Annotated in this window: 42 protein-coding genes (1 of these 42 running past the window's edge); 26 read left to right on the top strand and 16 right to left on the bottom strand. The window is 54.1% G+C overall.

The window, feature by feature from the left end:
• Positions 1-122: 122 nt before the first annotated feature.
• The gene (locus tag H1D41_RS10270; RefSeq protein WP_228848819.1) at positions 123-431 is read right to left on the bottom strand and encodes a hypothetical protein; all 309 of its coding nucleotides are present in this window, start codon (positions 429-431) and stop codon (positions 123-125) included.
• A gap of 150 nt (positions 432-581) precedes the next feature.
• On the opposite strand from H1D41_RS10270, the gene H1D41_RS10265 reads away from it, so the two are divergent.
• Positions 582-1,175, top strand: coding sequence for an HD family hydrolase (locus H1D41_RS10265; RefSeq protein ID WP_228848818.1), 594 nt, complete (start codon positions 582-584; stop codon positions 1,173-1,175).
• Positions 1,172-1,657 carry a GNAT family N-acetyltransferase gene (locus tag H1D41_RS10260; protein ID WP_228848817.1) on the top strand — a complete coding sequence of 162 codons (486 nt, stop codon included), beginning with the start codon at positions 1,172-1,174 and terminating at the stop codon, positions 1,655-1,657. Before H1D41_RS10265 ends, H1D41_RS10260 begins: the two co-directional genes overlap by 4 nt.
• 335 nt (positions 1,658-1,992) lie before the next feature.
• Here H1D41_RS10260 and H1D41_RS10255 read toward each other — a convergent pair whose 3' ends face one another.
• The 3 genes from H1D41_RS10255 to H1D41_RS10245 form a co-directional block, all read right to left on the bottom strand.
• Complete coding sequence (locus H1D41_RS10255; protein WP_228848816.1) at positions 1,993-2,265, bottom strand: hypothetical protein; 273 nt, start codon at positions 2,263-2,265, stop codon at positions 1,993-1,995.
• Entirely contained in the window at positions 2,262-2,816 is a 555-nt protein-coding gene (locus tag H1D41_RS10250) for an ActR/PrrA/RegA family redox response regulator transcription factor (protein ID WP_107497911.1), read from the bottom strand. The genes H1D41_RS10255 and H1D41_RS10250 overlap by 4 nt, the downstream gene beginning before the upstream one ends.
• 82 nt (positions 2,817-2,898) lie before the next feature.
• Positions 2,899-3,516 carry an SCO family protein gene (locus H1D41_RS10245; protein ID WP_228848815.1) on the bottom strand — a complete coding sequence of 206 codons (618 nt, stop codon included), beginning with the start codon at positions 3,514-3,516 and terminating at the stop codon, positions 2,899-2,901.
• Between the two features lie 102 nt (positions 3,517-3,618).
• On the opposite strand from H1D41_RS10245, the gene regB reads away from it, so the two are divergent.
• The 12 genes from regB to H1D41_RS10185 all read left to right on the top strand — a co-directional run bounded on the left by regB (position 3,619) and on the right by H1D41_RS10185 (position 20,111).
• Complete coding sequence (regB, locus tag H1D41_RS10240; protein ID WP_228848814.1) at positions 3,619-5,001, top strand: sensor histidine kinase RegB; 1,383 nt, start codon at positions 3,619-3,621, stop codon at positions 4,999-5,001.
• A gap of 85 nt (positions 5,002-5,086) precedes the next feature.
• Positions 5,087-6,685, top strand: a complete 1,599-nt coding sequence (locus tag H1D41_RS10235; RefSeq protein ID WP_228848813.1) for a PAS-domain containing protein — start codon at positions 5,087-5,089, stop codon at positions 6,683-6,685.
• Positions 6,686-6,726: 41 nt separating this feature from the next.
• A complete protein-coding gene (gene tsaE, locus H1D41_RS10230; RefSeq protein ID WP_228848812.1) occupies positions 6,727-7,212 on the top strand; it encodes a tRNA (adenosine(37)-N6)-threonylcarbamoyltransferase complex ATPase subunit type 1 TsaE in 486 nt (161 codons plus the stop codon).
• Positions 7,199-8,179, top strand: a complete 981-nt coding sequence (locus tag H1D41_RS10225; protein WP_228848811.1) for an aminoglycoside phosphotransferase family protein — start codon at positions 7,199-7,201, stop codon at positions 8,177-8,179. The genes tsaE and H1D41_RS10225 overlap by 14 nt, the downstream gene beginning before the upstream one ends.
• Positions 8,176-8,865, top strand: a complete 690-nt coding sequence (locus H1D41_RS10220) for a nucleotidyltransferase family protein (RefSeq protein WP_228848810.1) — start codon at positions 8,176-8,178, stop codon at positions 8,863-8,865. Before H1D41_RS10225 ends, H1D41_RS10220 begins: the two co-directional genes overlap by 4 nt.
• A complete protein-coding gene (gene addB / locus H1D41_RS10215) occupies positions 8,858-11,770 on the top strand; it encodes a double-strand break repair protein AddB (protein WP_228848809.1) in 2,913 nt (970 codons plus the stop codon). The genes H1D41_RS10220 and addB overlap by 8 nt, the downstream gene beginning before the upstream one ends.
• Positions 11,767-15,150, top strand: coding sequence for a double-strand break repair helicase AddA (addA, locus tag H1D41_RS10210; protein ID WP_228848808.1), 3,384 nt, complete (start codon positions 11,767-11,769; stop codon positions 15,148-15,150). The genes addB and addA overlap by 4 nt, the downstream gene beginning before the upstream one ends.
• Positions 15,151-15,212: 62 nt before the next feature.
• Positions 15,213-15,533, top strand: coding sequence for a thioredoxin (gene trxA, locus H1D41_RS10205; RefSeq protein WP_107497741.1), 321 nt, complete (start codon positions 15,213-15,215; stop codon positions 15,531-15,533).
• 211 nt (positions 15,534-15,744) lie between these two features.
• Complete coding sequence (gene hslV / locus H1D41_RS10200) at positions 15,745-16,302, top strand: ATP-dependent protease subunit HslV (protein WP_107497913.1); 558 nt, start codon at positions 15,745-15,747, stop codon at positions 16,300-16,302.
• A gap of 306 nt (positions 16,303-16,608) precedes the next feature.
• Entirely contained in the window at positions 16,609-17,673 is a 1,065-nt protein-coding gene (locus tag H1D41_RS10195) for a hypothetical protein (protein ID WP_228848807.1), read from the top strand.
• A complete protein-coding gene (hslU, locus tag H1D41_RS10190; RefSeq protein ID WP_228848806.1) occupies positions 17,670-18,977 on the top strand; it encodes an ATP-dependent protease ATPase subunit HslU in 1,308 nt (435 codons plus the stop codon). Before H1D41_RS10195 ends, hslU begins: the two co-directional genes overlap by 4 nt.
• Before the next feature lie 51 nt (positions 18,978-19,028).
• Positions 19,029-20,111 (top strand): alpha/beta hydrolase, encoded by a 1,083-nt coding sequence (locus H1D41_RS10185; protein WP_228848805.1) that lies wholly within the window; start codon positions 19,029-19,031, stop codon positions 20,109-20,111.
• Between the two features lie 6 nt (positions 20,112-20,117).
• On the opposite strand, the gene H1D41_RS10180 is transcribed toward H1D41_RS10185, so the two are convergent.
• The 3 genes from H1D41_RS10180 to H1D41_RS10170 all read right to left on the bottom strand — a co-directional run bounded on the left by H1D41_RS10180 (position 20,118) and on the right by H1D41_RS10170 (position 22,467).
• The gene (locus tag H1D41_RS10180) at positions 20,118-20,726 is read right to left on the bottom strand and encodes a Smr/MutS family protein (protein ID WP_228848804.1); all 609 of its coding nucleotides are present in this window, start codon (positions 20,724-20,726) and stop codon (positions 20,118-20,120) included.
• The gene (mltA, locus tag H1D41_RS10175; RefSeq protein ID WP_228848803.1) at positions 20,723-21,718 is read right to left on the bottom strand and encodes a murein transglycosylase A; all 996 of its coding nucleotides are present in this window, start codon (positions 21,716-21,718) and stop codon (positions 20,723-20,725) included. Before mltA ends, H1D41_RS10180 begins: the two co-directional genes overlap by 4 nt.
• An 86-nt stretch (positions 21,719-21,804) precedes the next feature.
• The gene (locus H1D41_RS10170; protein WP_228848802.1) at positions 21,805-22,467 is read right to left on the bottom strand and encodes a Tim44/TimA family putative adaptor protein; all 663 of its coding nucleotides are present in this window, start codon (positions 22,465-22,467) and stop codon (positions 21,805-21,807) included.
• 95 nt (positions 22,468-22,562) lie between these two features.
• Between H1D41_RS10170 and H1D41_RS10165 the strand changes: the two genes are divergently transcribed.
• Both H1D41_RS10165 and secB read left to right on the top strand, forming a co-directional pair.
• Positions 22,563-23,063 (top strand): FxsA family protein, encoded by a 501-nt coding sequence (locus H1D41_RS10165; protein ID WP_228848801.1) that lies wholly within the window; start codon positions 22,563-22,565, stop codon positions 23,061-23,063.
• Positions 23,064-23,126: 63 nt separating this feature from the next.
• On the top strand, positions 23,127-23,624 hold the full coding sequence (gene secB, locus H1D41_RS10160) for a protein-export chaperone SecB (RefSeq protein WP_228848800.1): 498 nt from the start codon (positions 23,127-23,129) through the stop codon (positions 23,622-23,624).
• Here the strand turns inward: secB and dnaQ are convergent.
• The 4 genes from dnaQ to H1D41_RS10140 are packed head-to-tail and all read right to left on the bottom strand — an operon-like array spanning position 23,621 to position 26,367.
• A complete protein-coding gene (gene dnaQ / locus H1D41_RS10155) occupies positions 23,621-24,355 on the bottom strand; it encodes a DNA polymerase III subunit epsilon (protein WP_228848799.1) in 735 nt (244 codons plus the stop codon). The genes secB and dnaQ overlap by 4 nt on opposite strands.
• Complete coding sequence (gene coaE / locus H1D41_RS10150) at positions 24,348-24,944, bottom strand: dephospho-CoA kinase (protein ID WP_228848798.1); 597 nt, start codon at positions 24,942-24,944, stop codon at positions 24,348-24,350. Before coaE ends, dnaQ begins: the two co-directional genes overlap by 8 nt.
• The gene (locus H1D41_RS10145; protein WP_228848797.1) at positions 24,941-25,777 is read right to left on the bottom strand and encodes a shikimate dehydrogenase; all 837 of its coding nucleotides are present in this window, start codon (positions 25,775-25,777) and stop codon (positions 24,941-24,943) included. Before H1D41_RS10145 ends, coaE begins: the two co-directional genes overlap by 4 nt.
• The gene (locus H1D41_RS10140) at positions 25,774-26,367 is read right to left on the bottom strand and encodes a Maf family protein (RefSeq protein ID WP_228848796.1); all 594 of its coding nucleotides are present in this window, start codon (positions 26,365-26,367) and stop codon (positions 25,774-25,776) included. The genes H1D41_RS10145 and H1D41_RS10140 overlap by 4 nt, the downstream gene beginning before the upstream one ends.
• Positions 26,368-26,769: 402 nt before the next feature.
• Between H1D41_RS10140 and hemJ the strand changes: the two genes are divergently transcribed.
• The 7 genes from hemJ (at position 26,770) to H1D41_RS10105 (ending at position 34,177) form a co-directional block, all read left to right on the top strand.
• Positions 26,770-27,222 (top strand): protoporphyrinogen oxidase HemJ, encoded by a 453-nt coding sequence (gene hemJ / locus H1D41_RS10135; protein ID WP_228848795.1) that lies wholly within the window; start codon positions 26,770-26,772, stop codon positions 27,220-27,222.
• Between the two features lie 118 nt (positions 27,223-27,340).
• A complete protein-coding gene (gene rho, locus H1D41_RS10130; protein ID WP_107497915.1) occupies positions 27,341-28,642 on the top strand; it encodes a transcription termination factor Rho in 1,302 nt (433 codons plus the stop codon).
• Between the two features lie 33 nt (positions 28,643-28,675).
• Positions 28,676-29,962 (top strand): tRNA uridine-5-carboxymethylaminomethyl(34) synthesis GTPase MnmE, encoded by a 1,287-nt coding sequence (mnmE, locus tag H1D41_RS10125; protein WP_228848794.1) that lies wholly within the window; start codon positions 28,676-28,678, stop codon positions 29,960-29,962.
• A gap of 21 nt (positions 29,963-29,983) precedes the next feature.
• Complete coding sequence (gene mnmG, locus H1D41_RS10120) at positions 29,984-31,855, top strand: tRNA uridine-5-carboxymethylaminomethyl(34) synthesis enzyme MnmG (RefSeq protein ID WP_228848826.1); 1,872 nt, start codon at positions 29,984-29,986, stop codon at positions 31,853-31,855.
• A complete protein-coding gene (gene rsmG, locus H1D41_RS10115) occupies positions 31,852-32,475 on the top strand; it encodes a 16S rRNA (guanine(527)-N(7))-methyltransferase RsmG (protein WP_228848793.1) in 624 nt (207 codons plus the stop codon). The genes mnmG and rsmG overlap by 4 nt, the downstream gene beginning before the upstream one ends.
• Positions 32,468-33,289: a ParA family protein gene (locus H1D41_RS10110; protein ID WP_228848792.1), complete on the top strand. Its 822-nt coding sequence runs from the start codon at positions 32,468-32,470 to the stop codon at positions 33,287-33,289. The genes rsmG and H1D41_RS10110 overlap by 8 nt, the downstream gene beginning before the upstream one ends.
• A complete protein-coding gene (locus H1D41_RS10105; RefSeq protein WP_107497757.1) occupies positions 33,290-34,177 on the top strand; it encodes a ParB/RepB/Spo0J family partition protein in 888 nt (295 codons plus the stop codon).
• On the opposite strand, the gene H1D41_RS10100 is transcribed toward H1D41_RS10105, so the two are convergent.
• Genes H1D41_RS10100 through rph form a run of 4 tightly spaced genes read right to left on the bottom strand, consistent with a single transcriptional unit; the run spans position 34,178 to position 37,016 of the window.
• Positions 34,178-34,531, bottom strand: a complete 354-nt coding sequence (locus tag H1D41_RS10100) for a YbaN family protein (protein WP_228848791.1) — start codon at positions 34,529-34,531, stop codon at positions 34,178-34,180.
• The gene (gene hemW / locus H1D41_RS10095) at positions 34,532-35,689 is read right to left on the bottom strand and encodes a radical SAM family heme chaperone HemW (RefSeq protein WP_228848790.1); all 1,158 of its coding nucleotides are present in this window, start codon (positions 35,687-35,689) and stop codon (positions 34,532-34,534) included.
• Positions 35,686-36,303, bottom strand: a complete 618-nt coding sequence (gene rdgB, locus H1D41_RS10090; RefSeq protein ID WP_228848789.1) for an RdgB/HAM1 family non-canonical purine NTP pyrophosphatase — start codon at positions 36,301-36,303, stop codon at positions 35,686-35,688. The genes hemW and rdgB overlap by 4 nt, the downstream gene beginning before the upstream one ends.
• Positions 36,303-37,016, bottom strand: coding sequence for a ribonuclease PH (gene rph, locus H1D41_RS10085; protein WP_228848788.1), 714 nt, complete (start codon positions 37,014-37,016; stop codon positions 36,303-36,305). The genes rdgB and rph overlap by 1 nt, the downstream gene beginning before the upstream one ends.
• A gap of 117 nt (positions 37,017-37,133) precedes the next feature.
• On the opposite strand from rph, the gene hrcA reads away from it, so the two are divergent.
• Both hrcA and H1D41_RS10075 read left to right on the top strand, forming a co-directional pair.
• Positions 37,134-38,198: a heat-inducible transcriptional repressor HrcA gene (hrcA, locus tag H1D41_RS10080; RefSeq protein ID WP_107497762.1), complete on the top strand. Its 1,065-nt coding sequence runs from the start codon at positions 37,134-37,136 to the stop codon at positions 38,196-38,198.
• 21 nt (positions 38,199-38,219) lie between these two features.
• Positions 38,220-38,798, top strand: coding sequence for a nucleotide exchange factor GrpE (locus tag H1D41_RS10075; protein ID WP_228848787.1), 579 nt, complete (start codon positions 38,220-38,222; stop codon positions 38,796-38,798).
• An 84-nt stretch (positions 38,799-38,882) separates the two neighbouring features.
• Here H1D41_RS10075 and mutS read toward each other — a convergent pair whose 3' ends face one another.
• Positions 38,883-41,531 (bottom strand): DNA mismatch repair protein MutS, encoded by a 2,649-nt coding sequence (gene mutS / locus H1D41_RS10070; RefSeq protein WP_449271800.1) that lies wholly within the window; start codon positions 41,529-41,531, stop codon positions 38,883-38,885.
• 177 nt (positions 41,532-41,708) lie between these two features.
• Here mutS and H1D41_RS10065 point away from each other — a divergent pair, with 177 nt between their 5' ends.
• A protein-coding gene (locus H1D41_RS10065) for an NADP-dependent malic enzyme (protein WP_228848786.1) crosses the window boundary here: on the top strand, positions 41,709-43,482 show its 5' portion. Its footprint extends 485 nt past the window's final position; only the first 1,774 of its 2,259 coding nucleotides appear in the window; it begins with the start codon at positions 41,709-41,711; the stop codon falls past the right edge of the window.

The raw sequence follows: 43,482 nt of genomic DNA, 5'->3' as shown, positions 1-43,482 counted from the left end.
ACGACCGAATTCCGCAAGGGTGATGTCTTTGACGATATAGTCCGTGGCCATGGGGCGGTTCCTTACAAATACACTAAACGCGCAATAGCATTCCGAAGCCGTCCCGGCAATCAATCAGAAAATTAGCTGTCCGCCCCCAATATCGCCATCGGCGCATTGTGCCATTCACGCCCGGAAGCAACGACACAGCTTATGCCCGTAGGATAGGTGATAAAAACAGTAAAGCTGCCGGTCGAATGTGAACTCCAGATTTCGAGCAATTGTCCCGGGCTCTGTAAACCGCCACCGGTAAGCGTTTCGTTAAATTGTTCCGTCAAAATATCTACAAGCGTCCCCCGATCAAAACATTGTGGCCGGGATTGTGCATCTGCCGGCGGGGCAAGCGCAGCTGCGCCAAAGACAAGAGCGGTAGTGATGAGACGTTTAAACATGATCCTTCCTTTCGGTTGCTTTTGCCTCCGCTTTGCAGGATCACCCCGCAAACGGGGCAGGCTAAATATACCATAAATCAGCAAATTTTCCCAATGACGGGTCCTGACATTCGCGTTAGCCTGCGTGAAAAGCCTTTTGAAAGAACACCTATGTCTAAAGCCCCCCGCGCCTGGCAAAGAATGCTATCCGGTCGTCGTCTGGATCTTTTGGATCCGACCCCCATGGATATCGAAATCGAAGACATCGCCCATGGCCTGGCTTTTGTGGCACGCTGGAACGGGCAGACACGGGGTGAATATGCCTATTCCGTTGCCGAACATTCCCTGCTGGTCGAAGAAATCTATCACCGCCAGAACCCCAGTGCACCGGTGAAATGGCGTCTGGCTGCTTTGCTGCATGATGCGCCGGAATATGTGATCGGCGACATGATTTCACCGGTTAAGTCTGCGGTGGGTGATGGTTATGGTGATCTGGATGCACGGCTGACAGCGGCGATCCATTTACGCTTTGGCTTACCAGCAATTCTGCCGAAAACCGTGAAACAGGCCATTAAACGGGCGGATAAGGTTTCTGCCTGGCTTGAAGCTGTACAGCTAGCCGGTTTTTCTGAAGCCGAGGCCAACAAAATATTCGGACGCATCAAAACCGAGGCTGTTTCAGGGCTTTCTCTTGTTCTTCGCCCGCCACTGGAAACCCGCGATGCCTTCACAACACGCCATGAAACTCTGCTGGAGCAGCTATGAGTACACTGATCATCCGCCCGGGTTCACTTGCTGATACCGGAAACGCCTGCGACCTGCTGAATGAAATCATCGCTATCGGTGGCAGCACTGCGCTGACCGTGCCTTTGTCACGTCAGGAACTTGGCGACTGGGTGATGGGCCAGGGCTGTGTCTGGCATATTGCAGAACGTGATGACGGCACATTGATGGGGTTTCAATGGATCGGCCCCTGGGGCGAACTGCCAGAAGACACGGTTGAGATCGCAACCTTCGTGCGCGCCGGGCAGACAGGCCAGGGTATCGGCAGCAAACTGTTTGAAGCCACAAAAACCGCCACCCGGACGATGGGAAAGAACTGGATCGAAGCAGAAATCCGATCTGATAATGAAGGCGGGTTAATCTTTTATCAAAGCATTGGTTTTCGCGGAAACACAAAACGCGATGGCAAAATGACCGATGGCACCCCGGTTGAGAAAACCGTTAAGTATTACGATCTGCGATGAAATCCTGATTGAAGCGTGCGGTCTGTAAGGGAAAGATCAACGAGCAAATACAATAAATCGAGAAGATGCAAGGAACGCCGGCCAGCATCGCGATGCCAAATCTGGGGGTGGAGGCAACCATATCCGGCTCGGACATCAGACCGTAAAAAGCAATGAAGACAAAACAGAGGGAACAATCATCAGAAAGCCCTGTTTGAGCTGACCGGATTTCACCTCTTGCCAGAACTGCTTCAGCAACCGCGGTTTCTTCTTTGCACGCCTGTAAGGAAGGCTCGTCCGGATCGTGAAGGAGTGACGCGTGGCGAGCGGATTTGATGTATCACTGACCAGTCACTTCATGGAGCATCCAACCAGTCCGCGCCCTGTGCGACATAGAATAAGCGCAGGAAATCGCGGCTGGAAACTACGCTGGATGATGTATCAATCCGATCTGGCACGCGGATCATTTCCATGCCTGTGATCTGCACCATGTTCAGATCTTCGAAATAGCGCAGGCAGCGATCCTGATCACAATTCCAGCCGTCTTGCAGCGTGACCGTGCCCGCAGGTTCTTCCACCGCCAGACATCCGCCCAGCGCGAAGGTCAGGATCAGAGCAGCCCGCTTCATTTCGGGCTGCGCTTTGCAAGGATACGCTGAAGCGTACGGCGGTGCATGTTCAGACGACGCGCGGTTTCAGACACGTTGCGATCACACAGCTCATAAACCCGCTGAATATGTTCCCAACGCACGCGATCCGCAGACATCGGATTTTCCGGGGGTGGGGGAAGTTCATCTGAATTTGCAAGCAGTGCAGATGTCACATCATTCGCATCTGCCGGCTTTGACAGATAATCCGTCGCGCCCGCTTTTACAGCTGCAACCGCAGTTGCAATCGCGCCATACCCTGTCAGCACGATGATACGTGCATCCGGGCGGCGTTCGCGCAGCAGTTCCACCACATCAAGCCCGTTGCCATCCTCAAGCCGCAGATCCACCACCGCATAGGCAGGGGGGCGGGCCGTTGCAATCGCACGGCCTGCGGCCACAGATCCGGCGATTTCCGGTTCAAAGCCACGTTTTTCCATTGCACGGGACAGGCGACGCAGAAATGGTTCGTCGTCATCTACCAGAAGCAAAGACCGGTCTTCACCGATTTCCTGAAGGTCTCTTTCTGCCATGGGATCCTCTTTGATCTGCAATCGCACACCCTCTCATACGCTGTCACGCAGAGAGGGTCAATTTTCACACTACGTCGGGTGGTTAGCTGGCCTGATCAATAAAGCAGGACGATACTTCGGCAACCTGTTCAGGTGTCGGAGAACGCCCGAAGACTGCCATCGTTCCCTGATCCGGCAAAACCAGATAGCTTTGCACGGAATGATCCATCAGATAGAATTCCGGATCACCGTTCAGTTCTTTGGCGTAATAGGTCTTATAGGCCAGTGACGCTGCTTTCACCTGGTCAGGCGTGCCTGTCATACCAATCATGTCTTCATGCAGGTTGAACACAAAATCAGCCATAACTTCCGGCGTGTCACGTTCCGGATCAATGGTGATCATTGCGGGCTGCGCATCATAACCCTGTTCCTGAAGGATCTCGACAGCTGCCGCATTCCGCGCGGTATCCGCCGGGCAGATATCCGGGCAGAAGGTGTAGCCGAAATAAAGCAGGGTCGGCTTTGTTATCACATCTGCATCTGTCACAGCATTCCCATGCTGATCCATCAGGCTGAACGGGCCACCAATGGCATCAAGGCCACCAACGATGATATCCCGCCCACCGACACATTCGGCAACGGATTTTGTTGTCGAGTACCACATCCCCCCAAGCAAAGAGAGAATGGCCACGACTGCAATAATGGCAACATTTCTGATCATGTTGTTACTTTCTGTTTCACGCGTTTGCACATTGATCGCTTTATCCGGCGGGCGTATCAAGGGCACGTGTTGACGCAGACACAGCAACGTGAATGAAGCGCCATGACCGATACCCAACCCGCCCTGTTCGGAAGCCACACCCACAACAACTGGATCCGCCTGCGGACGTTGATCATGCTGCGCTGGCTGGCGATTGCCGGGCAGGTCGCGGCCGTCATAGCTGCCGCCTGGTTCTATCAGATCCAGTTGAAGATCGGCTATATTTCAATCGTGATCGGGGTTTCAGTCATCGTCAATCTTGTGTCGATGTCTGTTTACCCGAACGTCCGGCGCCTGACAGAAAGCCAGGCCGCGCGGATGTTGCTGTTTGATACGGTACAGCTGACGATGCTTCTCTGGCTGACCGGCGGGCTGAACAACCCTTTCGCCTTTCTGATCGTCGCCCCGGTGACAATCTCTGCCGCCGCACTTTCCCTGCGTTCCACCATTGCCCTGGCTGGTATCGCTGCCAGTGGGGTGACTTTGCTGGCCCTGACCCATCTTTCACTGGTCACGGCTGATGGCACCGTGCTGGCCATTCCTGCAGTTCTGGCCTTCGGGTTCTGGGCCGGGATTATCACCGGGATCCTGTTTCTTGGCCTTTATGCCCACCGCGTAACATCAGAACAACATTCCATGTCCGAAGCCTTGCTGGCGACGCAAATGGCCCTGTCCCGTGAACAGAAACTGACCGATCTGGGCGGTGTCATCGCCGCCGCTGCACATGAACTGGGCACCCCTCTGGCCACAATCAAACTGGTCAGTTCTGAACTGGTGGAAGAGCTGGAAGATCAGCCCGATCTGCGCGACGATGCCATTCTGATCCGCGAACAAGTGGGGCGCTGCCATGACATTATGCGTTCAATGGGCCGGGCCGGGAAATCCGATAAGCACCTGCAGGTTGCTGCCCTGCAAACTGTGATTGAAGAAGCCGCTGAACCCCATGTGTCACGTGGCAAAGAGGTTCATTTTGATTTTGAAGGCGATCGCAAAACCCTGCTTCAGCCGGAAGCACGCCGGATGCCTGAATTTATCCACGGGCTCCGCAATCTTATTCAGAATGCCGTAGATTTTGCCCAGGGAAATGTCTGGGTCGAAGCACGCTGGAACAATGACAAAGTCCTGATCCGCGTGATTGATGACGGCCCCGGCTTTCCACTGGATATGGCAGGACGTATTGGTGATCCCTTTGTGCGCCGTCGCAGTTCCAGAAAGAGACGGCCAGAATATCAGGGCATGGGTCTGGGTCTGTTTATCGCCAAAACCCTGCTGGAACGCACCGGCGCAGAGTTGAGCTTTAACAATGGTGCCGATCCTTACCTTTTGCGCAATGAACTGCCGGAAAAATGCGGTGCGATTGTCGAAGTCACCTGGCCCTCTGGCGCAGAATTGTTTTCTCAGAATGCCAGTCGCGACGCGTTGGGGGAAAACGATCAGATCACCTGATTTGCGTGAACGCCTGCAGGGTTAACGCGTTATTAACCTGGTTTGATACATCCTTTACAGATGACCATCTGAAAGGAGGCGGGCCTTGCAGGCGTTTTTCAGCATTTCCCCTGCACTGACAGAGCTACTGTTTGTCGCTCTGGTTTCAATATTGACCAGTGGCGCAGCAATCCTGTGGCTGCTGAGAAAGCCCGCCTTCCCGGTTCATTCAACCTATTCTCTGGTTCATGAAGGTGACCGCAGGCCGGTTTTCCTTTTTGACCAGGAAACCCTGACCGATGCTACACCAGCAGCCCATGAACTCCTACGCGGCGCACCACCTGCAACGACAAAGTGGCAACAGTTTGCAGCTTTGCTCTCCCCACGTTTTCCAACTCTGACCGATGACCTGGTTGATCTGGGCAGCACCGGAGAAATCTGGATTGCAGCTATCGCGCCGGACGACACAGGAATGATCCATGCCGAATGGTGGGATGGGCTGATCCGGCTTGAACTGACAGATGCGGAAAGCGAAAAAAGTGACGTTACCGTTGACAATCAGTGCCTTCGCGCCAATGAAGATGAACTGGATCTTTTGCGTTATATGTCAGACGCAAGCCCGGTTCTTGCCTGGCAATTCGGACATGATGGTACATTGATCTGGGCCAACAAACGATATCTTGATGTCGCGACCGACCAGTCCGAAGAAGGCCGGAAACATCTGTGGCCGCCAGAAAACATTCTCCCTGAACTTAATACCAAAGCTGCAGATGGCAGTACACATCGCCTGTGCCTGAAATCCACACAGCCAGGCAATGCCATGTGGTTTGACTGTCATAAAACCACATGGCGCGGAACAACCGTATGTGTTGCAACAGAAAGCGGGGCAGAGGTAAATGCCCGCGCAGCCCTGGAAGAATTCGTCCAGACCCTGACCAAGACCTTTGCACATCTTTCCACAGGTCTGGCGATATTTGATAAATCCCGCCGCCTCGTTTTATTTAATCCGGCACTGACGGATCTGACCGGTCTGGATATCCTTTTTCTCTCACAAAAACCTGAACTGATTTCTTTCCTCGATGAACTGCGTGAAAAACGCATGATCCCAGAACCTAAAAACTATAGCCAATGGCGCGATCACATTCAGAAACTTGAAGCCCGGGCAATTGACGGCACCTATGAGGAAACCTGGTCATTGCCTTCAGGCAGAACCTATAAAATCTCCGGACGTCCACATCCAAACGGTGCCATTGCATTTCAATTTGAAGACATCACACCAGAAGTCACGCTGACCCGTCAGTTCCGGGCTGAACTGGAACTCAGCCAGACCGTGATAGATGCCCTTCCCGATGCAATGGTGGTATTCTCTCACACAGGCACCCTGACCCTGTCAAACAAGGCGTATGCTGATCTATGGGGTTATGACCCAGGGTCAGGCCTGGATGATCTGACCCATACCGAAGCCCTGTCACGCTGGGTGAAAGCCACCCGGGCCAGCCCGATATGGTCTGGCGTGGAACGCAGCATCTGCCGCATTCACAACAGAGAACCCTGGAGCGCAGAAACCAGAATGGAAGATGGGCGACATCTGTTCACTTCCGTTACCCCCCTGACGGGCGGCGCAACGCTCGTTCATTTCTCAACCACGAGCACGCAAAACCGCGAACCCGTCTGGAAAACCACCAGATCCGCGCAGGACGCATAGTACAGCTTGCAGCGGCGAACAGGGCAGGTACACTCTGCCACATGCAAGATCCCGTTTTTTCCGAACATCTGTTCACCTCTGAAAATCAGACCGCCACTTTCGCTGCCCGGCTTGCGCAACATTTGCGCCCTGGCGACTGCGTTCTGATGGAAGGGCCTGTTGGGGCCGGCAAATCTTTCTTTGCCCGCGCCGCGATCCTTTCATTGCTGGAAGAACCCGAAGACATTCCTTCCCCAACCTTCACACTGGTTCAGACCTATGACAGTCCCACTGGGGAAATCTGGCATAGCGATCTGTATCGTCTCAGCCATCCGGATGAGATTGAAGAACTTGGCCTGAATGATGCCATGACAGACGCGATTTGTTTCATTGAATGGCCCGACCGGCTGGGCAGCTATCGCCCTGAAAATGCACTTACTCTGGTGTTTGAAAATGGGCAGCAGTCAGACGAACGCCACCTGACACTGCGGGCTCAGGATGCTCGCTGGGCAAAACTGATATCCGGAGTATATGATGACGCGAACTGATGACATCAGCGCTTTTCTGATGGGTACTGAGATGGCCGGGGCTGAAATTGCACCTTTGGCGCAAGATGCCTCGTCCCGTCGGTACTTCCGTGTTCAAAAGGGTGTAAAGGCCGCGGTTCTTATGGATGCGCCCCAACCTGCAAACCCGCCGCAAACGGCCTTTGTCGATATCGCACGCTGGTTGACCCAGGCAGGCTTCAGCGCACCGGAAGTCATTTCGGCTGACATCGAAAGTGGATTTCTTCTGTGTGAAGACCTGGGCGATGCCGTTTTCAGCGATGAATTTGATGCCGGGCGATTGCGTGAAGACACAGCTTTCACAGCCGTTGCCGGCATGTTGCGGGAACTGCATCAGCATACACCTATGCCCGGCCTGCCGGTCTACACCCCGCAGAACATGGCAGATATGATTGCCCCCTTGTTCGATCATTACATGCCGCAGGATCAGCGTAAGCCCGAGGCCGAGGAGCAGATCGAGCAGGCACTTGCAACCATTCTGGCACAAACATGGCTTGGTGATCCTGTGATCATATTACGCGATTTTCACGCGGGAAACCTGATCTGGCTACCCGAACGCGAAGGGCGAAAATCTGTTGGCCTGCTGGATTTTCAGGATGCTGCCATGGGGCATGTCGCCTATGATCTTGTGTCGATGCTTTTCGATATCCGCCGCGAAATAAACCCTGATCTGGCAGAACGGATAATCCGTGGTTTTGCAACGGCCTGCGATCTGCCGCAAGACAGCTTCCGCGCCGCCTGTGCAGCGCAATCGATACAAAGAAATCTGCGTATCCTGGGGATCTTCGCGCGGCTTGCGACGGATCTGGGGAAAACCGGTTACCTGAAATGGCAACCTGCAGTCTGGGCGCGCCTGATGGCAGATCTTGAACACCCCGTCATGGCACCCCTGAAAGACCTGATCCGGGGCTATGTACCGGCACCCTCAAAAGACGGGCTTCCTGCATGAGTAAACAATTTCCCCTGATGATTTTCGCTGCCGGGAAAGGCACCCGCATGGGTGAGTTGACGCGCCATCAGCCCAAACCACTGGTGAAAGTCGCGGGAAAGGCACTGATCGATCACACGCTGACCACCGTCGAAAACGCGCCGGTTTCACGCACCATCGTAAACATCTGTTACTTCGGGGAAATGTTGCAGGATCACCTGAATAACCGCGATCTTGTCTTTTCCGATGAAAGCGCCGAATTGCTGGAAACCGGCGGCGGCTTACGCAAGGCCGCGCCGCTTCTGCAGGATAGCACAGTTTTCACCCTTAATTCCGACGCCATCTGGCGCGGGCCTGATCCCCTTCAGATGCTGGCAGATCACTGGGACGCAAACCGCATGGATGCGCTTTTGCTGCTGATCACGCCGGAACAGGCGAGGGGGCATAAGGGGCAGGGCGATTTCATCCTGAATGACCACGGCCAGATTTCCCGCGGGCCGGGCTATGTTTACACCGGCGCGCAAATTCTGCGCACAGAGGGGTTGGACAAAATCAATGAAACCGCCTTTTCCCTGAACCTTCTCTGGGATCTTTATGATAAATCAGACCGCCTTTATGGGCTGCACTGGCCCGGTGCCTGGTGTGACGTCGGGCAACCGGAAAGTATTCCTCTGGCCGAAGAGATTTTGAAAGATTGCGATGTTTGAACCATCTGACCAACCCCGCGTCTATGCGCTGCCCCCGGGCGTGGATTTCTCGAAGGCTCTGATTGAAGGGCTGCATCAGCGCTGGCCTGAAAATGATCCACTGACCCCACCGCGCACAGAAATCTACGTCAACACAAGGCGCAGCGCCCGTAAGCTGCGGGATCTGTTTGACGCCGGGCCAGCCATGCTTTTGCCCGCCATTCGCACGCTGGATGCTTTTGGAAAGGACATCGCAACAAAACCTGCGATCGCGCCGCTTCGTAAACGTCTGGAAATCGCACGTCTTGTCCAGGCGCTGATCGCCCAATCCCCGGATCTTGCCCCGCATACGGCCGCTTTTGACCTCGCAGAAAGTCTTGTCACCCTGTTTGACGAAGCCGCCGGCGAAGGTGTTGATCCCGCCGACATTCTGTCGCTTGATCTGACGGATCAATCCGGCCACTGGGCAAGGGCGCAACAGTTTCTGTCCCTCGTTCACAGCTATTTTCAGACTTCTGGCCCTGGCCAGGATGCACAATTGCGTCAGGCAACAATCGCACAGATCACTGACTGGCAGGTTCAGCCACCGCAGCACCCAGTCATCATCGCTGGTTCTACTGGTTCGCGCGGCACAACGCACTTGATGATGGAAGCCGTCGCACGCCTGCCGCAGGGGGCAATTGTTTTGCCCGGTTTCGATTTTGACATGCCCGACAGCGCCTGGGAATCCCTTGCCCGTGAAGGCACTGGGGAAGATCACCCGCAGTATCGCGCGCTGGCCCTGATGCAGTCTCTGGGCCTGACACGGCAGGACATTCTGCCCTGGTCGGAAACACCGGTTCCCGCTGCGGCGCGGAACAAATTGTTATCCCTCGCCTTGCGTCCCGCACCCGTGACGGATCAATGGCGCACCGATCAAACACCCGCCGAGGAAATCACCGCTGCCTGCGAAAAAGTAACCCTGCTGGAAGCCCAGGATGGCCGGACAGAAGCCGGTGCCATCGCCCTGGGCATGCGGGCTGCACTTGAACAAGGCAAGACCATTGCGCTTGTGTCGCCCGATCGCCAGCTGACGCGCCGGGTGTCTATGGCTTTGTCACGTTGGGGCATTGAACCGGATGACTCCGCTGGGCGCCCCCTGCATCTGTCGGCCCCAGGACGCCTTCTGCGCCAGATTGCGTCGCTGTTTGGGCGTCAGGCCGATGCAAGCGATCTGCTGGCTATTCTGAAACATCCTCTGGTCGCCACAGGCGCGGGCAATCGCGGCACCCATTTGTTGCACACGCGTGACCTGGAACTGATGATCCGCGCGAAAGGCATGCCTTTCCCCAATGCCGATGATCTGGCAAGTTTTGCTGAGAAGATGAAAACCGACGTGGCACAGCATTGGGGTGACTGGATTGTCAGCACATTGTCAGAACTGGAAGATCTGAACGAAGCCAGCATTTCCACCTTCACCGAAATCCTGATCACCCGGTGTGAAACCTTCTGCGCAGGCCCTGATGGTGAAATCAGCGGCGAGCTTTGGGAAAACACCGCCGGGCAGGAAGCCCGCAAGATCATGGATCACCTGGCCGAGGTATCGGACGCAGGCGGCACCCACAGTGCCCGTGAATTTGGCGCGCTTCTTTTGTCCCTGCTTCAGGCGGGTGAGTTGCGCAGCGCCGTCACACCAAACAGCAATGTCATGATCTGGGGCACGCTGGAAGCCCGCGTGCAAAGCGCTGATATTGTTATTCTGGGCGGGCTTAACGAAGGCATCTGGCCGGGACAACCTGCGCCTGATCCCTGGCTGAACAGACAGATGCGCAAAGATCTGGGCCTGCTTTTGCCGGAACGACGCACAGGGTTGGCCGCGCATGACTTTCAGCAGGCCGCAGGGGCCTATGAAATCTGGCTGACCCGATCCATCCGCGATGCCTCTGCCGAAACCGTGCCCTCGCGCTGGCTGAACCGGCTGATGAACCTTCTGTCCGGTCTGCCGGACAAAGGCGGCCCGGAAGCGCTGAAGGGCATGACTGCACGTGGCGCTGGCTGGGCTTCGATGCTGAAAGAATGGGACCGTGCCCTGCCGGAAGTTGATCCGGCACCACGCCCATCGCCACGCCCACCTGTGGAACAGCGCCCCAAACAACTGTCGGTCACCGCGATCCAGAAACTGATCCGCGATCCTTATGCGATCTATGCACAATATATCCTGAACCTGCGCCCCTTGCGTCCGCTTCAGCAATCCGCCGATGCGCCTCTGCGCGGCACGGTGGTGCATGACATTATGGAAGCTTTCATTCGCAAGAATGACCTGTCTGAAGATGCCTTTATTGAAACCATCGACGAGATCCTGCCAACTGCCGCCCCATGGCCTGCGGTGCAGCGGATCTGGCGGGCAAAGCTTTTGCGCGTGATGCCCTGGTTCCTTCAGTCCGAGGCCCGGCGTCAGCAAAACGCCACCCCCGCTGAATTTGAGGAAAACGGTAAAATCACCCTGCAAAACCCTGAATTCACACTGATCTGCCGCACCGACAGGATTGATCAGACGGATGATGGAAGGGTGTATATCTATGATTATAAAACCGGTGCGCCACCCTCAAAAGACCAGCAGAAATACTTCGACAAACAGCTGCCCCTGACCGCTGCCATGGCAGAACGCGGGGCGTTTAAAACCCTTGGCCTCGCACAGGTGGCAGAGGCGGCCTATATCGGGCTGGCGTCAAAACCCGCCGTTGTTCCGGCACCCTTGGAAGAGCCAACCACCGATGAAATCTGGGATCAGTTCTGCGAACTTATTGCCACCTGGGTGCAACCGCAGCGCGGCTACTTGTCCCGACGTGCGATTGAAGGTCAGCGCTTTGATGGTGACTTCGATCACCTGGCCCGTTTTGGTGAATGGGACACAACATCCGCCCCGGTTGAAGAGGATCTGCAATGACACGCCCTGACGCCGCCAGCCTTGCCCAGATGCGTGCCGCTGACCCCACCGGATCGGTATGGCTGTCCGCCAACGCGGGTTCCGGGAAAACCCGGGTACTGACAAACCGCGTCGCCCGACTGTTGCTGGGCGGTGTGAATGCCCAACATATCCTTTGTCTGACCTACACCACCGCCGCGGCAACCGAGATGCAGAACCGTCTGTTCAAATTGCTTGGGTCCTGGGCAATGAAGGATGACGATGATCTGCGCCAGGAGTTGATCAAACTTGGCGTGGAAGGCAGCCTTAACGCCGACGTTCTAGCCAATGCCCGCCGCCTGTTTGCCAGTGCAATCGAAACCCCGGGCGGGTTGAAGATTCAGACGATCCATTCGTTCTGCGCATCACTTCTGCGCCGCTTCCCACTGGAAGCCCGGGTATCCCCGCAGTTTCAGGAAATGGATGAACGCGACGCAACGCAATTGCGCGAAGCTGTCAGTGACGCCATGGCTGAAGGCGAGAACCGGCATCTGGTCGATCAGCTGGCCAGTCAGTTTTCCGGCGAAGATTTCACACGCATCACCCAGGAAATCGTCAAACACAAACGCAGCTTTGCCCCAGCCCCAAGCCCGGAACAGATCAAAGCCGCCCTGGATCTTACCCAGGATGACACCATCCCAGGATTGATGGATGATGTCATCGACAGCGGCGATGCGAATCTGCTGCGTGACGTCGCCCCGCTCTTTGCCAAAGGCGGCAAGACCGACGTGAAGAATGCAGATATCCTGTTTTCTCTGCCCGACGATAAACTATCCTTCCATGATCTGACCACGCTGGAAAAACTGTTTCTGACCGGGGCAACTGCAAAATCCCCTTTCAGCGCCAAAATCGGAACGATCCCCACCAAAGCCACACAGAAACTGTTGGGTTCTCTGATGGATCCGCTGAATGAGCTGATGGAACGGCTTGAAGAAAACCGCGAACGCCGGCTGAAACTTCTGGCCGCAAAGCGCAGCGATACGCTTTGCCGTTTTGCTGAAGTCTTCGTGCGTGAATACGAAAGCCGGAAACTGTTACTGGGCAAGCTCGATTTCGACGATCTGATCCTCAAGGCTCGTGATCTTCTGCGCGACCCGTTAGTAGCGCAATGGGTCTTGTTCCGGCTGGATGGTGGCGTGGACCATATCCTTGTGGACGAAGCCCAGGACACAAGCCCGGCGCAATGGGATGTGGTCGAAGCCCTGGCGCAGGAATTCACCGCCGGGGAAGGGGCGCGCAGCGAAGCAGAACGATCCTTGTTCGTTGTGGGGGATGAAAAGCAGTCGATCTATTCCTTTCAGGGCGCAGACCCCGCCAGCTTTGATCGCATGCGTCAGGAATTTGGTCAGCGCCTGAAGGCCGCGCAAATGCCGTTTAACGCGATGCAGCTTGCGCATTCCTTCCGGTCCGCGCCTGCCATTCTGCGCGCGGTGGATATGACGTTCCGGCCCGAAGGCATCACAAAACAAACCGACGCAATGACCCATATCGCGTTCAAAACCGCGATGCCCGGGCGTGTCGATCTTTGGCCGGTGGTGCCAAAACCCGACAAGGAAGACCCAACCGCCTGGTATGAACCCGTCGATAAGCTGGCCCGGAACAACGAAATCGTCGTACTGGCCCGCACCATTGCCGAACAGATCGCAGAGATGCTGAAATCCGCCCTGATCCCGCAGGAAATCGGCCAGAGTGGCGCGTTCAACATGCGTCAGGTGCAACCGGGTGATTTTCTGATCCTCGTGCAGGGGCGGCAAACGCTGTTTCATGAAATCATCGCAGAATGTAAGGCGCGTGACCTGCCGATTGCCGGGGCAGATAAGCTGAAGATCGGGGCAGAGTTGGCGGTGAAGGATATTCGCGCTTTACTGTCTTTCCTGGCCACACCCGAAGATGATCTGTCGCTTGCGGCTGCTCTGCGGTCACCCCTGCTGGGATGGAACCCCCAGGACCTTCACAGCCTCGCACAGCCACGACGCAAGGGCGAATATCTCTGGCAGGCCATGCGGGCCGGGGACAAACATCAGACAACCCGTGATATGTTGTCTGATCTGCTGCGCCAGGCAGATTTCCTGCGGCCCTGGGATCTGATCGAAACGATCCTGACGAAATACGATGGCCGCCGCAAACTGATCGCCCGCCTGGGGCAGGAAGTTGAAGACGGGCTGGATGCGCTTTTATCCCAGGCCGAAGCCTTTGAAACCACCGCTGTTCCATCGCTTACCGGGTTCCTGAACTGGCTGGACAGTGGCGATATCGACATCAAACGTCAGCCTGATGGCGCGGGTAACCGTATACGCGTGATGACGGTGCATGGGGCCAAAGGGCTTGAGGCCCCGATTGTGATCCTGCCTGATACCCATTCGCGCAGAAATGAAGTGCGGGAAGAAATCCTGGATATTGAAGACGTAGCGATCTGGAAACCTGGTTCTGACATCATCCCCGAGATCGCCAAAGACGCCCGCGATGAGATTGCCCAACGTCAGTTGCAGGAAAAAGATCGCCTGCTTTACGTTGCCATGACCCGTGCCGAAAAATGGTTGATCGTGGCCGGGGCGGGCGACGTCGATGGCACAAACAGCAGTTGGTATCTTCAGGTCGAAAACGGGCTGACTCATGGCGGGGCGGTAGATTGTGACTTCCCGACCGGGCAGGGGCTGCGCATGGAAAGCGGCACCTGGGGGGATGAGGCCGAAAAAACAGCACCGCAAGAAACGACCATTAGAACCATATTGCCCGATTGGGTCGATACGCCCGTGCGCAACCCGGAAACATCCGCGAAAACCATTTCGCCTTCTGATCTGGGCGGTGCGAAAACCATGCCAGAGGCCCCGGATGCTGAGTGCGATAAAGAACAAGCCATGCGCTATGGCACGCTTGTACACCATCTGCTGGAAACTCTGCCTGGCACTGATGTGGACAGGCTGGAAGAACAGGCACGCACCCTGATTGAAAATCAGGATGAGGTTCCGGAAAAAGAGGCTGAACAAGCCGTGCAAGAAGCCATCACCCTGCTGCGCTCTCCACTGGCGGATACGGTATTTCACAAAGACACACAGGCCGAAGTTTCCCTGTCTGCTGATCTGGAAAATGGCAAACGCCTGCATGGCATCATTGACCGGTTAATTGTGGAACCGGGCCGCATCTGTGCTGTGGATTTCAAATCCAACCGCCTGATCCCGGATACTGCCGATCAAGTGCCGGAAGGCATTCTGCGTCAGATGGGGGCTTATACGCACGCATTGTCCCAGATCTTCCCGGATCACGAAATTGAAACCGCCATTCTCTGGACAAAAACCGGCGCGCTTATGCCGCTACCTCACGATCTTGTGTCTACGGCCTTTGCGCGGGCCTCCTTCCCTTGACGTTGGTCAGGGGCATCCTTAGGTTCCCTTTGACTTTGAATTGTTCTCCAGGAGTTTGAGACATGGCAACCGTAGCAGTGACCGACGCAACCTTTGACGCAGAAGTTAAAGAATCCTCCATCCCTGTTGTGGTGGACTTCTGGGCAGAATGGTGTGGCCCATGTAAGCAGATTGGCCCGGCCCTGGAAGAACTGTCCGCTCAATACGACGGTCAGGTAAAGATCGTGAAAGTAAACGTGGATGAAAACCCGAACTCCCCGGCACAAATGGGCGTTCGTGGCATTCCGGCGCTGTTCATGTTCAAAGACGGCCAGGTTATTTCCAACAAAGTTGGCGCAGCCCCAAAAGCAGCACTGGACGGCTGGATCAAAGAAAACATCTGATCTTTATTCAGAAACGACAGAAAAGCGCCTTCGGGCGCTTTTTTTGTTTACGGATTCCAGCTGCGGCATTTAGCGCGGCCAGCTCATACAGCTGTTAGACAGACGATTTTTGCAGCTACCATCTTCTGCCCACTGAACCCTGCATCCGGGAAAACCCCTTGTGAACTGCCTGGCACAGGATCATATAGAAATGAAATCAACGGAGGTTTTTATGGCGGATAGTGATTTTCCGGGCTGGCATGGCACCACGATCATTGGTGTAAAAAAAGGTGGTGAAGTGGTGATTGCGGGGGACGGGCAGGTATCGCTTGGCCAGACTGTGATCAAAGGCACTGCGCGCAAGGTGCGTCGCCTGTCACCTGGTGGCTATGATGTGGTCGCGGGCTTTGCCGGATCCACCGCTGATGCTTTCACGCTGCTTGAACGCCTTGAAGCCAAGCTTGAAGCCACCCCCGGGCAACTTCAGCGTGCCTCTGTTGAGCTTGCGAAAGACTGGCGCACCGACAAATACCTGCAAAAACTGGAAGCCATGCTGATTGTGACTGATGGGCGCGATTTGCTGGTGATCACCGGCGCGGGCGACGTTCTGGAACCGGAACATGAAGTTGCTGCGATCGGTTCCGGCGGGAATTTCGCCCTGGCGGCAGCGCGGGGCATGATGGACAGCGATAAAGACGCAGAAACCGTGGCACGCGATGCTATGGCGATTGCGGCAGATATCTGCGTTTACACAAATGGCCGCCTGACCGTCGAAAAAATCAGTTCATAAAAGATTAAGACCCGGCCTCTTTTTCAGAGGCCGGGCCCTACTTCCGGTGTGCCCATCGCGGGGGTGGCGTCAGTCTGGCCATAACACCCAAAGGCCAGAAAGAGGCCTCACACCAGGTCCTGATAATCAGGTCACAGACTTTGGGCGAAACCAGGGACAGCGGTCTCGCTTTGTGTCTGCCTCAAACAGATGGGGGTGATTTTGCAGATAAAAACCCCTGCACACGCCTCCGTGAACCTATGTGAAAGCTTGTGTTTCTTTTAAAAACACCCAGATAGAATGCAGCGACAGATTAAAGGTATTCCAATGGATCAATTTCAGACTGACGATATTCGCGCCGCGGTGGCTGCTGATATTCTGACCGAACAACAGGCCGCCGGATTGATTTCCCTGGCCCAGGAACGCCAGGGCATTCGCGATAATATGGTCGCAGAGGATGAACCTTTTGAGTTCTTCCGTGGTTTCTCTGAAATCTTTGTCACCGTAGGCCTTGCCCTGCTTTTGGCCGGTATGCTGGCCTTCAGCGGTGTCATTGGCGGCGGGGCGGCCATGCCCATTGTCGGCCTGATCTTTTGCTGGGTGTTTTCAGTCTATATCATCCGCAAACGCCGTATGACCCTGCCAGGCATGTTCCTTGCGATGGGTGTTGCGATGTTCACAGCAGCGACAATATTTGCATTCACGGATAATCCCCCATTTCTGGCATTCTCAGCCGTTGGCATCGTGATAATGGCAATTTATTTTTACCAGTTCCGTCTGCCTTTTGCGATGTTTGTACTGGGCGGTTATGCCTTCCTCGGGGTCTTCGGCCTGATCAGCGATTACAATGCGCCGAACGACATCCCCATACTCGGTTATGATCCATCTTTTGATCTGCAATCCGGTTCCAGTTTCGCCTGGGCGTCACTGATTGCCGGGATCCTTGCCTTTATTGGCGGCATGTATTTTGACCTGCGCGATCCCAACCGGATTTCTCGTCTGTCTGCGACCGGTTTCTGGCTACATCTGCTGGCCGCACCGGCAATTGTGAACACTGTTGCCTTCTCGCTGCTCAGCGCGGATGGCAATATCGCCTATCTTTACACGGCCATCGCCCTGTTTCTGATCACACTGCTGGCGCTCGTGATTGATCGCCGGTCCTTCCTGACCGCAGGCATTGGTTATCTGGCCGCGATCCTGATCTGGGCGCTTCAGAACAGCTTTAATGATGGGGCGGGCATTGTCCTGACCCTTCTTATCCTCGGCGCATTTATCACCACTCTGGGCGTGTTCTGGGTTCAGATCCGCGCCCGTTTAATGCATATATTGCCTGAATTCCCCGGCAAGCACCGCCTGCCACCCTATAAGAATGCCACTGTGGAGTCCGAATGACCGACCTTACCCCGCGCGAAATCGTATCCGAACTTGACCGCTTTATCATCGGTCAGAATGACGCCAAACGTGCTGTTGCCGTGGCCCTGCGCAATCGCTGGCGCCGCAAGCAGCTGTCCGATGATCTGCGGGAAGAAGTTTATCCTAAGAACATCCTGATGATCGGACCGACAGGTGTTGGGAAAACCGAAATCTCACGTCGTCTGGCAAAACTTGCCCGTGCGCCTTTCCTGAAGGTCGAAGCAACAAAGTTCACCGAAGTCGGCTATGTCGGCCGTGATGTGGAACAGATTGTGCGTGATCTGGCGGATGCTGCCATTGGTCAGACCCGCGAGTTGATGCGCGAAGATGTGAAAGCCAAGGCCCATGCCGCAGCGGAAGAACGTGTTCTGCGTGCGATCGCCGGTGAAGATGCCCGCGAAGCCACGTTGGAAATGTTCCGCCGTAAACTGAAAGCAGGTGAGCTGGACGACACTGAAATCGAACTGGAACTTGCCGATCATTCCAACCCGATGCCGATGTTTGATGTTCCCGGGCAACCAGGATCCAGCATGGGTATGATGGATCTGGGCAGCCTGTTTGGCAAAGCCATGGGCGGACGTACCTCACGGCGCAAGCTGACCGTGGCGGAAAGCTATGAAGTGCTGGTTGCTGAAGAAGCAGATAAGATGCTTGATGATGAAGTCGTGACTCGCACCGCGTTGGAATCTGTCGAACAGAACGGCATCGTTTTCCTTGATGAGATCGACAAAGTCGCAGTGCGTCAGGAAACCCGCGGTGGCGATGTTTCACGGGAAGGGGTCCAGCGCGATTTGCTGCCGCTGATCGAAGGCACCACCGTTTCCACGAAACACGGCCCGGTCAAAACCGACCATATCCTGTTTATTGCCTCCGGTGCTTTCCATATCGCGAAACCATCTGATCTGCTGCCTGAACTTCAGGGCCGCCTGCCGATCCGTGTGGAACTGCGGGCGCTGACAGAGGAAGATTTCGTACGCATCCTGACGGAAACCGATAACGCGCTGACACGTCAGTACACAGCCCTTATGGGCACCGAAGATGTCACCGTAACCTTCACCGATGACGGTATTGCCGCCCTTGCGAAAATTGCGGCTGACGTGAACCAAAGCGTTGAAAACATTGGTGCACGCCGTCTTTATACCGTTGTGGAACGTGTGTTTGAGGAACTTGGGTTCACTGCACCTGATCGTGCCGGCGAAGAAATCACCGTTGATGCTGCATTTGTTGAGGCCAACCTTGGTGAGTTGATGAAAACCACCGATCTGTCCCGCTACGTGCTGTAAATCCCGCCCCCTTATGCTACCCTGCACAAAACCACTTTCCTGCAGGGTAGCATGCGTCTTTTTCTGATCCTTTCACTGCTCTTTATTACGGCCTGTGCGCCGCCCGTGTCGCAGATCACACGCCTGCCCGATGCAAGCGCCCCGGATGATATCCCTGTTTTCTTCGCCACCAGTCGTGCGCCAGACCTTGCGCTGCGATATGGCGCTGACCGAAGCGAAGTCACCGGATACGGTCGCTATGATGTTTCTGTGCCACCCGCACATGAAAGCGGCCAGATCGAATGGCCACGCCGTACACCGGATGAATTGCAGCATTTCGTAGCCACATCCGAAAACCTCTACCCCGGCCCGACTGAGTTCCGCCACGCACTGTCGCAGGAACTTCGAAAGCGGGCCCGGGGAAAACGCACCGCAACAATCTATGTTCATGGTTTTCTGAACAGTTTCGCGGACGGCATCTATCGCATGGCGCAGCTTTCGCATGATTTTGAAAGCCCGGATATCTCTGTACATTATTCCTGGCCAAGTGCTTCGCATCCTCTCGGATACCTGCATGATCGTGATTCAATGCTGTTTGCACGCCGCGGGCTTGAAGAACTGATCCATGAGGTTAAAGCCGCCGGGGCCGAAGAAATCCTGCTGGTCGGGCACTCCATGGGCGGGCTTCTGTCGATGGAAGTTATCCGCACCATGGCCCTGCGCGACAGCCGGAAAATGCTTGGTATGATCGACGGTGTCGTGCTGATTTCTGCGGATATCGACGTAGATGTTTTCCGCAATCAGCTGCATGACATTGGTGACCTGCCTGATCCCTTGCTTCTGATTACTTCTGACCGCGATCCGATCCTGCGTCTTTCTGCCTGGATCACAGGACTTGATCAGCGCGTCGGAACACTTCAGGGGCCTGAAGATGTGTCTGACTTTGAAGTTCTGGTCATTAATACCGGAGACTACACCACGCGCGGCGGGCATTTTAACGTCGGAAATTCACCTGAACTGATCGAAACCATGCAACGCATGCAGGGGGTCGTCGCCAGCCTGTCGGATCAGTCAGACAGCCGTGCGGGTGTAGGGGCAGGGGCCGTTCTGATTGTTCAGAATGCTGCGCAGATCCTTCTGCCAGCCGTCAACTGACAGAGGTCAACGACGCCGGCGCAGATATACATACCAGGCACCACCGCCACCGTGTTTCTTATGCGCTTCAACCACCTGCAACACAGCGCCCCGCAGCGCCCCCATCTGCAGCCATTGCGGCACCTGATGGCGCAGCACGCCCACGCGTTCCGGGATCGGCCCGCCGGAATCGCGCTCTTTGCCTTTGCCCGTAATCACCAGAACCAGGCGCAGCCCATTGGCATGAGCATCCAGAATAAAACGGTTTAGTATCGGATGCGCACGGTTCAGGGTCATACCATGCAAATCTATCCGTGCTTCTGGTAGTAGCTTTCCGCGTTTCAGCCGGGTGAAAGATTTCTTGTCCATTTGCAAAGCATGACCGGCAACCTGTTCGCTGATCGTCGGAGAAATCACATGACCTGCTGATTTACTGCTGGCCCGTTCCCCCAAACGAAAAGACTTAAGCGGTGCACGGGGGGCTTCCGGCACAACGGGTTTGGGCGCGGGCGACAGGTTTTCAAGCGGCGTCTTCTTTGCAGACACCCAATCCAGCGGATTTGTTGTATCCGCCACCTTATTCCAAAGAGCTTCCTCTTCCGGGCGCAAAGAGCGGCCACCATGTTTACGGCTCACAGTGCTTCCTCCGGTGCCAGCTCAAAGGCGATATTGATCGGCAGCAGCACGACCATACGGCCAGGATCGCGCACACGCCCGGCGGCACGACCCGCCAGATCACCGGACCCATAGAAAATATCCGCCCGTTGTGCGCCTTTGATCGCAGATCCGGTATCCTGTGCGATCATCAGTTGGCGCAGTGGATCATTACCGTCTTTTTCAATCCAGACAGGGGCCCCAAGCGGTGTATAGCGGCGATCAACCGCGAGGGTCCTCATGGTTGTCACGGACCGGTTCATCGCCCCCAATGGCCCTTTATGCGAAGGCACATGCCGCAGTTCACGGAAATAAACAAAAGACCCGTTGTGACGCAAAAGCTCTGCCCCGGCAGTCGGGTTACGACGTACCCAGTTGGCAATCACCCCGGCAGAAACCTGGTGGCGATTGTAAACACCGCGACGGATCAGTTCCTGCCCGACAGACCGGTATTCATGCCCATTCGCCCCGCCATACCCCACACGCAGAACATCACCATTGGTCAGACGAATACGGCCTGATCCCTGAATTTGCAGAAAAAACAGCTCGACCGAGTCATCAACCCAGCAGATTTCCAGCCCACGCCCCTGCAGCGCACCGCTTTCTTCGATCTGGCGGCGGGAAAGGCGACGCAAACCGTTGTCACCGGGCAGGCTGTAAACTGGAAAACGGAAACGACCCGTACGGGTCCGGGAACCGGAGAGTTCCGGTTCAAAGTAGCCGGTGAACAACATCGGTTCACCATCCTCAATCAGGACCGGGCGGAAAAACATTTCAAAGAAAGATTGCGACGCGGCCTGATCCATAGGGCGCGATTTCGCCAGGGCGCAGATCGCTTTCCATTCCGGATCATCCAGATCGCCACAGGTTTCCAGAAAAGCAGAAAACGCCCGCGAATGATCGTCTTCCTGCCAGCCATCCAGCTGATCAAACCGCAAAAATGTGTGCGTTTCTTCTGCTTTTGATACCGTCATGAAGCCCGCCCAGATGAACACCGCGTACAGGATATATCTTATGTCCCGGAATTTCACGGTATTCATCCAATGCTTTGCTGACAGGTTTATTCGCCGGTCGCGACCAGCTTCCAGTTCGGGTTGTCAGCACCCATTTCGTGGGCAAAGGTCCAGGTGTCACGCTGACGTTTTACCTTTTTATTATCGCCTTCAATGACGTCACCGGCCCGGTCACGGACAACGGATGTCAGTTCACCGATGAAGCGCACCGAAATTTCACCAACACTGGTTGTGCTGTTAAATTCAGCCCCGGCAATCGTGATTTCGCTGATCCCGATAAATTCAGCTTCGATCGTCAGACCTTTGTTTTCACGATCAACAACGACATCTGCAAAGGTTTCATACACATCATCCGCAAGGAAGGGCTTGATTGCACCCAGATCGCCGCGTTCAAATCCCATCAGGATCATTTCATAGGCACCGCGGGCACCGCCGATAAATTCTGATACAGAAAACCCGGGTTCAGCCTTTTTCATGGCAGCCAGAACTTCTGCTTCCGGGCTTCCTTCCGGAACATAATCCGTGATGTCACGATCAGGGCCGCCTTCAATCACTTCGAAATTACGTTGCGCGTCCCGGCTTGTCTCTCCCCGGGGTACTGGTGGTTGTTCAAAGCCTTCCCGGGTCCCCAGAACGCTACGAAGCTTCAGGAAAAGGAAAATAGCCACGCCTGCAAGGACAAGTAGCTGAAGTGCAGATGAATCGTTCATGAATACCCTCAAAAGGATGGAAAGACTGTGTGTTGATACATATGTAGGTGAGGGGTGGGCGCAAGTCCACCAAAGCAGACGAAAGGAATGCCCATATGTGGCTGTTTATTGCATTTCTGGCAGTGCCCCTGATTGAAATCGCCCTGTTTATTCAGGTTGGCGGGGCGATTGGCCTGTTTCCGACCCTGGTCGTTGTGGTGATCACGGCAATGCTTGGGACCTGGCTTGTACGTTCTCAGGGGGCACAGGCGATGGGCCAGTTGCGCGGATCCTTCAATGAAATGCGTGACCCGACCGAACCTCTGGCCCATGGGGCAATGATCCTGTTTGCGGGTGCTTTGTTGCTGACACCTGGTTTTTTCACTGATGGCGCCGGCTTCCTTTTGCTTTTCCCGCCATTTCGCGTTGCAGCCCTGAAATATATGCGGTCACGGGTGAATGTTCAAAGCTTCACAATGGGGCAACATCCCGGCGCGCAACCACATCACCGTAATCCCGCTGATGACATCGTAGATGGCGAATATGCAGAAGTTGATCCAGATGCGCCCCGTGTTCATCATACATCTGACAAGCCGTCTGGCTGGACGCAGCATTAACATTGAGTACCGACCCCACGCCTGCTAAGAAACCTGCGAATTTATATCGAAAGAGAGAGCCCGATGGCCGAGAATGAACAAGCAGCTGCACCAGAACAGGCCGCAGCACCACGTATGCAGATCGCAACACAATTTATCCGCGACATGTCTTTTGAAAACATCGTTGCACAAAAAGGCATTCAGGGCGACGTACAGCCTGACATTCAGGTTCAGGTGAATCTGGACGCAAAAAAGCGTGAAGCTGAAAACACTTATGAAGTGATCGCGAAGTTCTCCATCCATTCCAAAAACAAGACAGACGGCAGCTCTCTGTTCATGATGGAACTGGAATATGGCGGCGTCTTCATCATCGAAGGTGTGCCAGAAGCCCAAATGCACCCTTACCTGTTGATCGAATGCCCGCGTATGCTGTTCCCATATGTGCGCCGTATCGTATCCGACGTAACCCGCGATGGTGGCTTCCCGCCACTGAACCTAGAAAACATTGATTTCGTTGGTCTTTATCGTCAGGAACTGACACGCCGCGCGCAGGCTGAAAAAGAAAATGCGACCGTTTCTTAACTGAAACGTTTCCACACTGCATCATCGCCCATGCCGTCAACAAAGTCGGCGTGGGCTTTTTTTTCGTCTTCCGACAAGCGCGACGGCAAAGGGTTGGGGCGCGCAGAAGGGCGCCAGTTTTCATCATGCCCGCCAGCCCCGGATTTTTTTGAAGGCCCGGTAGAAAGGCCAAAATCCGGCTGTTTGCCGCCGATCAATTCAAGATAAACTTCTGCCAGAATTTCTGAGTCAAGCAACGCGCCGTGAAGTGTCCGGTTACTGTTATCAATCGCATAACGACGACACAGCGCATCAAGCGTCGCAGGCGATCCTGGAAATTTCTTCCGGGCCATGGCCAGCGTATCCAGTGACTGGGACATCGGTAATTCTTTCAGACCCAGCCAGCGCAATTCTGCGTTCAGGAATTTCATGTCAAAGTTGGCATTATGGATGACCATGATGTCATCACGCACAAAATCAAGAAATCCCTGCGCGACATCTTTGAACAACGGTTTGTCCAGCAATGTCACCTGACCAGGTTCAGGCTTACGTGGCGGGATCATGATATCAGGGCCAATACCATGAACGCCAAACGCCCCTTCCGGCATGTCACGTTCCGGGTTGATATAGACGTGATAGGTTTCCCCGGTTGGCATATGGTTCCACAATTCAACCGCGCCGATTTCAACGATGCGATCACCGCTTTCCGGATCAAATCCCGTGGTTTCCGTATCCAGCACCAGCTCACGCATCTGTCTTTCCCTCACGAATATCAGAAAGCACTTGTTTCACAGCTTGCCTTGCACTGTCCAGATCTGTGGTTTCAATCACATAATCCGCGCGCGCCCGTTTCTCAGCATCCGGCATCTGTTTGCTGAGTATCAGTTCAAACTGTGCCTCTGTCATTGTCCCACGCTCCAGAACCCGGGCACGTTGCACATCAGCAGGGGCAGAAACCACGACAATCACATCAACAATCTTGTCCGTACCCATCTCAAAGAGCAGGGGAATATCAAGCAAGGCCACCGGCGCATCGACGGTGTTGATAAACTCCTGGCGGTCGTCATTCAGCAGGGGATGCACGATGGCTTCGATCTGCTTTAGCGCCGATTTATCCACAGAGATCCAGGATTTAAGAACATCCCGGCTTACCTGTTTATTTACAACTGCTTGCTTATGAATATCCCCAATCAATCCCACGGCTTTTCCACCGATGCCATACAGCCTGTGAACCGCCGCATCCGCATCCCAGACAGGCACCCTAGCGTCCCTGAACATCGCCGCTGTGGTAGACTTGCCCATACCGATAGAGCCGGTCAGACCGATCAGAACCGGTTTCATGCGGACAGCACCGCCTGGCGCAGATCTTCATCCACCTCTGGACGGTGACCAAACCAGCGTTCAAATCCTGGTGCTGCCTGGAAAAGCAGCATGCCAAGCCCGTCAACTGTACGACAACCAACCTCGCGCGCGGTTTTTAGAAATTCTGTTTCCAGCGGGGCATAGACAATATCTGTCACCACGGTTTCCGGCGTTAATCCTTCCAGGCTGACGTTCAGCGGTGCACTGCCTTCCATGCCAAGCGCGGTTGTGTTCACCACTGTTGCGGCTTCAGCAATCATTGTATTTGCGTGCACCCAGTCAAACACAGAAATCCGCGCCCCAAATTCCGCTTTCAGTGCCTCTGATCGTGCTTTTGTCCGGTTCGCCAGCAAAATCCGTTCCACGCCAGCATCCAGCAAAGACGCAATGACAGCCCGTGACGCACCGCCCGCGCCCAGAACTGCGGCGGGACCAGCCTTTGGATTCCAGTCAGGCACACCCTGTTTCAGGTTTTCAATAAACCCATAACCATCTGTATTATCAGCATAAATTTTACCTTCTCCATTGAAGGTCAGGGTATTAGCGGCCCCGATAATCGCAGCGCGATCTGTCACAGAATCTGCAAGGGACAAAACCGTTTCTTTATGCGGGATCGTCACATTCACCCCGACAATCCCCATTTTTGGCAGGCTGCGCAAAGCTTCTTCCAGGTTCTCATGGCCAATATTCATTGGAATATAGTGGCCTTTGATCCCATATCGCTTCAACCAGTGGCCATGCAAAGCCGGTGATTTACTGTGTTCAATCGGTGATCCGATCACACCCGCCAGTGGAATTCTGTGTTCACTCATCCGTCAATATCCCCTCTTAATGACAGCCAGTTCAGAAGTTCCAGCAATGGAAGCCCCAGGACGTTAAAATAATCGCCATCCACGCGCGCGAAAAGGCGTACGCCTTCTTCTTCAAGCTTATATGCCCCGACAGCATGTTGCACTGAATTATAGTTCCGGGTCACATAATCCTGCAGATAGGAATCTGAAAAATCCCGCATAGTAAGACGCACCTGTCCGATATGACGCCACAAAGGTTGCCCGTCTTTATACACAACCGCGGCTGATAACAGCATATGGGTATCAGAGCGCAGTTTTTTCAGCTGTTCTACAGCTTCGTCTTCAGATGTCGGCTTATTATAAAGGGCACCCTTATAATCCAGCACCTGATCACACCCCAGAACCAGACATCCGGGATGTTTCATACTAATTTTGCGTGCTTTCGCTTCGGCCAGGGCATCCGCAATATCGCGCGGTGTGGCGTTTTCAGCCAGCATACCCTGCTTGATCATCTCTTCATCAATCCGTGCGGGGGACACATCCACCTGAAGCCCGGCGTTTTCCAGAAGAGTTCGTCGGATCTCTGATCCGGAAGCTAACATGATGTTCATGACTCTGTGGAAAACTCCTGTAGTTAACGCCTGGTAAATTTATGGAAAATTAACCGTCCTGCCGAGCCTGTGTAAATCTACCGAGTTCCTGGCGCAATCCCAACAGGTTTTCCTGTGTGGGTAAGGATAACTCTCGTCTGTATAAAACTGAAAGCTCCACCAGGTTATCAACTGGTATAAACAGCCAGATCAGAAATAATCATCTGATTTTAAACACTATAATATCCAGGAATCTACATTGACTCAAAGTTACCCACAGATTCGACACCTGGGGATAATCCAGGGGGTAAGAATTTAATCCACGGAATCTGGCCTCCCTACAAAAACATCATCTTTTCTTTTATATAATATTATTATTAATGAGAGAGTGAGACGCGCAGAACGCAAAGAACAGGTAAACCCATGAGTGATTTCCTTTACGACTGGTATCTCTGGATCAAGATTGGTCACATTTTCTCTGTCATCGCCTGGATGGCCGGTATCTTTTATCTACCCCGTCTGTTTGTCTATCATGCAGAGAGCGTGAAACACGGCAGTGAAACGGACGAGTTGTTTCAGACGATGGAACGTCGCCTTCTTTATGGCATCATGAGCCCGGCAATGACCGCAGTCTGGGTATTTGGGCTGCTCTTGGCATTTACCCCGGGAATTGTTGACTGGTCTGCCATATGGCCATGGACAAAGTTTGCATCGATCTGCGTCCTGACCTGGTTTCACCATTGGCTTGGCTATCGTCGGAAAGACTTTATGCGCGGAGAAAACAGATTTACGGGGCGTCAGTACCGTATGATGAATGAACTGCCGACGCTGTTTCTTGTGATAATCCTGATTTCTGTCATCGCCCGCCCGTTCTGAGGATTTGACTCAGCTGATGAATTCATACTAAAAGCGTCGCGACCCGCCGTCCGGCGTGTATTTCCATACCTGTGATTCCATTGTGCCCCTGATGGCACCCCATGAGACGTCTTCTTCTATGTCCGATACCGATCTGTCCGCTGTAACTGCGACCACCGGCACCCTTTCTTTGAAAGAACTGAAGGCCACTGCGCCGAAAGACCTGCTGCCGCTCGCAGAAGAGCTTGAGATTGAAAACGCCTCCACAATGCGCAAGGGCGATATGATGTTCGCCATTCTGCGTGAACGTGCGGAAGAGGGCTGGGAAATTTCCGGTGATGGCGTGCTTGAAGTGGTTCAGGATGGCTTTGGCTTCCTGCGATCCCCTGAGGTGAACTATCTGCCGGGTCCGGATGACATCTATGTATCGCCTGATATGATCCGTAAATATTCCCTGCGCACCGGTGACACAGTCGAAGGCGTTATTCAGGCACCACGCGAAGGCGAAAATTACTTTGGCCTGACGGCAGTAACAACGATCAACTTTGGTGATCCGGCAAAAGCGAAACACAAAGTAGCCTTTGAAAACCTGACGCCGCTTTATCCTGATGAACGTCTGAAGATGGAGATCGAAGATCCGACCATCAAAGACAAATCTGCGCGCATCATCGATCTGGTTTCCCCAATCGGTAAAGGTCAGCGTTGTCTGATCGTTGCGCCGCCACGTACCGGTAAAACCGTTCTGCTGCAAAACATCGCGCATTCCATCGAAGCAAACCACCCGGAATGCTATCTGATCGTTCTGCTGATTGACGAGCGTCCGGAAGAAGTCACTGACATGCAGCGTTCCGTGAAGGGCGAAGTTGTATCTTCCACCTTTGACGAACCTGCGACACGCCACGTTGCTGTGTCTGAGATGGTGATTGAGAAAGCAAAACGTCTTGTGGAACACAAACGCGATGTTGTGATCCTGCTGGATTCCATCACGCGTCTTGGCCGCGCCTTTAACACCGTTGTGCCGTCCTCAGGTAAAGTTCTGACAGGTGGTGTCGATGCGAACGCGCTGCAGCGCCCTAAGCGTTTCTTTGGTGCTGCCCGTAACATCGAAGAAGGTGGCTCCCTGACCATCATCTCTACCGCGCTGATCGACACTGGTTCACGTATGGACGAAGTGATCTTTGAAGAATTCAAAGGGACTGGTAACTCGGAGATCGTTCTGGATCGTAAAGTGGCTGATAAACGCGTTTATCCTGCCATCGACATCCTGAAATCCGGCACCCGGAAAGAAGATCTGTTGGTGAATGCGAAGGACCTTCAGAAAACTTATGTTCTGCGCCGCATCCTGAACCCGATGGGCACCACAGATGCGATTGAATTCCTGCTTGGTAAACTGAAACAGACTAAATCCAACGGTGAATTCTTTGACTCAATGAATGCGTAACGCATTTTATTGAAATAAAACAAAGGTTTAACTATGGATACCATCTTTGCACCCGCCAGCGGCCGCACAAAAGCGGGCGTTGCCGTGATCCGTATTTCCGGGCCACGGGCAGGGCAGGTGCTGGATGAACTCTGTGGTTCTCGCCCTGTCCCACGCGTCGCCGCGTTGCGTGAATTGCATGGTCAGGATGGTCTGTTAGATCAGGCCCTGGTTATCCTGTTTGAAAAAGGCGCAAGTTTCACCGGCGAAGAGGTGGTGGAACTGCACTTACACGGTTCACAGGCTGTGGTGTCTGCCGTTTTAGCAGAACTTTCATCTTTTGACAGTTTGCGTATGGCTGATCCTGGCGAATTCACCCGCCGGGCGCTGGAAAATGAATGCCTTGATCTGGCGCAGGTTGAAGGCCTGGCTGATCTGATCGATGCAGAAACAGAAGCACAACGAAAACAAGCGCTGAAAGTTTTGTCCGGTGCTTTGGGTGATGCAGCCTCTGGTTGGCGTACCGATCTGATCCGTGCAGCAGCCCTGATCGAAGCCACCATTGATTTCGTTGATGAAGAAGTCCCGGTGGATGTGTCACCAGAGGTCACAGATCTGATCACAAAGGTTCAGGCAGACCTGCATGTTCAGCTGTCAGGAATTGATGTTTCGGAACGCATCCGCGATGGTTTTGAGGTCGCGATCATTGGTGCGCCGAATGTCGGGAAATCAACACTGCTTAATGCGCTTGCCGGGCGCGAAGCTGCGATCACATCTGAATACGCCGGCACGACCCGTGACGTGGTCGAAGTGCGCATGGATCTGGCGGGTCTTCCCGTGACCATTCTGGATACAGCGGGTATTCGCGACACCGAAGATCATGTTGAAGGCATCGGAATTGAACGCGCGAAATCCCGCGCTGCTGATGCCGATGTTCGCGTCTTTCTTCTGGAAAGTGATAACGATGATCACGGCGTTGAATTTGTCGATGGCGACATTCAACTGCGTGCGAAATCCGACCTTCATGAAAATCTGCCCAATGCGATTTCCGGTAAAACCGGGGCAGGGGTGTCAGAACTGGTTTCTCATCTGCGCGAAGAACTGCTGAAACGTTCTGCTTCGGCCTCTATCGCAACGCGCGAACGGCACCGGATTGCGATGCAACGCGCGATGTCCTCTATGGAATCAGCTCTGTTTGAGTTATCTTTAGGATCTGAGCGGTCCGAACTGGCTGCGGAGGAATTGCGAACAGCGATCCGCGCACTTGATGCTTTGATCGGACGCGTCGATGTTGAAAATCTTCTGGATGAGATTTTTTCAAGTTTCTGTATCGGAAAGTAGCCGATACCCCGAATGGAAGGAGTGTTTCACGTGAAACATTTTGATGTGATTGTCGTTGGCGGTGGCCATGCCGGTTGCGACGCAGCGCTTGCCGCTGCCCGTGTTGGTGCGCGAACCGCGTTGATTACGCTGACAGAAGACGGCATTGGTGTGATGTCCTGCAATCCGGCCATCGGTGGTCTTGGTAAAGGCCATTTGGTCCGCGAGATCGACGCACTTGATGGTGCAATGGGACGTGTCGCAGATAAAGCTGGCATACAATTTCGACTTTTGAACCGTCGTAAGGGCCCTGCAGTTCAGGGGCCACGTGCGCAAGCCGATCGCAAAATCTACCGCACAGAAATGCTGGCAGAGGTCAAAGCACAGGCCGGGTTGTCGATTGTTGCAGGTGAAGTCGTTGACCTGATTATGGATCAGGGGCGCGCAAAAGGTGTTGTGCTTGAAGATGGCTCTGAAATCACCGCTGGTGCAATTGTTCTGACAACCGGCACCTTCCTGCGGGGCATTATCCATATTGGTGACGTCTCTTACGCCGGTGGCCGGATGGGCGATCGCCCCTCTGTGCGTCTGGCCGAACGGATTGATGAATTTGGTTTTGATCTGGGCCGCTTGAAAACTGGCACGCCACCGCGCATTCGATCGTCTTCGATCAACTGGGATGGTCTTGTAATGCAGCCGGGTGATGATGATTCGGTGATGTTTTCCTTTATGTCTAAGGCGCCGCTTGCCCGACAGATCGCTTGTGGGATTACGGAGACCAATGAAAAAACCCATGACATCATTCGCGAGAACCTGGATCGTTCCGCGATGTATGGCGGGATGATCGATGGGGTAGGGCCCAGGTACTGCCCGTCCATTGAAGATAAAATCGTGCGATTTGCGGATAAGACGTCGCATCAGATATTCCTTGAACCAGAAGGTCTGGAAGACGACACAGTTTATCCGAACGGCATTTCGACGTCACTACCTGAGGACATTCAACTTGATTATGTGCGGTCTATCCGTGGTCTGGAACAGGCTGAAATCCTGCAACCAGGTTACGCGATTGAATATGATTATGTTGATCCGCGGGCATTGAAAGAAACGTTAGAAACTTCAAATGTTCCGGGCCTTTATCTTGCTGGCCAGATCAACGGAACAACAGGTTATGAAGAAGCAGCCGCGCAGGGGCTTGTTGCCGGGATGAACGCGGCACGGGCCGTGCTTGGGAATGACGCGGTGACTTTCAGTCGATCTGAAAGCTATATCGGTGTGATGATTGATGATCTGATCACGCGCGGCGTATCTGAACCGTATCGGATGTTTACCTCTCGCGCTGAATTCCGTCTTTCCCTTCGTGCCGACAACGCAGATCAGCGGTTAACCGGGAAGGGCTTGCAAGCAGGTCTGGTTGGTGAAAAACGCCGCGTTGCCTATGAGAAAAAGATGATGGCCTTGGAGGCTGCAAATACAGTGTTGAAATCTATGTCTGTCACGCCGAAGCAGATGAAAGAGGCCGGAGTGGCGATGAATCAGGATGGGGTTCGTCGGAACGGCGTCGAACTATTGGCGTTCCCTGGTATCAATTTTGAACTTCTTCGAACCCTGGAAGATGGATTGTCTGGTGTTGAGCCTGAAATTGCGTCCCAACTTGAAAAAGATTCCCTCTACGCCAGTTATATCGAACGGCAGAATGCAGACGCCCTGGCGTTGAAGCGGGACGAAGAAAAGAAAATTCCCGATGATTTCGATTTTTCTGCACTTGAAGGATTGTCGAACGAACTGAAGTCTAAGTTTGAACGTTATCGACCTAAGTCCATTGCTCAGGCAAGCAAGATCGAAGGTATTACGCCTGCCGCATTGATGCTTATTCTGGTGAAATTACGTCAGAAATCGGAGAAACGTGCAGGATGAATAGTGCATCAGAGTTTGAGAAACAGGTAAATGTTTCACGTGAAACATTGGCACGGCTGGAAGCATATGCTGCGCTTCTGTGTAAATGGAACCCGGCGATCAATCTTGTTGCAAGATCCACGCTGGATGACCTTTGGTCCCGGCATATGTTGGACTCGGCACAGATATTGTCCTTGGCTCCAAAAGATACCACATCCTGGGTTGATCTTGGATCGGGCGGCGGTTTCCCCGGGCTTGTTGTTGCCGCGATGGCACTTGAAACACACCCTGATCTGCATGTGACACTTGTTGAAAGTGATCAGCGTAAATCGACTTTTCTGCGCACGGTTATCCGAGACCTGGGATTAAATGCCAAGGTCGTCAGTAGGCGAATTGAGGATGTATCTGATATTCAGGCTCAGGTGATTTCCGCGCGGGCGTTGGCATCGTTGGGCCAACTATTTGACTGGTCTGAAGCCTTCCTTTTGCCAAAATCAGTTTGTATTTTTCTAAAAGGTGCAACGGTAGAAAAAGAAATACGCGAAGCACTTGCATCATGGAGCTTTGTCGCAGAAAAATTTACGAGTAAAACAGATTCTCAAGCGACTATTCTTAAGATCGGAGAGATCCAACGTGTCTGATCCTACACGCCCGAAGGGGCCGAAAATCATTGCCGTGACCAACCAGAAGGGTGGGGTGGGGAAAACCACAACGACCATCAATCTGGGGGCTGCATTGGCTGAGATCGGCAAACACGTGCTTTTGGTGGATCTGGATCCACAGGGCAATGCATCCACTGGCTTGGGGATTGACGCAGAACAACGTGATGTCACAAGCTACGAATTGCTGACGGGCGAAGCAGAGCTACAAGACGCAATTCAAAAGACAGAAGTAGACCGGCTTTGGATCATTCCGGCAAATACCGACCTGAGTTCCGCTGATATTGAACTATTCTCAAATGAAAAACGCAGTTTCCTGCTGCATGATGCATTGCGTCAGGTGGCGATAGATGGCTGGAAATTTGATTATGTTTTGATTGATTGCCCACCGTCGCTGAACCTTCTGACCGTCAACGCAATGGTTGCTGCACATTCCGTTCTTGTACCGCTGCAAAGTGAATTCTTTGCTCTGGAGGGGCTTTCACAATTGATGCTGAGCGTGCGTGAAGTACGTCAGACGGCAAATACGAGCCTGCGGATCGAGGGCGTCGTCATGACGATGTATGACAGCCGGAACAACCTGTCACAGATGGTTGAGAAAGATGCGCGGGACAATCTGGGTGATCTGGTGTTTGATACAGTGATTCCACGGAATGTGCGCGTCTCAGAAGCGCCATCTTATGCTTTGCCGGTTCTGGAATATGATAGCAATTCACGCGGAAGTCAGGCGTATCGCGCGATGGCAAAAGAGCTTGTGAAGAGAAATACAAAAGTAAAAGAAACGGTGGGGGCGTAAATGGCCGGTAAAAACGAAAGACGTGGGTTGGGTCGTGGCTTGTCTGCACTGATGGCAGATGTGCAGCCTGAAGAAACCACTGCGGTTGCTGCTGCGCCTGCTGAAGCGCGTTCAGATCGGAAGGTTCCGATTGAAAAGCTTCATGCAAATCCCGATCAGCCACGCCGGACCTTTACACCAGAAGAACTGGAAAGCCTGTCACAATCCATCGCGGAAAAAGGGGTTATTCAGCCACTGATCGTGCGGAAATCCCCGAAAGGTGATGACAGCTACGAAATCGTTGCGGGTGAACGTCGCTGGCGCGCATCGCAGATGGCGAAGCTGCATGAAGTGCCCGTGGTTGTACGGGAATTCAGCGATATCGAAGTGCTGGAAGTTGCGATCATCGAGAACGTGCAGCGTGAAGATCTGAACCCACTGGAAGAATCTTTGGGGTATCGTGCGTTGATGGACCGCTTTGATCGCACCCAGGAAGAGATGTCTAAGGCCCTGTCTAAGTCCCGCAGTCACATTGCAAATATGCTGCGCCTGCTGAACCTGCCCGATGACGTGCAGGAATATCTGCGTGAAGGAAAGCTGTCAGCAGGTCATGCACGGACGCTGGTAGGGCAGGAAAACGCGTCGGCGCTTGCGATGCAGGTGATTGGGAAAGGCCTGTCAGTTCGCGCGACAGAGGCCTTGGTAAAATCCGTAAGTAAGCCCAAAGCTGCACCAAAAGCCCGGGTTGAGAAAGACGCTGACACCAAAGCGCTGGAAGGCGAACTGTCTGCAAATACCGGGATGAAGATTGCGATTGATCACAAGGCCGGTGGTGAAAGTGGCCAGGTGACAATTAAATACAGCAACATGATGGATCTGGATAAACTGTGTAATCTGCTGTCGCAGTGATCAGCTGTTCGGGCGGGTCCAGATGAAGATCAGCACTGTGCTTAGCACCACGGCCTGAATCATGATCACAACGGTTTTCACCCCGAGGACCACAGACAAAAGAAATACGGCGGCGATGGAAATCGTCGCCATTTTTTTGGCCAGTGAGCTGATCGCGCCATGATCATTCCAGTCCTGGATCGAGGCACCAAAGCGTGGGTGGGTGATCAGCCAGTTGTGCAGGCGTTCTGAGGATTTCGAAAAGCAGAAGGTCGCCAACAGCATCAGGGGGACAGTTGGCAACAGTGGAAGAAACGCCCCGATCACACCCAGTGTGAAAGAGAGCAATCCGCCGATAAGCCAAAGAGTACGCATCTAGTCCTCCAGCAATTTTCGCAGAATTGCATTAAGAAGAGGACGGCCCTCTGGCGTGGCTTTCAGGCGGGTTTCATCGACGGAAATCAGGCCATTCTCGCGCAATTCATTGATGGATGAGGCATTTGGCGAAAACGAGATCGATGAGAGATGTTGTATTAAAATACCACCATGTAGGCGAAGACCCATAAGTAGGCGTTCAACATATTGATCTTGTTCACTTATTTTATCTCGAACACTTTCCCCAGAGCGATTTGCGGAAACAGAAGAAAGCCACGAATTCGGGGCTAAATGGGTCTCGGTCGCATATTTTTCGCCATCTAGCGTAAGTCGCCCGTGGGCGCCTGGCCCAATCCCCGCGTAGTCACCGTAGTTCCAATAAATCAGATTGTGCCGGCTTTCCTGTCCGGGGCGGGCGTGATTGGAGACCTCATAAGCAGGCAGGCCTTTGTGATCACAAATTTCCTGCGTGGCAAAATACATATCAGCGGACAGATCTTCGGAAGGAAGCCCGCGCAAGCCGCCCTTGGCGAAACGATCGCCAAACGCCGTGCCGTCTTCGATGGTCAGCTGATAGAGAGACAGGTGATCAGGTTCCAGATCAAGCGCACGGTTCAGTTCTGCCTGCCATTCAGGCAGAGATTGATCCTGACGCGCATAGATCAGATCAAAGCTGACGCGATTAAATGTGTTGCACGCGGTTTCCAGTGCGGTCATGGCCTCGGATACCGAATGCAGACGGCCAAGCTTTTTCAGGTCGGGATCATTCAGGGCCTGGATGCCGATCGAAACACGGTTCACACCCGCATCCCGGAAACCCCGAAATTTGTCCGCCTCTATCGAGGTGGGGTTGGCTTCCAGCGTGATTTCGCAATTGTTCGACAGGTGCCAGGTTTCACGCACACGCGTCAGAATCCGGTCCACCAGGCGCACAGGCATCAGGCTGGGTGTACCACCCCCGAAAAACACGGAATCAAGCACACGCGGGCCTGTTTCACGACCTACGCGGTCAATTTCAGCCAGAAACGCAGTCTCCCATGCGTCCATGTCGATTGACGCAGACACATGAGAGTTAAAATCGCAGTAAGGGCATTTTGAGGCGCAGAAAGGCCAGTGCAGGTAAAGACCGAAACCGGCCTGTTGCCAGCTTTCTGTCACGAGAGGTCACCAAAACAGCCATCCACCAGCAGGCGGAAGGCGGCGGCGCGGTGGGTAAGGGGAGCCTTTTCTTCGGGCTTCATCTCGCCAAAGGTCACATCATGACCCTCTGGCTGAAATACCGGATCAAAGCCAAACCCGTTCTCCCCGCGCATTGGCCAGACAACCTGACCCTCTGCACGTCCTTCAAAGATCTCATCATGTCCGTCGGGCCAGGCGATGCACAGCGTGCAGACAAACGCAGCTTTGCGTGGATGCGCGGCGTTCTTATCGTCCAGAAGGGTCTGAACCTTCGTCATTGCCATGACAAAATCACGACCATTGTCGGTTTCGGCCCAGTCCGCAGTGTAAACCCCGGGTGCGCCATCCAGCGCGTCCACCATGATGCCACTGTCATCCGACAGAGCAGGCAGGTCTGAGGATTTGGCCGCGAAATGGGCCTTGATGCGGGCGTTACCGGCAAATGTATCTTCGGTTTCATCTGGCTCTTCAAAGCCCAGATCACCTGCGGATTTCACATTGATACCAAAGGGTTCCAATAGCTTTCCGATTTCACGGATCTTGCCCGCGTTGTGGGAAGCCACGACCAGATCATTGCCGGTAAATTTACGCATTACTTCACCGCTGCCAGTTGGGCTGCGGTCAGTTCAGCCACGCCTTTTTCCGCCAGATCCATCAGCTGGTTCATCTGATCGCGCGAGAAAGTAGAACCTTCGGCGGACATCTGAATTTCGATCAGTTTGCCAGAACCTGTCATGACAAAGTTGCCGTCAACGCCAGCTTCGGAATCCTCGGGGTAATCCAGATCCAGCACAGGTTGGCCCGCATAAATACCGCAAGAGATCGCGGAAACCGGATCAATCAGCGGATCAGATACGATATCGCCAGCTTTCAACAGTTTGTTTACAGCCAGACGCAGGGCAACCCAACCGCCGGTGATCGCCGCACAGCGTGTGCCGCCATCGGCCTGGATCACATCACAATCGACGGTGATCTGACGTTCTCCAAGCGCGGAACGATCCACGCCAGCACGCAGGGAGCGACCTATAAGGCGTTGAATTTCCTGAGTTCTTCCGGACTGCTTGCCCTGGGCAGCTTCACGACGCATGCGTGTGTGTGTGGCGCGTGGCAGCATGCCGTATTCCGCAGTGACCCAGCCAAGACCGGTGTTGCGCAGGAACGGCGGCACGCGGCTTTCAAGCGATGCGGTACACAGAACATGTGTTTCGCCCATTTTGATCAGGCAAGAACCCTCTGCATGGCGGGTGACGTTGGTTTCAATGGAAACGGAACGCATTTCATCAGTCTGACGGCCAGAAGGGCGCATAATATGATCCTTTTTTCTGTTGTGTTCTGATAACTTTTGAAGGGGCAAAAAAGCAAGGTGTGATTGACCTTTCTGCGTCTTCGTTCTTAATGAATGCAGCATTACAATAGGCCCACTATGACAGATCAAAGCCCGATTCTGGATGAGTTAAACGACCGTTCCCGCGAGGTATTTCGCCGGGTTGTGGAAAGCTATCTGCATGATGGTGAACCTGTCGGTTCTCGCACACTGACCAGGACGTTAAGCGAAAAGGTGTCTGCCGCGACGGTTCGAAATGTGATGCAAGATCTTGAATTTATGGGACTTCTTGATAGTCCTCATGTGTCTGCAGGACGTATTCCAACGCAGCAAGGTCTGCGTATGTTTGTTGATGGCGTCATGGAAATGCGTGATGTTTCGCGCGATGATCAGGATAAGATCAACGCAACTGTGGGATCCAATCAGAAAGACGTTGGTGCGATTCTGGGGAGTGTTGGTAAGGCGTTGTCCGGGATCACTCGGGGCGCAAGTCTGGTGCTGACGCCAAAGCACGAAGCCCCTGTAAAACATATCGAATTTGTTCATCTTGGTCAGGATCGTGCGCTTGTGGTGTTGGTGTTTGCCGATGGTCATGTCGAAAACCGCGTGTTCCAGCCGCCAGCGGGACAAACGCCAAGTTCTATGCGTGAGGCGGCCAACTTTCTGAATGCCCTGGCAGAAGGACACACGCTGTCTGAACTGCGAAATCGGGTAAAACACGAGATTACAACGCGCAGACAGGAAATTGATGTCCTGGCGCGGGATCTGGTGGAGAACGGCTTTGCCCTTTGGGAGAATGAAGGCGAAAGTTACGAACGGCTGATTGTACGGGGGCAGTCTAACCTGTTGGAAGAAAGTGGAAACTCTGAGGATCTTGAGCGCATTCGCAGCCTGTTTGACGATCTTGAACGCAAACGTGATATCGCAGATTTCCTGGAACTGACCGATACGGGCGAAGGTGTGCGCATTTTTATTGGCTCAGAAAACAAACTATTTTCACTTTCGGGTAGCTCTTTGGTGGTTTCTCCTTATATGAACTCTGACCGGAAGATTATCGGTGCGGTTGGTGTGATCGGCCCTACACGGCTGAACTACGGGCGCATTGTTCCGGTGGTAGATTACACAGCACAGCTTGTCGGGCGGATGATTTCTGATAAAAGCTGACGCTGGCGAAAAGGTGAAGACATGGCTGACATGAAAAAAGACGACTTTCTGGATGACATCGCTTCGGCAGAGGCGGATGTGTTTGGTGATGACCAGGTGGACATCATGGAAGAGGCCCTGAAAGAGGGCGGTTCTGTTGAGATGAACGCAGTCATCGCGGAACGTGATGATTATAAAGACAAATTTATGCGCGCTCTGGCAGATGCAGAAAATGCGCGTAAGCGGTCTGACCGCGATCGTCGCGAAGCAGAAAACTATGGCGGGTCTAAACTGGCGCGCGATATGCTGCCGGTGCATGACAATATGAAACGCGCCATGGAAACCATGACCGAAGAACAGCGTGCAGCCAATGCCGGCCTGTTTGAAGGGATTGAACTGACCATGCGTGAACTTCTGAATGTCTTTGAAAAACATGGCATTAAGCGGATTTTACCAGAAGTTGGTGACCGTTTTGACCCACAGCAGCACCAGGCAATGTTCGAAGCACCGCTGCCAGGCACAAAAGCCGGTGACATCATTCAGGTGGCGGCAGAAGGTTTCATGTTGCACGATCGTCTGCTGCGTCCGGCGCAGGTTGGGGTTTCCTCAACACCAGCATAAGATTTCGGGGCGCTCTGGCGCCCCTTTTCTTTAAAAAGTTTAAACTGGTTCAGACCCGGACTTTAAAAACTTTAAAGCCCGATTCTACGAAACATTAAGCTTTTTCAGCTCATAAATCAGATCCAGCGCTTCGCGTGGTGACAGGCTGTCCGGTTCAATATCAGACAGGCGTTCCAAAGCGGGTGAGGCTTTTACTGCCACGGGCGCAGGGGGTGGTGCGGCGGAAAACAGTGGTAGATCGTCGATCAGCGCTTTTGGTGTGTTGCCACCTTCGCGGTCTGATTTTTCCAGTTGCTCCAGGACCACACGGGCACGTTCAACAACAGAGGATGGCAGGCCAGCCAGGCGCGCGACCTGTACACCGTAAGACCGATCTGCTGCGCCTTTGTGGACTTCGTGCAGGAAAATCACATCGCCTTCCCATTCCTTCACGGCGACCGTGGCGTTATCGACACCCTGCAGCGTGTCGGCCAGTTGGGTCAGTTCGTGGTAGTGGGTTGCAAACAATGCGCGGCACTTGTTGGTTTCATGCAGATATTCCAGTGTCGCCCAGGCGATGGACAGGCCATCCCAGGTTGCGGTGCCGCGCCCGATTTCGTCCAGAATAACAAAAGCGCGGTCGTCGGCCTGATTAAGGATCGCGGCAGTTTCGACCATTTCCACCATGAATGTGGATCGCCCGCGGGCAAGATCATCAGAGGCACCGACGCGGGAAAACAGCTGGCTGACAAGGCCAAGTTTTGCGCTGGTCGCAGGCACAAAACTGCCGGCTTGCGCCAGCAAAGCGATCAGCGCGTTCTGGCGCAGGAAGGTCGATTTTCCAGACATGTTGGGGCCGGTCAGAAGCCAGATCGCGGCGCCGTCTGATGCTTCAAACTGGCAGTTATTGGCGATAAATGGCGTGTCACCCTGTTGACGCAGGGCGGCTTCGACAACCGGGTGGCGGCCACCGGTGATGTCAAATTCACGACCTGCTGTCAGGGTGGGGCGGGCCCAGTTTTCAAAGCAGGCAAGATCAGCAAACCCGGCGGCAAGATCAAGTTCCGCGAGACCTCGTGTCGTCTGATAAATCGCATCAGAACGATCAAGAATGGCGCTGGTTAAGGTGGAATAGAGCCTCTTTTCGATCTCAAGCACGTTTGATCCGGCGTTCAGGATCTTTGTTTCAAGTTCGGACAGGGCAACCGTAGTGAAACGCACCGCATTGGCCGTGGTCTGACGGTGGATGAAGGTTTCGGACAGCGGCGCAGACAGCATTTTATCTGCATGGGTCGCCGGGGTTTCGATAAAATAGCCCAGCACATTGTTGTGTTTGACCTTCAGGGCGTTGATGCCAGTGATTTCGGAATATTGCGCCTGAAGCCCGGCGATGACGGAACGGCCTTCATCGCGCAGGGTGCGGGCTTCGTCCAGGTCCTGATCGTATCCGGGGGCAATGAAGCCGCCATCTCGCGCCAGAAGGGGTGGTTCAGCGATCAATGCGTTATCAAGCAGATCAATCAGTTCATCATGGCCGGGCAGGGCATTTGTGGCCTCTGCCAATACGCCAGGCATATCCTGTGGCAGGCATTGCGTCAGGTTTTCAGCCTGGGTCAGACCGTTGCGGATCGCTGCCAGGTCACGGGGGCCGCCACGTTCCAGGGCAATCCGGGACAGACCGCGATCCATATCTGGCACAGCCCGCAGAATATCGCGCAGGTTTTCCCGCAAGGACAGGTTTTCAACAAGGTAGCTGACCGCATCATGGCGGGCCTGAAGCAGGTTGAGATCCATGGACGGCGAAGACAGGCGTTTTTCCAGAAGACGCGCACCACCGGCAGTGACAGTGCGGTCAACAGTGGCGAGGAGTGACCCCGCGCGACCGCCGCTCATGGCGTGGGTGATTTCAAGGTTACGACGTGTCGCAGCGTCGATCTGCATGGTGCCGCCGGCGCTTTCGCGCACCGGCGTTTGCAGCAGGGGCAGTTTGCCCTTTTGCGTCAGGTCGATGTATTCAACCAGCGCCCCCATGGCGCCCAGTTCAGCGCGGGAAAACGTGCCAAAGGCGTCCAGGGTGGATACATTCAGCAGAGATTTTAACCGGTTTTCCGAGGCAGAACTGTCAAATGCGGAACGGGCGAGGGGGGTGATCGCAACGCCCAGATCAGACCCTAATTCGAGGAAATCACCTTCATCTTCACTGATGACCAGCAATTCTTTTGGTGCAAGACGCGCAAGTTCAGGCGAGAGACGCAGGCGTGAGGCTTCCATCACGTGGAAAGCCCCGGTGGAAATATCGACCCATGCCAGCGCACCCTGATCGCGGATACCACAGTAAGCCGCCAGATAGTTGTGCTGACGGGCGTTCAGCAAGCTGTCTTCGGTCAATGTCCCAGGGGTGACAAGGCGAACCACACCACGTTTCACAACGGCTTTGTAGCCGCGTTTCTTCGCCTCTGCCGGGCTTTCAAGTTGTTCACAAACGGCGACGCGAAACCCCTTGCGGATCAGGGTCAGGAAATACCCTTCGGCGGCATGATGGGGTACGCCACACATGGGGATATCTTCGCCCGCGTGTTTGCCGCGTTTGGTCAGGGCAATGTCCAGGGCTTCGGCGGCGCTGACGGCGTCGTCAAAGAACATCTCATAGAAATCGCCCATGCGATAAAACAGCAGCGCGTCCGGGTATTCTGATTTGATCTCCAGAAATTGCGCCATCATTGGTGTGACGCCGTCGCCTTTAGATGCTGCCATGGTGTGCCCCGTTAAACCTTTGCGACAGGGATAAACGGCCAGGCGCGCGCCTGCAAACATGATCTGGCGCGATTTTGCCGGTATTGATCCAGAAAAGGCCGGTTTTCGGGTGGTCTGGTTGTTGTCGGCGCTGAAATTTACTGTAGTTTGACGTGATAGCCCGCGAAGTGAGGACCCATGGCCAATAATAGTAAAGTTACCCCGGAAGAAGCGCTTGCGTATCACCTGGACCCGAAACCAGGTAAATATGACATCGTAGCATCCAAACCCATGGCCACCCAGCGCGATCTGTCGCTGGCCTATTCCCCCGGTGTGGCGGTCCCCTGTGAGGCGATCGCGGCTGACCCGGCGACGGCATATGATTACACGACCAAGGGCAATATGGTTGCGGTGATTTCCAACGGCACTGCGGTTCTGGGCCTTGGCAACCTTGGCGCGCTGGCGTCCAAGCCGGTGATGGAAGGTAAGGCGGTGCTGTTCAAGCGGTTCGCTGATGTGAATTCGATCGACCTTGAGCTGGACACAGAGGATTGCGACGCTTTCATCAATGCGGTGAAACTGATGGGGCCAAGCTTTGGCGGCATCAACCTTGAAGACATCAAGGCGCCGGAGTGCTTTATCATCGAACAGCGTCTGAAAGAGATGATGGACATCCCGGTGTTCCATGATGACCAGCACGGGACAGCTGTGATCTGTGCGGCGGGCCTTTTGAATGCGCTGCAGATCTCTGGCAAGAAGATTGAGGATGTGAAAATCGTTCTCAATGGTGCGGGTGCTGCGGGTATTGCTTGTATCGAACTGCTGAAATCCATGGGCGCGACGCATGAAAACTGTGTGGTTTGCGATACCAAGGGTGTGATTTATCAGGGTCGTACCGAAGGTATGAACCAGTGGAAATCTGCCCATGCGATCCAGACAGATCTGCGTACGCTTGAGGACGCTATGGAAGGCGCAGATGTCTTCCTGGGCGTTTCTGTGAAAGGCGCTGTGACACCAGAGATGGTCGCCGCAATGGCGAAAGATCCGGTGATCTTTGCGATGGCGAACCCGGATCCTGAGATCACCCCGGAAGAAGCCCATGCTGTGCGTGAAGATGCGATCGTTGCGACCGGGCGTTCGGATTATCCGAACCAGGTGAACAACGTGCTTGGCTTCCCATACCTGTTCCGCGGGGCGCTGGATATTCATGCGCGTGCGATCAATGATGAGATGAAAATCGCCTGTGCCCAGGCACTGGCAAAGCTGGCCCGTGAAGATGTGCCGGACGAAGTGGCAATGGCTTATGGTCGGAAGCTGTCCTTTGGCCGTGATTACATCATCCCAACCCCTTTTGATCCGCGTCTGATCTATATGATCCCAACTGCGGTGGCCCAGGCTGGTATGGATACCGGTGTGGCGCGCCGCCCGATCATTGATATGGAAGGCTATGCCGAAGGTCTGAAGGCCCGCCTTGACCCGACTGCAAACATTCTGCGCGGCATTCATGCGCGGGCGAAGCAGGCGCAGGCCCGTATGATCTTTGCCGAGGGCGATGATCCACGCGTATTGCGTGCGGCGGTGGCCTATCAGCGTCAGGGGCTGGGCAAAGCCCTGGTTGTGGGTCGTGAAGCGGATGTTGCCGAGAAACTGACAGCGGCCGGTCTTGGCGATGCTGTTAGCGAACTTGAGGTGGTGAACGCCGCCAACACCCCATATTTGCGCACCTATAAAGCTTACCTTTACAAACGCCTGCAGCGTCTTGGCTTTGACCGGGGTGATGTACATAAACTGGCCGCACGGGATCGTCATGTGTTCGCTGCGCTGATGTTGGCGCACGGGCATGGTGATGGCCTGGTGTCCGGTGCCACCCGTAAATCTGCGCAGGTGATGGATCTGATCAATCACGTGATGGATGTCAGTGCAGACAGTGGCGCTGTCGGTGTGACGGCCCTTCTGCACAATGGCCGCGTGG

The sequence above is a fragment of the Halocynthiibacter styelae genome, assembly GCF_016123485.1.
In the GTDB taxonomy this organism is placed as follows: domain Bacteria; phylum Pseudomonadota; class Alphaproteobacteria; order Rhodobacterales; family Rhodobacteraceae; genus Halocynthiibacter; species Halocynthiibacter styelae.
The sequence above is the reverse complement of the archived record's forward strand: the minus strand, read 5'-3'. Positions and strand labels throughout refer to the sequence as shown.

What these genes read in the sequence shown, in the direction of transcription:
- H1D41_RS10185 (WP_228848805.1), top strand. Translation starts at nt 19,029, where the DNA reads ATGCGTCTTTTTCTGATCCTTTCACTGCTCTTTATTACGGCCTGTGCG.
- H1D41_RS10170 (WP_228848802.1), bottom strand. Translation starts at nt 22,467, where the DNA reads ATGAACGATTCATCTGCACTTCAGCTACTTGTCCTTGCAGGCGTGGCT.
- rsmG (WP_228848793.1), top strand. Translation starts at nt 31,852, where the DNA reads ATGAATAGTGCATCAGAGTTTGAGAAACAGGTAAATGTTTCACGTGAA.
- secB (WP_228848800.1), top strand. Translation starts at nt 23,127, where the DNA reads ATGGCCGAGAATGAACAAGCAGCTGCACCAGAACAGGCCGCAGCACCA.
- H1D41_RS10270 (WP_228848819.1), bottom strand. Translation starts at nt 431, where the DNA reads ATGTTTAAACGTCTCATCACTACCGCTCTTGTCTTTGGCGCAGCTGCG.
- H1D41_RS10225 (WP_228848811.1), top strand. Translation starts at nt 7,199, where the DNA reads ATGACGCGAACTGATGACATCAGCGCTTTTCTGATGGGTACTGAGATG.
- rdgB (WP_228848789.1), bottom strand. Translation starts at nt 36,303, where the DNA reads ATGCGTAAATTTACCGGCAATGATCTGGTCGTGGCTTCCCACAACGCG.
- H1D41_RS10100 (WP_228848791.1), bottom strand. Translation starts at nt 34,531, where the DNA reads ATGCGTACTCTTTGGCTTATCGGCGGATTGCTCTCTTTCACACTGGGT.
- mnmE (WP_228848794.1), top strand. Translation starts at nt 28,676, where the DNA reads ATGGATACCATCTTTGCACCCGCCAGCGGCCGCACAAAAGCGGGCGTT.
- regB (WP_228848814.1), top strand. Translation starts at nt 3,619, where the DNA reads ATGACCGATACCCAACCCGCCCTGTTCGGAAGCCACACCCACAACAAC.
- addB (WP_228848809.1), top strand. Translation starts at nt 8,858, where the DNA reads ATGTTTGAACCATCTGACCAACCCCGCGTCTATGCGCTGCCCCCGGGC.
- hrcA (WP_107497762.1), top strand. Translation starts at nt 37,134, where the DNA reads ATGACAGATCAAAGCCCGATTCTGGATGAGTTAAACGACCGTTCCCGC.
- H1D41_RS10245 (WP_228848815.1), bottom strand. Translation starts at nt 3,516, where the DNA reads ATGATCAGAAATGTTGCCATTATTGCAGTCGTGGCCATTCTCTCTTTG.
- H1D41_RS10140 (WP_228848796.1), bottom strand. Translation starts at nt 26,367, where the DNA reads ATGAACATCATGTTAGCTTCCGGATCAGAGATCCGACGAACTCTTCTG.
- mltA (WP_228848803.1), bottom strand. Translation starts at nt 21,718, where the DNA reads ATGACGGTATCAAAAGCAGAAGAAACGCACACATTTTTGCGGTTTGAT.
- trxA (WP_107497741.1), top strand. Translation starts at nt 15,213, where the DNA reads ATGGCAACCGTAGCAGTGACCGACGCAACCTTTGACGCAGAAGTTAAA.
- H1D41_RS10195 (WP_228848807.1), top strand. Translation starts at nt 16,609, where the DNA reads ATGGATCAATTTCAGACTGACGATATTCGCGCCGCGGTGGCTGCTGAT.
- rph (WP_228848788.1), bottom strand. Translation starts at nt 37,016, where the DNA reads ATGCGCCCTTCTGGCCGTCAGACTGATGAAATGCGTTCCGTTTCCATT.
- H1D41_RS10260 (WP_228848817.1), top strand. Translation starts at nt 1,172, where the DNA reads ATGAGTACACTGATCATCCGCCCGGGTTCACTTGCTGATACCGGAAAC.
- hslV (WP_107497913.1), top strand. Translation starts at nt 15,745, where the DNA reads ATGGCGGATAGTGATTTTCCGGGCTGGCATGGCACCACGATCATTGGT.
- H1D41_RS10220 (WP_228848810.1), top strand. Translation starts at nt 8,176, where the DNA reads ATGAGTAAACAATTTCCCCTGATGATTTTCGCTGCCGGGAAAGGCACC.
- H1D41_RS10145 (WP_228848797.1), bottom strand. Translation starts at nt 25,777, where the DNA reads ATGAGTGAACACAGAATTCCACTGGCGGGTGTGATCGGATCACCGATT.
- coaE (WP_228848798.1), bottom strand. Translation starts at nt 24,944, where the DNA reads ATGAAACCGGTTCTGATCGGTCTGACCGGCTCTATCGGTATGGGCAAG.
- rho (WP_107497915.1), top strand. Translation starts at nt 27,341, where the DNA reads ATGTCCGATACCGATCTGTCCGCTGTAACTGCGACCACCGGCACCCTT.
- hslU (WP_228848806.1), top strand. Translation starts at nt 17,670, where the DNA reads ATGACCGACCTTACCCCGCGCGAAATCGTATCCGAACTTGACCGCTTT.
- H1D41_RS10075 (WP_228848787.1), top strand. Translation starts at nt 38,220, where the DNA reads ATGGCTGACATGAAAAAAGACGACTTTCTGGATGACATCGCTTCGGCA.
- addA (WP_228848808.1), top strand. Translation starts at nt 11,767, where the DNA reads ATGACACGCCCTGACGCCGCCAGCCTTGCCCAGATGCGTGCCGCTGAC.
- dnaQ (WP_228848799.1), bottom strand. Translation starts at nt 24,355, where the DNA reads ATGCGTGAGCTGGTGCTGGATACGGAAACCACGGGATTTGATCCGGAA.
- H1D41_RS10105 (WP_107497757.1), top strand. Translation starts at nt 33,290, where the DNA reads ATGGCCGGTAAAAACGAAAGACGTGGGTTGGGTCGTGGCTTGTCTGCA.
- tsaE (WP_228848812.1), top strand. Translation starts at nt 6,727, where the DNA reads ATGCAAGATCCCGTTTTTTCCGAACATCTGTTCACCTCTGAAAATCAG.
- H1D41_RS10265 (WP_228848818.1), top strand. Translation starts at nt 582, where the DNA reads ATGTCTAAAGCCCCCCGCGCCTGGCAAAGAATGCTATCCGGTCGTCGT.
- H1D41_RS10165 (WP_228848801.1), top strand. Translation starts at nt 22,563, where the DNA reads ATGTGGCTGTTTATTGCATTTCTGGCAGTGCCCCTGATTGAAATCGCC.
- mutS (WP_449271800.1), bottom strand. Translation starts at nt 41,531, where the DNA reads ATGGCAGCATCTAAAGGCGACGGCGTCACACCAATGATGGCGCAATTT.
- H1D41_RS10250 (WP_107497911.1), bottom strand. Translation starts at nt 2,816, where the DNA reads ATGGCAGAAAGAGACCTTCAGGAAATCGGTGAAGACCGGTCTTTGCTT.
- hemJ (WP_228848795.1), top strand. Translation starts at nt 26,770, where the DNA reads ATGAGTGATTTCCTTTACGACTGGTATCTCTGGATCAAGATTGGTCAC.
- H1D41_RS10255 (WP_228848816.1), bottom strand. Translation starts at nt 2,265, where the DNA reads ATGAAGCGGGCTGCTCTGATCCTGACCTTCGCGCTGGGCGGATGTCTG.